Here is a 54,426-nt window from a genome sequence, read left to right on the forward strand (position 1 = left end):
CCAAATACCTGCGCCACCTCCACCCCCGCCTACCAGGACAAAGCTGATGGAGGAGATACCGTTAGGCACAGTCCACGATGTCGCTCCGACCGTTGTAAAGGGCACAGAGCCAGTAGCGGGCGCTTGCGGCAACGGCGGCGCGGGCGCTTTTATCCCCGGAACAACGACACGATAGGTGTACGTGGTGCCGGCCATCGCCAATTGCGTAGCCAACCCCAGCAGGACTGCCGTGAGAAGTTTATTTAGTCTGCTTTTCATTCGCATTTAACGGAAAGAGTGGTTCGCTGTGCATCGGCTAGAATTCAAAGCCCGCGCCGTTCATAACAGGGGTTAACCTGCTGGGCGATTCGGCCCAAATCGAGACCGACTTCCGACGGTTCGAAGTACATTGGGGGAGAAGGAAAATCGCCGGTTTTTGCATATAGCTACCGCACGGAGTTCCCGTGAACGGTGACTCGCGACGTGGACAGACGCCATTGACGGATACGAACCGCGACATCAGCCAGCTCGCTATCCGCGCGACTTATTCGCCGATGAGTCGGTGGGCCGAGGCTCGCCACAAAAGAGAAATGCCCCAGGAGAACCCGGGGCAAAATGAGGGGTCGCGCCGGGAATCAGCGCTTACTCAACGACAAGATAGCCGTCGGCGGTAGCACGGACGCTGTCGTAGCCGATACAGAGCGGCTTGCCATCGTTGCCGACGACCGCGATGTCGCCATAAGCGCGCAATTTTGCTTCGAGCCGTTCGATGACGTCCGAGATGCGCTCGGCGTTGTGGGGAATGTACTCCAGTCGCATTTGTTTCCTCTCGGGTTTCCGTAATGCCAGACACTGGCTCGGTTCTGGGACGTCTAGCGAACCATCGCGAATGTCGAGGCGGTCGCATCGCCAAAAGCTATACGAAGCAGACCATTTTTCAGAAGAGGAACCCATGGAAGTATATTTGGTAGGCGGCGCGGTACGGGATATGTTAATGGGCTGCGAGCCCAAGGACCGCGACTATGTGGTGATTGGAAGTAGCGCGGAGCAGATGCGCGCCTTGGGCTACGCCCAGGTCGGCGCGGACTTTCCTGTCTTCCTGCACCCGCAGAGTCACGACGAGTACGCGCTTGCTCGAACCGAGAGAAAGAACGGGCACGGTTATGGCGGCTTTGCAGTCAGCACGGAGGCCGTCACGCTCGAGGAAGACCTGTCGCGGCGGGACATCACCATCAACTCGATGGCGATGAGGGCCGACGGCACGCTGGTTGACCCATACGGTGGCGCGGCCGACCTGAAGGCCAAGGTCATCCGTCACACGACACTGGCGTTTCGGGAGGACCCGTTGAGGCTCTTACGGGTCGCGCGGTTCCTCGCGCGATTCGGCCCGGACTGGACTATCGCTCGGGAAACGCAGGCGATGCTGCGCGAGATGGTGGTCTCGGGAGAGACGGACCATCTCACGCCGGAACGGGTGTGGAAGGAGGTCGAAAAGGGCTTGATGGAACCTCATCCGTGGCTGATGACGCAGGCACTGCTTGCGCTTGGCTTCGCGAGCCGGCCGCCGTTCGCTGAGTATCTCGCGACCGAGAAGACGTATCCGGAGGCAGTTTCGCGCGCGACGGGGGACGGGCAGCCGGTCGAAGTCCGATTTGCTTTGATGTTTTCAAGGCGATGGACAGTGGATGAGGCCAAGGCGTCGCGTATTCCTTCAAGCGTGCGTGAAGTCGCGAGTGTTACTCATCGGCTTCTGACATGGGCATCGGGCCACAGCGCGCAGGCAGCGCCGGCAGAAGATGTATTGGAGCTGCTCCTCACGTCCGATGCACCTCGGCAGAAAGCGCGGTTTGGACTTGTGCTGGCGGCCCTTGGATACGTTGCACCGGACTGGGCTTTGGCGCTGTCCCAAGGCTTGGCGAGGGTGTCGCGTGTCAACTCCCGGGATGTTATCCAGCCCGGGCTGAATGGTCCTGAGATTCAGGAGCGAATGAAGGCTGCACGGTTGCTCGCGTTAGCGGCATAGGCGCGGAGGAAGTAAGAGCGGTTTGGTAATTCCTGGCGAGTCGTGTAACCCACGACTCGCTTTCTTTCGCGGCGCGTCGACCATGCAACAGGTTCCGGAATTCGCGGCAGGTTGGCGGCGGACCAGCGTCGTTTCGAAAAGCATGACCACAGAAAGAAAAAAGGTCCTGCAGGCAAACCCCGCAGGACCTTCTGGATTTAGCCGCGCTTGGCTTTTACGCGATTGCTGCTTCTTCTACTTGCTGCGTAGCGGTCGCGAGGACGTCGCTCGTTGACACCGGTGCGGTGTCCAACTGGACTCTTGCGGCAGGCTTCGCCACCTGCTTTTTCTTCGCGCTGGCCGGAGCAGCCTTGGCCGTCTTGGCCGGCGAAGCCTTCTTCGCGACACTTACCTTTTTGCCGGAAATGGCTTTCGTCGCGACGGCATCCTTTGCGCCAGCCGTCTTCTTCACGGCCGTAGGCTTCGTCGCGACGGTAGCCTTCTTGGCGCTGACCGCTTTTTGAGGCACCGGGGCTACTGCTTTGGATTTGGTCTTTGCAACAGTTTTGACCTTGACCGGAGCTGCTTTCACTTTCGTCGGCGCCTTTGCTTGCACTGCGGCCTTCGTCGCCGAGGGCTTTGCAGCTTCGCTCTGGCTTTCAATCAGAAACTTCGAGCGGTCCTTCACGTTTGCAATCCACGCCGGCGCGCGGCCGTGCCCGGTCCAGGTGGCGCCCGTTTTGAGGTTGCGGTATTTGGGGGAGAGGTCCAACTTCCGCCCCTTGCGACCATCTACCTTTTGCTCCGGCAATGCCGCTTCCGTCTTCGCCGACGACTCATCGTCCGCAATGAGGAACTTCGAGCGGTCCTTCACGTTTGCAATCCACGCCGGCGGACGCGCGCGACCGCTCCAGGTCAGCCCGCTTTTCGGGTCACGATATTTGGGCGGGAGGCCGCCCTTCGAGTCCGTTGACTTGGTCGCGGCGGACGAACCCTTCGTCGGCCCAGGAATTGCCCCGCTCAGGTCAGCGGCGGTGAGGTTGTGCGCGTCCATCAGTTTCTTGATAGTCGAAATAACCTTCTCCGACTCTTTGAGGCGAAGCGCATTGGCTTGTTCTTCAAGCTTACTGATTTTGGTCTGAATTTGCTCTAACGTGGCCATCATTGTCCTCTGCGAATTTGCTTAAGCGACATGCTTAAACCGCGCAAGTATAGGCGTGGAGCCGGCTGGAGGATAGTCCTCTGAGCAAAGGGAACAACGAAAGAGTTCTCTGACGACTCCGCCAGGGAATGCGCGGCAGGTTCGCTACACCAATGGCACAGCGTGCACCTTTCCAGGACAACTCATCTCAAGGCCATTACCATGAAGAAACTCTTCGCAATCGCTTTCGCAATGTTCGCATTTTCCTCCGCTGTTGCTCACGCGGAAGACACGGCGCAGGCGGCACGTGCGGATATCGCCATCGGCTCCGCTCTCGGCAATCTGCTGGGAACCGTTGCACGGCACGTTTCGGATTTGGGCGACTCAGTTGTCTCGGGTGCGAAGCAAGGCTTCAATAAAACTGCTTCGGCGGACCCAGAAGCGTCCGCGCCCCAGGCGTCGAATGCTTCGGATATCCAAAGCATGGCAAACTCGAGTGCGAACGTATCCGCGCTTGTAACGACCGTCTCGGCCGTAACAAATCCAGTGGGAGCGGCTTTCGGCATGCTTCATCGGCTTGTGACCCAAGCGAACGCTAAGCAGCCCAACCAGGACCCCGCGATGGCTAGCAATGAAGTCGCGGTGACTCAAGCGGAAGGTCAGACTCAGCCGTAATTTGATTCAAGGCCACCCTTTCCCAAGGGTGGTTTTTTTACGCGCCGCTGAGGGCTTCAACAGTCGGGAGCCGGAACGTCGCGTGAGCAATACCGGACCACAAAAAAAGCGCACGCAGGCCCGAGGGCGTGCGTGCTGGAATCAAAACGGATTAGAACCGGGAGGGGGAGTGTGTTCGGGCTAGGTGTCCGAGCCGTCGTAATCCTCGCCATCGTACTCGCGCGCCGCAGCGAGCGTGTCAAAGCCGTCATCGAGCGAACTGAGAGCCGCCTCCATTGCCAGCTGCGCGCTGGGGAACGTGCGTGCTGCCAAAGCATCGAGCTCCGCTTTGGCGTGGTAGGTAGCGTGACCTTCGTCGTTCGAATACAGCGAGAATGACGCTTTCCAGATGTCGTCGACCTGCACCGCGCATGCGTCGCACGTTACAAGCTCGTCGGTGACGTGGACCTTGCGGACAGTACGAGCAACCGCATTGTTGCCAGCCATGGTCAGCTCGAAATGCTGGAACTGTTCCGGAAGCTGAATAAGTTTTTCAACCTGTAGGGACATAGGGGATTCTCCGAAAACTTGAGGGGCCTCCCGCGTGTAGCAAACGGGTTGTAAAACCCGGGCTCTTTCCCAGCGACACGAATGGTAATATGTGCCCGCGTATAAAAAGTGAAGAAAAAAGGCCAAGCGATGAACACACTTTATGATGTGCTCGGGGTGGGAGAAACAGCTTCTGCTGCGGAAATCAAGTCGGCATACCGCAAATCGGCAATGAAATGGCATCCCGACCGAAATCACGGGAATGAAGCGGAAGCGGCGGCGCGGTTTCAGGAAATCCGCGCCGCGTATGCGGTGCTATCCGACCAGGCCAGGCGAGCTCAGTACGACGCCTCGATGCGGGAATCGGCGCGAACCGACGACGATGCCGCGCGCCAGGCGTGGGAACAAATGCTTCAGTTCGCCTCCGGTCTCGCGGAGGCAGGCCACAATAGCGACGTTATTCTCGGTGCACTGCTTGCACACGGTTGTCCGGTTGATATCGCAAGGACGGTAGCGGAGGCGGCTGTTGACGCGGCCCGCGCCGCCCAGGAAGCGCCCTCCACGCATCCTCACGAGGAGATGGAGGACGCACCTGCCATGACGACGGCGAGTACCGGCAGCAAAAACCCACAGCGCAAATTTGGTGTGGCCTTCGCGGTTCTGGGAGTAAGCGCCCTCGTGGTCGCTGCGTTCTCCGCCAATCCGGACCGCTCGTCGGGGGCCTCTTCGCTGCCGGTCGCCACGGCCGCACCGTCAGTCGTAGTTCCCGTGGCCGCCAGCGCGCCACCTGTCTATGTCGGCCCCATCCGGTCTCAGTTGCCCGACTACGATGACACGACGAAGTCGGGAACCTTCCAGTTCGCAGGGTTCCCTGCAAACAGTTCTTTCAACGCGTTTCGCGCTAGCACCGGCGTGCGGTTCAACGTACACGTACTGGGCAAACTCACGTTGCTAAAGAAGCCTCGCACCTGGCTCTACCTCCTTGCTGCCACACCGCAAAGCTGGGCCGACCCGACTTGCGACGGGTGCAAGCCGGTCGTGGCCGGCATGGTCGTACGTGAAGACGTCCACGAGCCAAACGAATACAAAATGCTGGTGCCCCTAACGCCTATTGCGGTCGCGGGCGCTAGAGGAACTTACGACCTCGCGCGGAACGCGCCACGGCTCGTGCAGGTAGGTAAGGGTGTACGAGGCCTCGTTCTGACCGACGTCCAGCGCAATGCGACCGGGGCCGTCGCCGTCTCGAACATCTATTCAGCGATTATTCCGGACGAGGCTACCAGTGCCGCGACCTTCAGGCCAATCGGCTTTGCGATGCTTGGGTCGGTGCTGGCACATGTCGACGGCTCACAGATGCAAGCCTGCCGTGCGTATGCCGCCTTGCACACGGACGCTCCGGGTCCATGCTTCGAAATCACGACCGATGCGGCGTTTGTCCCCACCCCGGCCGGAGGGCTGTATCCGCTCAAAGTCCATTTTAGCGGGACGAAGTTCCCGCCCAACGCTACAGCACCGACGCCGCTCGACGAGACGGACATGTTTATCACCTCTTCCGACCAGGAAGATTTCGTGAGCGTTGGTCAGGCGCCGGGTCAGACTGTTGCTGCATCTTCGACAGTGGCCGCGTCTGCAGGAGCCACGTCCGGAGCGCCAGGCGCCGCTGCAGCAGCTCCGGCCATTCCTGCCGCGTCGGCACCGCCGGCGGCCGCTACATCCAACTATGCCTCGCCTCCAACGCAGCAGGACCGCCCGGTTGCCGAGATGTAGCGCGCCATCAATACGACAGTCTTGGCGCTATCCGCTATACCTCAGGTACAGGTCAACCTGAGGAAATCATAATGAATGACGTATCGAGCACGAATACATCGGAGCAAAGCCTGTTTAGTCTTGCGTTGAAGGCACGAGTTGCCTCGGCGCACGGGGTAATAGCAGACATAGTCGGCGAGTCGGCGTATACAGCCAGGATGAGCCATCGCGCGGACGCTTGGCAGCACGCTGAAAAGGCCGGCTACTACTACGGACACGAGTCCATTCCTAACCTGCTGGCGAACGAGGTCGAGCTGAGCGCTGCCTGGTATGAGGGAATCGAGCGGCGGGAAAAGGAAGAGCAGGCCAAGGCGCGGGAGCGAGCGAAAGCAGAGGCCGACGCGCTTGTTGAACAGCGAATTGCCGCCAGGGATTGGACTGCACTCGGTCTTCCGACACCGGCGGAACTCGTTCTAAAGCTGGGCCAACGGGAGGAAGTCAGCGTCGAAGGCCATTCACTGACGTACGACGAAGGTTTTGTGTGGTACACAAATCCCTACGGACAGGACGGTATCGCATGCGAGGGCCTTGACGAAAAGGCGCTCGACAAATTCCTGTGCAACCTCGCGCGTGGGGTCGAATACGGCGCTCTGCCATATTGATGCCCATTTCTTCATTCCTCCGCCATGCGCAAGCCTGGCGGAGTTTTTCTTGGTTGGAGAGCAGGGGGGCTTGCCTCTCACCTGAGGACACCTGTTATCAGTCCCAGTTCTCCAGGCCCGCCTGCAAGTGCGCGTTGGCGGCAATCGCGGCCTTTTGGTCAGGCGTGAACGTGTGCCACATCGCCTGGAGGTGCTCGCTGATGTAGTTCTTCCAGTCGTGGACGCGTTGTCGATTGGCCCAATCCGGCGCGGCATAGTCGTCCGGAACCTCATAATCGTCGGTCGTCATTTCCGTTCACATATTTGCGCGAAACGTGATTGTAAAGGCATCGACAAGCCGGCACAAGCCTGATGCTACTCAGCGGTCGACAGTTAAAATCGGCCCCAAATAGGCTAGGCGTCAAAAGAGAAAAGCCCGCGCAGAGCGAAGGCTTTTCGGTCCTAGGAGGCGCAACCAGTCCCGGGCAGTGGCAAACCTGGCTGTCTCAACGCGTTTTGGCGCGAAAGGGCGCGAGCCTGTCGACAAGGATGAGCGGGGCTGTTCATTCAACATCCGGTACCTTATATCCTCCTCCTTCAGGGGAGGATATAAGGCATAGTCTTCCCTGGACAGTCCATCGAACGGGCTGTAAGCTTTACATATGCAGACCAAAAAACCTTCACGCGTCAAGCGACAGAAGCGCCCGAAACACTCGGGCGTGGTGCGCGTGTACCGGTTCCCGCTTGACACTACGAAGGAGGAGTCTGCCAAACTTTTCAATACCGTCCACCTCTGCTGGGAGGTTCGTGAGCGACTCGTCGCGGACCGGGAAGCAGACCGTGTCGCGCAGCGAGGCCGCCGCGCTGCGGGTGAAAAACCAAAGTACCTGACAGTTGCGGACCAGTACATTTCGGTCGCGCGGTTAGCCCGCGACGAGCCCCGGTTCGCGGTGCTTCAAAGTCAGGTTCTTCAAAACGTCGCTGTTCGTGTCGACGAAGCGACCAAACGCTGGCTGGAGACGTTCGAGTCCGGTCGGCGCGGCGTCCGACCGCCGCACTGCATCGACAAAAAAGAGTACACCAGCTTTACATATCCACAGTACGGCCCTAGTGCGCGCCTGCGCCAAGGTGTTCTTCATCTGTCGAAGCTCGGGCACTTTCGGGTTCGCGACTATCGCCGGATGCGCGGCACGCCCAAGACGGTAACAGTGAAATTCGCCGACGGTCGCTGGTGGGCGGTTATTTCCTGCCACCTGCAGGCGGTCGACGTGTACCGAGCCGCAAATGAGGTTCTGGCGCTGGACGACACGGGAGCGGATACCGGCCTGACGTCGCTGTTGACGACGGCCCATGGTGAGGTTTTTGACCCGCCGAAGGCGCTAAAAGAATCACTTGCAAAGCTGCGGCACGAGCAACGCAACATGAGTCGTAAATTCGAGGTTCGGAAGGCTCAATATCATGATGACCAGGCGCGGCGGGCCGCGCAAAAAGCTGAGCCGCTGCCGGCGCTGCGCGAAATCGCCTATTCGAAACGGCTGAAGAAACAAATCAAGGTCGTCGCGAAGCTCCACACGAAAGTCAAGAATATCCGGCAGTATCACCACCGGAAGATAGCGGACCGTATCGAGAAGACCTACCGGTGCGTCGCGGTTGAAGAGCATCCGATAAAGTTCATGCTGAAAAACCGGAAGCTCGCGCGTTCGGCGGCGGACCGGGGCATCTACGCGCAAAAGCAGCAGATGAAGTCGAAGCTCGGCAACCGGTACGTCCCGGTCCCGAACAAGCGGCCGGGCATCGGCGGAAACAGCCAATCGTGTTTGTGCGGCGAAGCAGTTCCGAAAAGCCTGAAGGACCGAGTTCATGAGTGCCCGAAATGCGGGCTGAAGGATAACCGCGATGTCGTTTCAGCAAACATCGCGATGTTGATTGGGTTTGGGCGAGCTCAGTTAATGAGCCGTCCGGCGGCAGGGCTTGCCGTCGTCATACGTGGAGAGACCGAAGAGGTGGGCACGTCGCCGCATCTCGAGCGCGCGAGCGCTTCAGAGGTTTCTGTGAAGCGTACACCTCACGCCAACTTGAGGAAACGAGGAAAGACCGGCGGTGCGAAAGCTACGCCGGCAGCCAAGACCCCGATGCATCGGCCTAAAAAACCGTTGCCCGGTGCGGCGAAACTCCCGATTCCACCGGTCGAAGGGGCCGAATCAAGGAAGCACCGTCCTTTAGGGCGGTGAGGATGTCACAAGATGAAACCCTCACTCGGCATTCGACAAACTCGCGCTTTCTGTTGCCGGGCATCGAGACCCGGATTTTCTATGTGGTGTGACCCAATGCCGCGCACAGCAGGGACCCACAAATGAGGAGACGTTAGTCGACGCGAATCAGCTCGGCAAGCTCGCTAAGCGTCATCGAGCGGAGGCGCTCCGCGCTGAACCAGCCCAACTCCCTTACTTCCCGCTCCGCCTGCGCGCGACCGTATTCGCGTCCATTTTGTAACTCCGTCTGCCATTCGGCCTGAAACTTCTTGCGCTCTTCTCGGAGGGAACAATGAGATTCGATAAGGTCGGTAAGCGACAGCGAATCAATGCCGATGCGGCGGGCATAGTCTTTCAAGAGGTCTGTCATTCTTTGTTCCGAGGACGCTCGATAATCGAAAAGGGGTTGCAGGAAAGTCGACAAAGAAATATCGAGACAGGTCACTTTGCATAAATGTAGTCCCAACGGGCATTCGACTTCCCTGCAACGTTTTCTGGAGCCGGCCGCGACAAGGAATGTCGAGACGTGCATATATCCGATGTAGTCCGCGACGGCATTCGCGGCCAGCCCCAAAAGCTGTACAACAACACAACGAGATGGGCGACAAAAAGGTGCGTAGACGTAGGTTTCACCGAAAGAAAATGTAATCCACGCGAGGCATTCGCCCAAAGCTTTCCAACTGCAATACTGATGGCTCCGGTGCCTCGACAAGAAGGCGTCGAGACGAGTCATTTCCCGAAAATGGAGTCCCAGACTAAATTCGAGACACCGGGGCCAAACCTTGAATTCTGACGCCGGGAGCTGGGGTAACCCGCTCACCGACTAGGTACATCATTCACAACAGGATGGGCGACAAAAACGCGGAGAGGTGAGTTCACCAATTGAATGTACTCCCCGCTGGCATTCGCCCAAATCTTCACTACCGCAATACTGATGGCGCCGACGCCCCGACAAAAGGTGTCGAGACAGCTCATTCCCCAAAAATGTAGTCCGCGACTAAATTCGGGGCGCCGGCACCAAACCTTGAATTCTGTGCGGCAGGGCGGCGGCGCGCCGCCCAACCGGCTTTTACAGCTCAACCTTCTCGATTTCAGCTACCCAGTGCTCGCCGCCGAGTTGGCCCTTCGCAAACTGCGCGATGACCTTGAACACGTTGTCGGAGAAGCCCCCGATATTGAGCACATCGGTCGACTCCTTCGCCTGCGTGGTCGTGTTCGGCGTGATGTCGATACACACCAGCTTCGCCTTCGGGTTGCGGCGCTTGTACTCCCGCCATTCACCCATCGTCGGCGTGGCGGTCTGCCCGCACCGGCCCGACTCCGCCCACGACTCGTTGTCGCTCACGTAAATCACGAGCTGTGCTCGTGACCCACGACGATTGAGCTCAGCGAGCGCCACCGAACACGCGGTCCCGCCACCCAGCAACGCCGACAGCTTCTGCGTGTTCGAGACGACCGAGTCACGCGGGTTCAGCGTTACTTCGCGCACCATCCGCTGGAACGGCACCACTACCGCGTCCTCGTTCTTGCGCAGAATCGCCGAAGCGAAGAGCGCAGCTGCATCCACGCAGCGAATCTTCGACGGATTCGCTGAACCCTTGCCCGTCACGGGGTCCTTCATCGAACCCGACACGTCCACGAGCACGGCGGTGTCCATCCCGAAGTCCGGCACGTTTTCCACTGCCACTTCCATGGCGTCCTGCAGCGCGTTCTTCAGCTTCGTCGGCACATCGTAGCCTGCGAACAGGTACGCAGCCAGCAGCTGGTACGGGAACGCCCGAGCCTTGCGCACTTCGGCCGGGTCGCGCAGCCGCGCCGCCACGACATCGACCATTTCACGCGACTCGAACACGCCATGGCGCATGAAGGTATTCAGGTTCATCCGCGTCTGCGTCCACGTCGCGTTGCGGGCAATCTGCGCCCAGTTCGCCTCGGACAGGTCCAGCGACGTCAACAACTCGAACGGCACTCGCGGAATCTCGACTCCCAGCCCTTCGCGGAAGTCAGCGAGGTCGCGAACCACCTGCGGCAGTGCTTCTCCGACGTTACCCGTCAGCAGGTATTTGAAGAACGCGTCGCGCGATTCGTCACGGCCTTTCGCATGCGACAGGCGCACCACGTCTGCCAGCGACGGGCTGTTGCCCACCGACGCGGCCAACAGGTGGCTATCGTTCGCAGCATTCAGCCATGCTGCGACCAGCTTCTTCGGACGCGTGCCGAGTGACTTGCGGCCGGCAGCACCGGAGCGCACGATTTGCACGAAATTGCGCAGCATCTTCCCGTTGTCGATAACGCGGTCGAAGATTTTCGACAGCAGCGTCACGTCACGCGCCGCCACTACCGCGCACAGAAACGCCGGCAGGTCCTTCATGTAGCCGTCTTGACGGGCGTACACGGCCAACTTCGCCAGGAACTCCGCGTCGACTTCCTGAGCGTACGCCTTTACGTCCGCCAGTTGGTCCGACGCCGAAGCGTAGTACGTATCGGCGAGAGTGCCGGTCATTGCCATCTGGGCCAGCGCGGCCTTCGCAGACAGCTTGTATGCACGCCCGCCAGCCCGGTTCAGGGTGTCGGATTCCGGCATCACGCGTACTGCGGAGCCGAACAAGTTGCGGTTTGCCATAATGAATCTCGCGTCTATGGTTCGTGGTGGGCAGCGGTTCCGGAGGGAACTTTGTAAAGCGTCGCTGCGCTGATGAGCCTTATATTGCGAGAGGCGTGCCAGCCTTGCTGCGCGCCGAGTGCCAGCCGCTTCGACTTCACGCTAAACACCTGTTTTGACAGGAGAAAAAATTTTCAAAAAGTTTCGGCGCGGAATCCGGACTCGGTTTAAGCCTTTACAAAATCTATCTGGTTCGATACAATCTACGCATTGAGATATAACCAACGACATCAACGGGGAAGCGATGACAGACCGGTTCAGCAAACCCAACCTGTTCGCGGCACTGGAGCGCAGGGCGGAAGCACTCCAGAAGGAGTTCGGCTTCGACCGCAACAACGGCACCGCGCAACTCAAGGGCAAGCTTGCAAGTCAGGATGCGGCCGTGGACTACGGCAAGTTCCGTCTTTTCCATGACCTGCTTCAGCAGACAGACCGAGTCAGCAAACCCACGCTGCTGGCGGCACTGGAGCGGCGGGCGGAAGCACTCCAGAAGGAATTCGGCTTCGACGTCAACAACGGCACCGCACAGCTCAAGGGCAAGCTTGCAGGCCAGGACGCGGCCGTGGCGTACGGCAAGTTCCGTCTTTGCCACGAGATGATTCAGCAAATCGACGACGGCTCGCTATTGCGGCTTTGACCCGGATGCGGCGCTGACCCGGACGAGCCGATGAACTGGAGGCCCTTTGGCCCCAATGGCTAGCGTCTGTCTTGATGACCACCGACGAGGAAACATTTGATGGCAGAACAATCCCAAAAACTGGTGGCCGATGGCCGGGTACGTCTCGTTGTCGACTACGGAGTAACCGACGGCTGCACGTATCACTGTCGCGTTACCGTACCGGTGCTCTACAAGTCGGCCGAAGACTTCGTGGTGGATTTCGAGGCGTGGTGTCAAGCCAATCGAACTGCGCATGAGCTCAAGTTCGCCGGCGTAAGCTTCAACCCCGATAACTTCTTCGAAGAAGGTGTGTATTACGGCCCGGACGTGATGACCGTCGATGAGTGGTTCGCAAGCGCGGAGTAGCCACGGAAACGCCGTTCGCCCTGTGCCGCACTGGAACTGCGTCCATTTGCAAGTGACGACAACTACACCGTTAAAATTATTATGATTTCTCGCAAGCAGGTTGTTATCGGCTTTCTTGGCACAGTACTGGATGGCGGCTTTTCCAAATCGCGGTGGGAGCGCTGGCGGCCGACGGTCTCTGTCTGTGCTCACGATGAGTTTCCGGTCGCGCGCGTGGAGCTCCTGCTGGTCTCGGAAAAGGACGTTGAGCTGGCCGAGCAGGTCAAGGCTGACATCATCGCTGTCAGTCCCTGCACCGACGTGGCTCTTCACGTGCTGGATATCGAAGACCCGTGGAGCGTCGAGGAGATGTACCTCGCGCTGCACGACTTCGCGCGCGGGTATTCATTCGAAGAGGACACGGATTACTTCGTGCATCTCGCGACGGGAACGCACGTCGCACAGATTTGCCTCTTCGCGCTGACCGAGTCGCGGCACTTTCCGGGCCGGCTCGTTGACACCATGCCGAAGGGCAAGAAGGGGGAGCCAGACACGTGGCGCGGGATACTCAAAGTCATTGACCTTGACCTGGCTGCCTACGACCTGCTGGCGGCGCGCTTCTCGGTTGAGAGCGAGGAGAGCGAGGCGCTGTTGAAGAGCGGTATCGTCACGCGCAACGCGGATTTCAACCGGCTCATCGGTGATATCGAGAAGGTCTGCGTGCGCTCGAGCGCGCCGATTCTCCTCACCGGCCCGACGGGCGCAGGTAAGACGCAGCTCGCCAAGCGCATCTATGAGCTTCGTGCGCGCCGCCATCTGGTGAGTGGAGCATTCGTGGAGGTCAACTGCGCGACCTTGCGCGGTGACAATGCGATGAGCACTTTGTTCGGTCACAAGAAGGGCGCTTTCACCGGGGCTGTCACCGAGCGTGAGGGGCTGCTGCGCGCCGCCCACAACGGAACGCTCCTTCTCGATGAAATCGGCGAACTGCCGCTGGACGAACAGGCCATGCTGCTGCGCGCGCTGGAGGACAAGCGGTTCATGCCGATGGGTTCGGACAAGGAGGTGGAATCTAACTTCCAGCTTATCGCCGGAACTAACAAGGACCTCGACGTGGAAGTCGCGCAGGGTCGGTTTCGGGCCGACCTGTATGCGCGGCTGAACGTGTGGACGTTCCGGATGCCGGGCATCGCCGAGCGGCCGGAGGACATCGAGCCGAACATCGACTACGAGCTACGCGCCGCCGGCGGCGAACTCGGCGTGAAGGTGTCGTTTAACCGTGCCGCGCGGGAAGCCTATCTCGCATTCGCGCAGCGCGCGCCGTGGCCGGGCAACTTCCGGGACCTCTCGGCTTCGGTCGCGCGCATGGCGACGCTCGCGGAGGGTGGGCGTATCGACATTGATGTGGTCGAGCGGGAGATTGGGCACCTCAAGCAGCGCTGGACGGTCCTGACCGGAAGCACGGGCGGCGCGCGAGAGGAGGCTCTCAATGCGAGCGCCGACCTGAAGCATCTGTCTGGCGTGAGCTCGGGCCTTACCGCCCGGGTGCTCGGCGAGCGCCCTGTCGACTGGTTCGACGAAGCGCAGCTCGAGGCAGTTTTCATGGCGATTCGCGACACGAGGAGCATGGCGGCCGCAGGGCGCAGACTCTTCGCGGTCTCGCGCACCGAGCGCACGTCGGTCAATGACACCAATCGCGTACGGAACTTCCTCCAGAGGTGGGACCTGTCCTACGAGGACGTCAAGGACGCGCTGTCGGCACCGCAAGTGGTCGCCTCCCTTGCACTGCCATAACGGGTTGCTCGGCAGTGCATACAGTGAAGTCCTGGCCGGTCGCCATTACTACACTTCAAGGCAGCGGCATACAATGCTGCAACTTTTTTAAAATCGAGGGCATGCGATGACGGACAACGAGAAGAGGTGGCTTGGCACCTTGGTCAGAAAGGTGGACCGAACCAATAGCGGTCAGATTGTGGACGCCGTCGAGGTGGATTCCCACAAGATGGTGCTCACCGCCAGAGTGGGATTCGCGGGCAGCTTCGAGAGGCTGACGCTTGAGGACGGCAGGCTCACGAACGACGAGCTGTGGGAGTTCCACCACACCGCGCCGGCTGGCCACACTACTGAATGGACGAGATTTCCCACCTGATTGCAGTCTGATTTCGACGGCCTCGACACAAACCGTGTGGAGGCCGTTTTCTTTTCCGTCGGGCTTCCGAGCTACCGGGCAGCGGCGGGCACGCGGAAAAGGCTGTTATATCGGCGGGTGGGTTCTTCCGTAAGTCTCCGGATTGAGCGGAAAGCTTGCAGGGTAACCGCGCAAGGTGCGAACTACGGCTACGCTGCTGGAATTTCAACGGCGAGGCCGTCCACGTTCATTTGCTGATTGCGCTATCGTCGGTCTTCAATTGCACGCCGGCCGGACTCCCGATTGCGTCGAGCAGGACTTCCACTGTCGCAGGCTTCGCGAGATGCGCGTCGAAGCCGGCATCCTTCGACTTCACGCGGTCCTTGCTCGACGCCCATCCGCTCAGGGCGATAAGGCGAATTCCCCGGCTTACGGACGATGCCCGGATACGCCGGGCCAGCTCGAAGCCATCCATGCCGGGCATCCCCAAGTCCAGAATCGCGGCATCAAATTTCTGCTCGCTGAGCGTTGCGAGGGCGGCCGCGCCGTCGTGCCGCACCTCAACTTTGCAGCCATACTGCACGAGCAAGTCTGAGAGTCCCTCGGCGGCATTGACGTTGTCGTCTACGACCAGCAACGAGGGGCCTTGGGTTGAACGGGCCGGGGCGCCTGTAGACCCGCTTCCCTGAGCATCTGCGACCTCTTCCGCAACGCGCGAAGGTAAAGGCAACTCAATCACGAAGCGTGAGCCTGCGCCGGTCGAAGAACGTTCCGCGTTCACCGAGCCACCATGCGCCGTGCATATTTCCTTTACGAGCGCGAGTCCAATACCCATGCCTTCCAGGTGTTTTGCACCTTCTCCCTGCGCAAACATCTCGAAAATCCGAGTCTTGTCATCAACGGCGACGCCAGCGCCCTCGTCTGTGACGGCAAACGTCACGCTATTGTCATCGACTGCGATGTCGACAGTTATGGTCGAGCCGTGCGGGGAGAACTTCGACGCGTTAGAGACGAGATTGGTTATGCCTTGCGCGAGACGCACAGGGTCAGCAAATACGAATACGGGTGCCTTTTCCGTGTTCACGATGATTTGCTGCTTTCGGGACTCCGTTGACGCAACTACGCCGCTCACCGCCGTGTCGAGGATGTCCTTTGTCCTTTGCCAGGAAGGACGCACCTCGAGCCTTCCCTGGTCGATGCGGGCAACGTCCAGCATGTCGTCCAACAGACGCACCAGAACCTCCATTTGCCGATGCATCCGGTCGAGAACCGTCTTCGAGTGCGCAGACGCGCCGTGCGTATTGCGCAGGAGTTCGATGCCGGCGCTTAATGGCGCCAGCGGGTTGCGGAGTTCGTGACCGAGCATTGCGATGAACCGGCCTTTGCGCTCGTCGGCCTCCAACGCGCGCTGCTCGAGGGCTTTGCGCGCCGTGATGTCTCGTGAGATACCCGACACCCCGATGACCTTTCCTGTTGCGTCGAGCCACGGCGCTTTCGCGCTTTGGTAGACCGCGAGCTGTCCTGCGATGACGATTGTCTCTTCGAATACTTGTGCCTTCCGGGTCCTCATCACTTCGGCGTCACCCCGCGATAACCGTTCCCCGAGGCTTGAATTGAGAAGGAACTCGTCCACGCGGCGTCCTAGTATGTCGCTGGGGGCCGCGCCCAGCGCCGCGCAACATGCGGGGTTGGCGTACACGTGGCGGCCCTGCGTGTCTTTGAGATAGATGACGTCATGGGCAGACGAGTTGATGGCATCGAGCAGTGCGACGTGGCTCAGAAGGGCCTCTTCAGCGTTCTTGCGCTCGGTAATATCGCGCGCTGCCGCGACGAATCGAAGCGCATTCTTCCGTACAATACCGGGGCCGCTGTGGACCTCAACCCACAGCGCGGTGCCGTCTTTCCGATAAAGCTTCACTTCGCCTCTCACGGGTTTGCCGGCGGCGCGGGCCGCAAATATTTTCGCTAATTGTGGCGACATCTCGGTTTCGCGGACAAGGCGCGCGTAACCGTCGGCCGAGCGCAACTCGGCGGCCGTGTACCCGGTGAGTTCTTCAACGCTATCGGTAACGTCGGTTAGACACGGCCGGCCATCGATGATGGACACCTCATACGCGAAGTCGGCCGCGAATTTGCTGATAGCTTCCAGAAACGTTATGTTTCGGCGTAGCGCCAACCGCTGGCGCAGAAGAGTTTCCCCCGTCATCCCGAAAAGGAAGGCGGCGACGCAAAAAAAACTCACCCGCATCATCATGAGGTGGTCGGCCAGTGCCGCCGCCGGGTCCACGAATAAGCTGAACTGCAGCGTTAGCGTTAGAGCGGCAGCTAACAGAGTCGGCAGAAGGCCCCCGGTCACCGCGCTTAGGAACAGAGGCAGCCCGGAAAAAAACCACACCCCGGGGGTGGTGAATGTCTTCGAGACGAGGTGCTGCACGATAGCGGCGAGCAACGGCGTGACAGTTGCCGCTACAAAGCCGATGCGCTTGGGGTGGCTGCGCAAATCGTCGACGAAGCTTTCAAATCGTTTCATGCAGCAGATTTTTCGTCTTGACAGGAATGACGGGGCGAGGTTACCAGAAAGGAGGTTTGCCTAGTTTTAGGCATTTCCCGAGTAGTTGATTGTACCCTGCGTTCCCGTCCCCTTTGGTCGCCGATAGCCCTTGATAAAGAGATGCGCGATGAAGAAATCGGCTTTTGGTCTGGAGCTATTTCGAGTTTGCCACGGCCGGATTTGACCCTTTAGGCGGAGAACTTCAGGTCGAGCACCCTGAGCGAGTCAAGCGCGGGGCCTTCCAGGCCAACGTCCTCGGGCCGGCCCACTGCGGACTCCCTCGCGTTGATGCGGATGAGCGGGGCTTTCAGGCGGCTCCCGAAGCCTCTCACCGTTGGGATTGCTTTACCGGCGCCGAGTTCCACAACAACAGGGCGCTTTACCGTCTGAAGCCACGTATCGAGTCGGTCCATCTGCTCCTCGGTACGCCCCGCATACCACTTGTAATCCCCAAACATCAAGATGTTTGGCCGCGACATACTGCCGCAGCGCGGGCAGCGTGGCATCTCGCTCAGAAGTTCGCACGCGACTTCGTCGACCTCTGGAGTGAAAGGTTCGGCCGCCCAGACAGTCTGGCAACTCCGGCTGCACTGCAGGTAGTTAATGGAGCCATGGCACTCGACTACACGGGACTCCTCGAAGCCGGCCTTCTGAAAGTGGCCGTCGACGTTGCTCGTAAAGACGAACGCACCTTTGTCAAAGCGCGCCGCCCATCGGCGCAAAATCTGAAAGCCTTCGTGCGGCGTTGTATTCCGGTACAGCTTCAGGCGATGTCCATAGAAGCCCCATGCTTGTGTTGGTCGCTCGGCGAATGCGGCAGGACTCGCGATATCCTCGAAGGTGATTCCGGAGCCTTTAAGCGCGGGGTAAGCGCGCCAGAATCCCTCGGTTCCCCTGAAGTCAGGCAGGCCGGAATCCACGCCCATGCCGGCGCCAGCGGTGATGACAAGGCCGTCGGCGGCGCGCAGATGTTCGACAGCTTTCGCTAGCAACTCCTCTTTGAACATTGCATCTTCCTTACGCAGCACGGACCATCTGGCCGGAATCTGCAGCATAGGCTGTCAGAAAGCACAATGTGTTAACGAGGCTCATTTCCTCGGGTGTGGAGCACTGGATGGTCTGCAGCGCGGGACTCGCGACCAGCACAGCCAGACATTTCGCCCGGGAGATAGCCACGTTCAGCCGGTTCTTGCTGAAGAGGAACTCGATATTGCGCGGCACATAGTCGCCGTTGGAAGTTGTCATCGAGACGAGCACCGCCTGCGCTTCTTGCCCCTGAAAGGCGTCAACCGTGCCAACGCGCGCGCCGGCGGGGAGGGTGGCGCGCAACCGGTTCACCTGCACGTTAAACGGCGCCACCACCAGAATGTCTTCAGCCGTCATGCGACGCACGACGCCAGCCTTGTCGCGGAAGGCCTGCTTGAGCAGGTCGGTGAAAAGCTCCCGGACCACCTCCGCCTCCTCAGGGCTGTCCTGCGAGCACCCGTCATGAATGACCGGCAGATAGCTGATGCCGGTCGGCTTGAGCGCGGGGTGCGCTTCGTCGCTCAAAACGAGTCCCTGCAGATGCGCCGAAGGGTGAGATTGCAGGCGGCCGTCGTACACCGCGTCGGAGATGAAGCCGCAGACGTCGGGATGCATGCGGTACGTCGTTTTCAGGAAGATGCCTTGCTCCGGCGGGATAGTTGCCTTGCCGCTCAAAAGGTAGTCCAGCGACGACTCACCGGAGCGGCCAGGGTGTACGCCCTTCACGGGCTGGCTCAGTTGCATCTGGTCGCCCAGCAGCACGACGTTCTTCGCGCACGTGCCCATTGCAATCATGTTCGCGAGTGCAACCTGACCCGCCTCGTCGATGAAGAGATAGTCGAAGGTCTGGTCAAACTCCGGTCGCGAAAAGAGCCACGAGGTGCCCGCCACAAGGTCGTATTCGCCATCCAGGATGCCGGCGTTCGAGCCGATGTCCAGAATGAACTCGCCTTTGAACTCGTGCCCTTTGTCGGAACGCTTCGCGCCGTACACGAAGTAGTCCTCGTCCTTAGCCACCTTTTCCACGCCGGAGAGAAGGTTGTTGATGGCGTGGTGACTGTTGGAGCTGATGGCAACACGTTTGCCCGCTTTCAGCAGCTCGACGATGATGTGCGAACCCGTGTACGTCTTGCCCGTGCCCGGCGGCCCCTGCACAAAAAGCACGCTGTTCTTCAGGCCCATCACCGTTTCGATGATGTGCGGGAGCGGCGTTTCAATGTCCGGCACAAGAGGCTCGCCACGCAGGAGACCGTCGACCTCGGGCAACTCATGGCGCAGGAATGCCTCGAGCGCAGGGTAGGTCGCGTTCCCCTCAACGAAAGAGCGCGCGAAGCGCAACAGAGCGCCCTGTTGAACGTCGGTTCCGATGGGACCAGGCGGAACGAGGCTCAGCTCGTCGGCCGGCGCCGGCTGGGTGATTCCCACCTTGAAGCTCACGGTGCGCGTCGACGGGTCGACGATGAGGTCGCTCACCGAGCTGAAGCCGTCAGTTCGCTTGCACGGCGAGTCGGTTCGCAGCTTGGTGTCCTGCGGCGGGTACTTGTAAAAATACCGTCTTGAACGGTCAACGACCACCGGACTGCGCGAATAGTCGCGCTCAAGCGCACCCAGACATTCGGCGTCGTCAATCAGCTCGGGAACCGTTGCCTCCTTGCGGCGGAAAAAGTCCCAATACTCGGGTTTGGCGGCGCGGCGGTGGAAACTGAGCAGCTGATAGACGAGGTCGCGCACGGACTCCTCCGCGCTCCAGTCTTTCGGGTCGGCCGGCAGGCCGTCGACCAGCGCTTCACGCATAGGCCCGAGGTCCGCTTCTCGCTGCGTGGCATCGGTAGTCGGCTCCGCGCCGGTGTCGCCAAAGTGTGCCCAGTCAAGGGCAGGCCGTTGCGCGAGCATCCATTTATGCAGCTCGGCAGTTGACTTCACGTCGTCGAGGTTGTACGCCTCGATGTCGTCGAGCAGCTTTTGCTCACGCGTCTTGAGCCACTCCTCATAGTAGACAATGCTGGCGCCGGCATTCTTCACCTCGACCGTGCGCTTGTCGAAATAGAAGTGCTCGATGCTCTTGATGCTGTAGTTCGGCTCGCTGACAACGATGCTTTCTCTCACGACCTTGTAAAGGTCGACGAGACGGTGTTGCCGCAACAGGTTATCGACCTCTTCTTCGCGGGTACCGTGGACCATCATGAGCCGCTGCAGGGCAGTGCGCTCGTAGTCGGCGTAATGGTAGATGTAAGCGTCCGGGTGATTTTCGAGATGCGCGGTGACGAAGTCGATGAAGTCTTCGAAGGCGCGCTTCTCGGCGGCGCGGCTGTGCGCCCAGAATGGGACGAACTCCGGCTCTCCGAGGTCGTTCCAAAGGTATACGCCGAACAGGTACTCGAGTCCGCCCGGGACAAGCGGGTCACCCTCCATATCGAAATAGAGGTCGTGTCGCGAGGGTTCAGGCATCCGGTAGAAACCCCGGAGACCCTGCGGGTCGAGCGGCAGGTGCTCGACATACCGCTCGCCGGTCGTTCGCGCGCGGTGCTGCAGCTCGGCCTGACGATGCAGTTTCTGGTAAGTCGGCGGGGCGATTTTGACCGCCTCTGGCAGCTCGGGCGTCGTGGCAAGCTTTTCCAGTGTGGTGACGCCGCCGGCGGACAGCCGTTTGACGTGCAACTTCGAAAGGTTGGCCACCTGACTCAGATGGTCGTCGTCGAGTCGCTGCTTTTCGCAGCCGTCGCGCCACTGGCACGAACTGCAGCGCGAGCACGGTTCCGGGTACGTCTCAACAACGTCCTCGCTCTGCACGCGCGAGATAAAGCGGGTGCGAAGCGCTTCGAAGTAATAGGCGTAGTCGGCACACCGGTAGGCCATCTCGTCGTTTGTGCCGAGCACGACGTGCAGGTACTCAGGCGCGATGCCTTGCGCGCGCTTCAGGAGCGCGCAATAGGTCGCGAGCTGAACGATGAATTTCGCCCGGGTGCTCCTGGCGAGCTTGGTGTCCAGTGGCTCGTAGCTGAAAGGCCCCAGTTGGGAAGGCTTCTCGACCTTGCGCATGAAGTCGATGTACCCAAGGAATGGGCCGTCGCTCAGCACGCCCTGATAGATGATGTCGGCGCCGGCGCGCATGGCGACGAGCGTTGCCTGTTCCCGGCCCTTGGCACTCAGGCCGTGCTGGGTGATGTCGATTACCGACTCGGCGCCGTATTGCTCGCGTAAGCGCTCGAGAAAGGCCGCTTCATGGGCATCACCCTTTTCCTGGATGAGGATAGCCTCCTCGTCCGCTTCCGCGCGGGCCATCGGCGTGTGCAGATTCTTGACATCCAGCGTGGTGCAGTGTTCGCACTCGAGGAAGGCAACGATGTCGGTCGCGGAATAGCGCACGCCGTGGGACGTCTTGTGCATTGTTGTGTGGTCAGATTTGTTGGTTGCGTAAGGCTATCATTAGTTAAGGAAAAGCGCGACGCAAGCCGGTATTTCGTTTCGGCCCCGCACGCCCGCGAGGCGTTGTCGGGCACGCGCTACACTTAACAGGCCATTTTGGAGAAATGTCGTGACGACAAAGACGATGCAGGACCTCGAGGCTCGCGCAACGCAGGCTATCGAGGATGAGGAAGAAATGTGTTTCGATGTGGCGGCTAACGTCGGCCAGATGTTCGGCAACGTCAAACATATGCAGTGGTTTCGCCGTGCGCTGATGCTGGATATCTGCGAATCCGATGCGTCGTACAGTCACCTCCGTGATGCGCTACCGGCTTGACCGGCGCGGATTCCGGTTTGCTTCTAACGCCTCGGAGTACTCCGGGGCGTTTTCTATTGGCGAAACGCCCGGCGGCGCGCGCTATACGATTCAGGTCTTTCTGCTACCTGTCGCACGCACCCGCAAGGGACGGTGAAAGCAGCTATTGAGGTCTTTTTGCGCCTACAAGCGCGGAGCCTCGAACTCGGTAACGCGTGCAGCTGAGGAAAACATGAGGCTCCGCCTCTTGAGGAGCTAAATCATGCAAGTCGAAGTGAATGTCCAGGTTGTAAAGGAAATGGCCCGTCGTCTGCGCGCGGCACAGCCAGCGGCTGAATTGTCGATTGCTCAGTCACTCGAGCTCGCGGCGAAAGCTTTTGGTCACCCAAACTGGGACACCCTGTCAGGGATGCTCAGGCGGGAAGTCGTTGCCAAGCCCCGGCAGTGGAAACTGAAGAAGCCGCAGACACTCTTCATCGATGTCAGGAGCGACACGGAGTTCGGTGCCGCGCCAAGCTGGGTAAAGGTCGAGGTGGACCAGTCTTTTGTCGATGAGGTTCTAGACATGCACCATCGGTGCAACGAACTCTCGTTGGACCACTGTGCTCGGGACTTTGACGAACCGGTGCAGTGGGGAGGGGAAGACGTCGAAGCACTCAACATCCAGTATCCGCGACTCTTTGCGGACAAGTATCGCTGGTGGTTGAGAGCTAAGCCGAAGCACGACACTTATCACGTCGAGTCGTTCGCGATGCGTGTCGAGGACTTCCTCTCGGCGCTGAAGAACGAGAAGGGCGATGAGCGCTTTGCGTTTTTTGAGGACGAAATCGTGTTCAGTGCCGGTGAGGATGTGAAGGCATTGGTCAACGAGCTTGTCGAGTGCGGAGAGCTGTAACCTCTCGAAGACTAGCTAGTCATTTTGTAATTCAAACCCCATCGCTCGCGTGATGGGGTTTTTTCTTGTTGGCACCGCCGGCGCTACGAAGCTCTCCTTCCGCTCAGCCTCCATTTTTCGCTAGACATAGCTGGTTACGAAAATTTTGAGGTCATCATGGTTGCTTCGATTCAGGAGGTCGATTCCAATATCGGCCCTGCCGAACTGGCGAGCCTGCTTGCGAGCGGACTGGTCGTGCGATTTCGCGACAGTGGGTGTCTCGCCGGCTACAGTGCATCTCGCGAAAACATCATGGGCGTTGGCCCGAACGCCCACCTCGACTACGTTGGGGGCTTCGAAACCCTAGCTGACGAAGTGCCCCAGATTCTGTTCTGGGCACGCGAGTGGGCGGAGTTCCGGCTATCACAGACTTCCCGGCGATAAGCTTTCTCTGTTGATTGAGGGCCCGTTCTTTCCGGAACGGGCACTTTTCTCTTTGTCCGCCCGCTTTTGTTCGTACGGAGCCGCATCCAACCCGTTCCGGATGCTGAACTCCATCCTCCTTGGAGTTTCCACAGTGCGACACGCAGACCGGGCGCTCATTCGCTCGCCACGCGAGCAGGGTGTCCCGCGTCCCGGTGATTGGCGGCCGTTCTCCCCTCTGGCTCGCGCGCAAGGACGTCGCATACGCCCGAAATGCTTTAAAATCGGCACCCCGCTTTCTATCTGGAAAACCGACCGGTATGTCTTCCCTGTTTACGGCGCGCACGCGATATCTGCTCGTTGCGACTTCCCTAGCGCTGTCAGCGCCGCTTGCAACCGCAAGTGACCTCGGTTTGCAAGGCAAGGTGACCGCGATAGCGGCTGCTTCGCCGAGCGACCTATCCTCCCGGGCAGAAGGCGTCTCCGCCGGCGCACAAGCCCGCGCCGAAGACGACATGTCCCGGTGTCTGCGCTTGGCGAGCTCTGATAAGAGCAGCGGCGCCCGGATGGGATGTCTGGTTGTCAATGGCAAGCCAAAGGAGGTTGACTACAACGACATCTATGGCTTTCATGTCACCGTGTCACACACCGATGAGAAAGGAAGGCTGCATGTACTCGGCCAGATGACGCAGGCCACGCCTCGTGACGTTCCGACGATGATGAGGTTTGGTGACGAGCAAGGCTATCCGGTTGCCGTCGCCTATGCTCCCGGAGAAAAGGCGCCAGAACCTGCAAGAGACGTGTGGTTCATGACCCTCAGTTTGAGGGCAAAATCGGAAGCGCCTGACCCGGTTCCTGGGGGAGGCGGAGACGCCAAACAGATAGCATTTGACGTTCAGGTGGACGCAGCTGAAGACGACAAGATGGACCCGGCTCGGTCAGGCACCAGCAATGCGCATCAGGCAAAGAGCATGATAGTCGGCGAGGGGAAGTCCGCGCATCTGGCGGTGCTTGATTACGATGTTGCCATCATACCTGTCCATCTCCGCTAGCGCGCATACGCCCTAGGCACTCATTCGAACGCGGCCGTCCGGCCGCGTTTGTCGTTCTCGGCTCCGATTAGAACAAGCCCAACTGCTGTCCGGGCAGCGCCGCGCCGATAATGTCTTCCGGTTCGACGCGCGTGCCGTGCTCGAGCATCGCTTTGAGCACAAACGCATGGCCCATGCTGCGGTTCGGATTCAGGAGAACGTCGCTGAACGACATGCGACGAGCCTCGAAGTCGTAGCCGTCGAAATCGAACAGCACCAGCTCTTCGGCGGTCTCCGCGAGCGTGAGAAGCCGCTCGAACGCGCTCGTGCGCGCGACGGCATCCCGATAGAGTGGCCAATAAACTTTCAGCCGTGCGTCGACGTAGGAGAGGCGCTCGCCGGCCCAATAGCTGTAGGCAGGCTTGGCCCCTTTGCCCATCGGGTAGCGGACAGCCTTGGGGTTCGCCCAGCCTTCTTCGGCCCACTGCCAGTACGCCGACGACGGCTCACCGGTGTCCGCAATATGCTGCGCATAGACCTTCGCGAACTGCCAGGCATTTTCCATCGTCTTCGACTCACGTCCATCGTAGAGGCTGACCGGACCTAGATAGAACGGCGAGAGTTCGATAGTCCAGTCGTGAGGGGACTGGCTGGTTGTATTCACGAGCCACGGGCTATTGGCATACTTGGCGGACTCAGAAGGCCCGATGACCAATATTTTCATGTCGAAGCCTCTATGCAGATGCCGAAGGATGTCCAGGCCGCGATTTGTGCAACGGGCTGCTGCACAATTTTTCGATAGCATGGCTTTTCAAAGCGCATGGCTTTACAATTATAGCCACTGAAGATAACTCATTGTTGTTGTCTATAAAGGAATTCAATGTCCGTCGTGAACAACTCCCTGACCCAACCGTCAACACCCGAAGACCCTGTCGCCTACCAAGCCCGACTAAGTGCCGATTTTGATTGGTTCGACATTCCCGCCGAACGGCGCGCCGAACTCGAGGGAAAAGGTCTTGAAGTGCGTGAGCTTCGCGGTGCGGCGTCGCGCCGTAAAGCCATCGCATGGTACATCCCTGACGACAACGGCGAGCCGTACAAGACCACTGGCTACGATATCGAAGCGGCTGCCTGGCGAGCCAAGGGACTGGAGGTGCTGCCGTTGTTCGGGCAGCGGGCTTTGGATTCCGGGGAAAACGGTCAGCAGGGTACGTCACCGCTGCGAAAAGCCGTTGAGCGACTGGCCCGGTTGTACGACACGGCTCCAAGAACCGAAGAGACCATTGCGGCACAGTCACTCATGCTGCCACGCAACTTCGTGGCGGCTGAACTCCGGCACGCGCTGGCCACCCATCCGGACGCCAAGGAGCAGCCCTCCGAATGGGAACAGAAGCAAGGTTACGCAGCGACGACTGATTGGCGCGAGCCGGCCGCGACCGCAGTACCGCTGCCGGCAGGCGAGATGGCCGGCGAAGTCGAGTGCCCCTTTGCAATTGCGCTAAGCGTGAACGCAGTCGTGCTGGCCAACGACGAAAGCCACGCGTTCCAGGTGGCGGTTCACCATTGCCGCGAAATTTTCGGCGACGTGTCGTCCAGCCAAATTGAGTATTCGACGCCTTCTGCCGTTCGCAAGGCGTCAGACTTGCCGCGAGACTGGGACCTTCTTTGCATTCCCTACGGCGGCGACGGCAACACGCGGCTGTCAGCGTATCTCGAACAGCAGAAGGAGGCCGAGCGGCATTGTCGCTCGACCTCGTAAGTCATTGGAACGTCACCACGACCCGGCCGTTCCCGCCAACCTGAGCGGTAGACCCGGCCGTCACGCCGCCGGCCGCAATTCCCGGCGCGTAGTCGGGCGAGCTCGTATTCGGAGCCACCGCGCCGCTGCCGCCAATCAAGGACACGCCGGTGGCGGTAGGTGAAGCGTAGGACGAGCCGCCGCCACCCTGCATGTAATATTCGTCCATATAGTACGTGCCGGACACTTGGTAGCACCAAGCGCCGGAGCCCCCGCCAAAGTAGCCACCGCCGCCGCCGCCCGCGCCGCCAGTGCGTCCCGAGCCACTTGCTCCCACACCGGACCCATACCAGGAGTTCGGGTTATAGGGTGACGAATAGCCGGGAGCAGTCGTCGTCGCGGTGGTGCCCCATCCGCAGCCGGGTCCGCCCGCGCCCTGCGGAGTTCCGCCCGCAAAGCCGTCAAAGCCGGACCAGCTTTCGCTCGGCGTCCGGTTCTTATAGCCGTGGGACCCCGCGCCGCCGCCTGCACCTGCCGCCAACATCACCGTGCCACCCACGGTCACAAACGACCCGCCACCGCCCGCGCCGCCCAAAAACTGCCATCCCTTACCGCCAGTAGCGTAAGCAGCGCCCGAACTGTCCTGGGCAAAGCCACCTTGGCCGACCTCAATTGACACCTGGGTCCCCGCAGCAAGAGGCAACGTACCTTGTACGAATCCGCCTGCACCACCTGCGCCGCCGGCCTGCCCACTACCACCACCGGCCCCCCAAAGCGCGAAGGTCGCCTGGGAGCACCCACCAGGGATAGTGAGCGTCTGTCCAGCTCCCGTGTACGAGAAAACCTGCTTCGGTGCGGAGCAACCAGCGGTCGCGGGCGCGGTCGCGCTCGCGCCCGGCCCTCGCAGCCCCGGGTACCGCTGGATGAAGGTGTAAGTGGTCGGGGCCGCGCCAACGGAGCCAGTGACGACGAGAAGTACTGCTGCGGCAAGGAGGGATTTTTTAAGCATGATGACTACGGGTAAGTGCAAGGACCCTGTATAGCTACTTGCGATTTTCGTTGCTCGCCAGCGCACACTTGAACTTGAGTACCGGAGCCTCCCGCGCGTGCGAGAAGCTCTCACCCTACCGTCGAGTGCGCAACAGTTCTGGCTTTTCACCACTCCCGGCTTTACAATTGCCCGGTCGAGCCGACTGGCATCGTTGGCAGCCGTCGCCATAGCGCTTACTTGCGCTTTTAGCTGAATTGTTTTCGTTTAGAATTGACGACGCGGCCTCCAGGGCTGCGGCGTGTGTGTTGAGGGCGGCCCGTTCGTGCGCCCATTTTTTTTGTCCTTTTTTCGCCCGGTTTCTCAATATCATGCAAACCGTTCATCCGTTTCAACCCGCTCTCAGGACACATGCGGACGGCTCGGTGTGTCGCGAAGGCACCCGGCGCCTGCCGCTCGGGTTCATCTCATGTTGCCCCGAGTTTGAGAGGCGCACGGCAGCCTGCGTCTATGACGCGCGCTACGAGTGGAGCGAGAAATCAGCCGAGTGGCACATTGCAGTGCCGGAACTCGCCGGTGGCGGCGGTATCGGAATCAGGCATTGCCCGCACTGTGGTACAAAGCTGAGCGCCGCCGGCTGCTAACGGCCTGGCGGAGGCCTCAGAGTGGCTATACTTCTCGTATCCACACGAGGCCACAAAATGAAATTCGATATTCTTGAAAACAAAAATCTGCGGCTGATTCTGGAGCCGGAGGACAAGGAAGAGGTCGCGGACCTGCTCGAAAAGTGCACGCACCGCGACCACGGCTTCCTCGCCGACCTCCTCGACTATGCCGGCTGGTCGCAAAACAGCGTGCTGTACCCCACCTGCGCTGAGCAGGTCGGCGGACTGACCGAAGCGCCCATGATTACCGACGAACTTGAGATGGACGACGACGGCACGGTCGTCTCTATCGGCCGTCTGTGGTACTTCGGCGATTATGCCGTCATCAGCTTTGCCGAAGAGCTGCTCGAAAAGGGTGAAACGACCTTCACCTATTACGTGCCGCAAGAAGGCGACGTTCCGATGGCAAAGTAAGAGCCGCACGATTCATTAATTACAAAGACCACCCATTCCAGGGTGGTCTTTTTCTTGTCCATTGGTAGCTTGTAGCGTGGCGGCAGGGCTTGGAGCGCTTCGCCTGCTGGTTAAGCCCCGAGCGCGGGGAACATGCTTTTTAGGCCGGTGCCGAGCATCTCAACGGCCATCGCCGCGAGCAGAAAACCGCCGACCTTCTCAATCAGGTCGAGCGCGGTAGCGTTGACTACCTTGCCGGCGCGAGCCGCCGCGCCGAACGTGAACCACGTTGCCAAACCGACGATGACCGGCGGTATCAGCAGCGCAGGGATGTCCTCGATGCCTGACCAGTGATTGTTGCCGATAGTGAAGCTGATGGCGGCCGGGCCGACCATCAAAGGGACGGCCAGTGGCACAACCGTAGGAGCCACTTCTCGCGGGCTGTGTCCTTGCTTCACGGCCTCTTCCTTACCAAGCACCATCGCGACCGCAAGAATGAGCACAAGCACGCCGCCGGCGACCTGCATGTTTCCAATCGATATGCCAAAAATCTGGAGGATTGTGCCGCCTGCGACGGCGGTGACAAGCAGGGCGACTGCGACGGCCACGCCAACGGCACGGGCGAAGGCTTCCTTTTGCGCGGGTAAGCGGCCGTTAACGGCGCCCAGGAAAACGGGAACCATTGAAAAAGGGTCGACTAACGCGAGAAGCGTCACGAGTTTCTTGAAAATTTGAAGTAGATGCACGTCTTGCGCGCCTCACTACGCGCGTCTGTTAGCTTTGTAAAGGCGGGCATTGTACTGTTCACGCAGCCGCTTGACAAGGTTTTTGAAAAGCTGTGCTGCCTGCTCCGGGGTCGAGTTGCCTTTGCCTATACAGGTCAAGGACATCTCCATCCGCGCGTCCGTAGGGGCTTGCGCCCTAATGCCAAAGTCGGAGAGCAGTAAAGCCATCCACTCGAATCCTCGCGCCTTCAAAGCGCTGGCGAGCCGAGCCGGTAACCGGACATCCTGCTTTTTTGAATAGTGGCTCGCCGAGCCTTGATAGGAAAACATCATGACGATTCGTATCCCCACGCTTAAAGCCCAGGCAAACATCCTCAGCGACGCGCTGAAGACGGAGTTGGGCGCACCAGATGCACAACGCACAAAAGTGTTGGACGTAGTTGCGCAGATGAATGGCATTCACACCTGGCGGCATGCAGTAGCCCTCGGGAAGGCCGAAGACGAAGGGATTCCGCCGGAGACGTATCTGCCTTTACCTGCTTGGGTCTTCGAGCTCGCCGCAGTGCAATGCGGTTGGTTTGACGAGCTTTCAGTGAAAGACCGCGTTGAGATTTACTCGGCGATTGCTAATGCAGGGTTCAGCCCGTTGCAGAGGGGACAGGCGCTGACAGAGTTTCGCCGGCGCATTGGGCCGAACGGCGTTCAGGCGTTCATCCCGGAAATGTACGACGAGGACCCGCACTACCCTGAGTCGCGCCATGCGTTCTGCTCAACCACTTTCGGAGTGGTCGACGATAATAACTGGGACGTCGATGTACAGTTTGGCGCTTCGTGGAAGGTCGCGTTGGCAAAAGGTCTTGCGGAAGCAGAAAAGCAACGCGTGTCTTGCCTCGATTTTCCCGACACCTGGGAACACGACCTAAGCTGGCGCCTGAGAGAAAGAGGCATCGATTGGGAAACGCAGGATTGGCGCGCTGAAATGGCGAAGCTGAAGAAATGAGTGGCCGACAGGCTTGACAAAAACACCCCGGGGGTCCCCCGGGGCATGAAACAGTGAGGAAATTGTGAACGCACGCGAACAGTTGGAACAAGCCGCAGCGTGGCTTGGCAATCAGAACGAGGACCTGTCGTTTGGCATCAAATCGCCTCAGGACGGGCTGAAGCTCTATGCCTACTGGAACGCGCACCCGGAGCTGCCGGAATTTTGCGACGAGGGCGCCGACGAGGAGAATGTCGATGTCGCGGAACACCGCTTCATGGCGCTGGGCTACGACCCGCTGGGCGTTAGTGAGGGGCCAGCTTCGAAAGAAGCCCACGCCACGGTGCGCGCGAAAGCACTGCTGGACGAACTCCATCCGATGGTCGAAGCACGTGTGAGTTCGCTTCTGAAATCCTGCCCACTCCAAGGGACGGATGACGACGTCGGATTGTGTGTCAAAGCGCTTGTGCACGTTGCGTTGGTGGAGGTAGGCAGTCACGTGCAGCCGCTGAGCAACGAAGGGCGCGCCATCGTGAAGGACCTGAAGCAGAAGTAGTCGAAGTTTATTCATCACAAACCCACCGGTGCACCCGGTGGGTTTGTCTTTGCGCAAACGGCCGCGTTCCGCCTGTCCGAGCTGTTTCAGCAAGGCGGTTCGCTGGGAAGCAAACGCGCTGCTCGAACTCAATAGGCGTCTCGGTTCTGGCAAGCTTCGCCGCAACAACGGGCGGCGGGCCGGTTGCGGTTGTAAAGGGTTGCGGTACAATTCCGGACTCGCGCCCGCCAGATTTTTCTTTGCAGCGAAGCGCAGCGCGCGACGAAAAACCCCTTGAAAGCGGAAATCAGCCGAATGTGCGCGACGAAAGACGAATTGATGGAAAAACTGATGCGGCTGTCAGACGCGGAAATCTTCGCATTGGCGGCAAAGGCGGGCATCACCGAAGGCGAGCTTGATGGCGGGCTGAAGGGCTCGTGTTCCGCTTGCCCGTTCAACGACGGACGAACGGAGCAGGCGACGCAAGGGCAGAACTATGGGTGTCTGCCGACCGCCGGCCGCCTCATCAGGCTGAAAAAACGCACGGGGCTGAACTGGGCGTGCCATGACGACGAGTCGAAGGTGTGTGCGGGGCTTTGCCACGCGGCTAAAGAGCATTCCTTAAATCTTGCGGAAGGCGGCCTCATCAAGTATTCGACCTGGTATCACCAGGGCGAAAAGGCCGCTCTAGCCGAGGCAGCGGCCCAGCGGCGTTAATGGGATGCACAGGACTCGGCAGCCTGACTCAGCACGAGGGCATCAACGTACCCGCTTCGCGCGCTTCCAAAGCGCGCGCTCTCCACAGCGCCGCCCAAACTTGGGCCTTGCCCCAGGCAGTCGCATAGGTGTCGCCATGAAACCATGTCGATACCGTATCAGACCAGTCATAGAGCATCCCAGTCGGAAACCGTAGGTCCGATTTGAAAACCGGCCGGTCACATCGCACGAGAAACCCCAACGTGCCGCTCTCGGCTCGGTCGAGGATGCCTCTTAGCACGTCGTCGAGGAGAACGGCCTGCTTCAATTCTGGAAAGCGCACGCTCATCTCCGCTGCAATTTCGGCCGGCGCCGATGCTATGGCCCGCTCGACTTCTGGCGCGACGCAGTCATCGAGCACCATCGCATCGAGGTCCAGGAGCACGGCAACTCGAAAGCACTGAACGTTTTGTTCGTGGCGGACAGTTTGGTAATCCATCAGGCTCCTCGGCGTTTCATTGTAAGAAGGCGGGCCTGTACCTTTGGTGGTAGAGGCAATCGACCGGATTGTACATCTCAGGGCGCGTTGCGCGGACAACTGCGGGGTTGCGTCCAGCGTCGGCGCGCCAGCCCTAGGCGCTCTCATCCGGCCTACCGGACTCGCCCCTTAGTGCCAGGTAAGCGCCTTGACGTTCGGGTGCCCGACGCTCTTTGTCTTGGTCTTCGCCGCCCACGCTTGCGCCTTGCCCCAAGCGGTCTGGTAAGTATCGCCGTGAAACCAGGCGGAGGTCGTCTCCGTCCAGTCGTAAAGCAGGCCGCGCGCGTCTTTCGGGTTCGGTTGCGATACCGGTTGCTCGCATCTCAGAAGAAAGCCCATCCCGGAGCGCTCTGACATGTTTAGGAACGTCTCGACCACAAAATCGAAAGTCTCCCCTCGCTTGAATGCGGGGAAACGCTCGCTCATCTCACGGGCGATTTCCGCAGGGGCGCTTTCGAGCGCCAGAACGACCGCAGGCGCAATTGTCTGGTCGAGCACCATCGCGTCCAGGTCGAGAATGACCGAGACGCGAAAGCGATGAATGCGTTGCTGATTCCGAACGCTGTCGTAGTCCACTAGGCCTCCCGGCCGATTTGTAAAACTGTTTGAAGTCCGCGCGTCGAATCCAGCATGAGCGCGATTGTACCGTGTAGTGTCCACGAGAAAGGGCTGTCGGTGCGAGGTGAGCCACGACTCTCCCGAAACGCTCGATTTTTTCCCGAAAAGGATAAACAGGCCGCCTACACGACGCTTTAGCCATAAAGCCCGCGCCGTGTCTGAAACGCTTCGTTCTTCCGTTTTTGTCTGCGATGTCTTTGAGCCGCACGCCGCCGACGCGTACGAGCTCTTTCTTGCGTGCCCGCTCACGCCGTTGGATAGTGTTCCCAGCGGACTTGGTCCGGGCATCTACGCGGTCTACGCGCGCGACGACAAGCATCCGCTGTATCACCCCTGGGTCTGCGAGTTTTCAGATATTCCCTTGTATTGCGGCAAAAGCATGGACTCTTTGACGAAACGACTAACGGAGCACGCGGGAAGCTTCAATCTCGCTCATTTGCACGCTTCTTCGTTCGCATGTCGCTACCTTGTGCTGAACAAAGCCGTATGGGCACCATCGCTCGAAGAATGGCTTATCGACAGGTACGACCCGTTGTGGAACAACTATATCAAGGGATTGGGCAATCACGTTCAAGGCAAGGAGCGACAGGGAACGGCGGCGTCGGGCTGGGACACTCTGCACCCGGGCCGCCTGAAATCGCGGGGCGAGGAAGAAAAGCTGCCGGGTCTCCTCAAAAAGGTGGCAGACGTTGCGAACGGGATTCGGTCACGACGAGGGTTAGCGTACCCGGTTCGCGCTCGGGGCTTCGTCCATCTCGAGCGGAACTCACCGGCAATGTCGGCGGATGCCGCATTCAAGCGCACACCCGCAGCTACGCAGAAGGAGCTGTTCGCCTGAAGCGCGCGAGGGGCGCACGGTGCGTCTGTGGACCCCTCGCACAGGGGCGACTACTTGCGGCCGAGGCAGCGCCAAGCCTCTGCCTCCAGCGGGGACAGCACGACCGCCGCTTTCAGCCACCGCCTTTCAGCGGACCCCGGAGCGCTATCGCACATCACGCTACGCGCTGGCAGTGCGCGTGCCAGACGTTGTCGTTGTGCGAGCAATCTTGCCTAGCAGTCGCACGGTCTCGATGAAGGAATGTCCCGCGCCGACGCGGGACAGCTGGAATACCTCATTTATGCCCGAGCGGCTCTGCATCCGGAGTTCCTCGTACTGGGCAATCGGAATCCTGCGGTTGTTGTTAAACCGGCGGTCGGGCGTGCCGTTTTTGTTCACGAAGCGCCAGGTATGTCCAACAATCTGGGCGTCTGAGGGAACCGGACTCGACTCGATGAAACGGGTCGAGTTTGTTTCCAACTCGAGGGACTCGTACCCGATGGCCGCTACCGCGCTCCGCCCGATGACGAAGACCCGGTCGGGACAGAAATAAAAGGTGTTCGCCCCAGCCTTGATGAAAGGCACCTCCACGTTGCACTTGATACGGCCTAACGGGCCGATACCGGTGCCCACGGTTTTCCGGTTGACGATGCTTCCCGCGCCGGCATGATACCTGCCGTCGAGGACGCGGCCCTGAGCCGTCAGGTGCCACCGCCCTTGGCATCGGTTGATGTCTTCGAAGGCCTCGAGGACTGCTGTGTAGACGTGTTCCACCTCTCCGCTGAGGTCATAAAACAGCACAGTGCTTCGGCGAGCAACATCCCAGAGATAGAGCCATACCGTGCCAACCGCAACAGCGACGGCAGCAGCAAGCATCGCGGCAATAACGAGCGGTCCTTGTTCTGCGCTGTTGGTCATCATCCAGCAGAGCGCGGCAATTATGAGGAGAGGCCACGGCCAGACCGGGAGCATCGCGTTCTTGCGGCGGATTTCTTCCAGCAGGTCGTCGGCAGAAGAGTCGGAAAGCTGCTCGATGGCCGCCGATTCGATGACGGCCATCGGCGCGACCGTTGCGCTGCCGCTGGGGACAAACCGGCGCTGCTCAGGGGAGTCTGTATCCGACGCGGCCGGGCGCGCGCGGGGCGCAGCGGCAGAGGGAAGTGAGGCCCTGTACCTAAAGCCGCCTGCAGACAGCGACACGTAGTTGCCGCGCGGCCCCGTTCCCACCCGGAAGCCCGGGACGCCGACGGAAACACCGACGCCCGAACCGGACAGGTTGAATCGAAAGGGTCCTGCTTTGATGCTCTTCCTGTACGACAATCCCATGTTATTCCCCGGTTGTTATTGCAATTTTCGTAAAGTTCTCATCGTCCGTTAGATTACCTCCCAAACCTTGATTCGGGCAAGACTAACAACTGCGGTCACGCAGTCGCGTAACTCATGCTGGGCAGCAGCTCGTTCTGTCAGGGCCCGGAGTACGGTCACACTCAAAGCCCGCGTAAAGCCGCGAGCCAAGATTTTTCGCGTGTCTGACACATTGCCCGTGTAAAATGAAAAGCCCATGTTGACTTTGCAAAATGAGGCTTTTCAGGCCACAGAGACGGGCAAGCATCCCATCAGGCGGCTCCGAAAAATATTTTGCTATACGTCCGTAGGACAACCCCTGTAGGAGAGAGATGTGAGCATCAATACCCCCGCTCTGCGCGCGACAGAAGTCAAGCAGCACCCACTGCAGCACTGCTTTCACAACCTGGCGGAGTACTCGCCGGACAAGGCGCTCGGTGCTTTGACGGAAGCTGTTCACGCGGAAAAGCGCGGCATGAATGCGTATGACTGGGTTCAGGAAGCTCTCCCTGGCGCTGAATTGAAGCCTGCATTTGCGTTCGGCACGGTCGGAGAGCTTTACCGCAACTACAGCCGTGGCCAGGAGTACAACCGCTTCAAGCAAACGCTTCGTTCGTAATTTAGAAGCCCGCGCACTCGTCCCGCTCGTGCCACAAAGCTGTTGGTAACCGGGGCTGGTTCCCTAGGCTCGCCCGTTAACTCATTTTTTCAGTTAAGACTACAAAGGACAACATGCAGAAGAGTGATGCAGCTGTTAAGCCCCATGAAGCCGGCGACAGGGTTTTCGTAGTATCCGAACAACGGCTCGCCACGGTTCTGGACGTCTATGGTGACGGTATCAATGGCGACCATGGTGATATCCGTTTGGACTTGACAGGTAATACTTCGCTTGACAACATCGAGCGGTATGACGCCAGCAAGCACGCCACTTTCGACCACACATTCGTTCCAATCAGAGCGGAATGGAAGGAGTTCTACGGCATTACAAAGGACGTACCTCTGCGCGAGGAGTAACTTGGATTCGCGGCATTACCTGATTTGATAGAGCGCCCATCTGGGCGCTTTTTCGTCGTTGGCCGGACAGAGTGGCGCGGGTAAACTCATGTCAACGAGCGGGTTCGTTGAGACGTTATGGAGCGGTGAGACATTGGGTCTCATCCTTATCAGGGAAATGCGTCATGAAGAAATTGCTTGCAGTAGCAGTCGCATCGATGTTCTCGATGGGCGTTGCGTTCGCCCAGTCCTCGGCGCCCACAACGGCGTCAGCACCGGCGACTGCTGCGGCCGCCGCGCCGGCGTCGTCCACGTGCGCGAGCCAGGCTGTCAGCAAAGCTGGGAAGCCGTTGACCGGTGCGGCGAAAACGTCGTTCATGAAAAAGTGCGAGGCCGGCGGGAAGTCGATGACAGCGACGACAGCGAAGTCCGTGACGCCCCCGACAGCGTGCGAAACGAAAGCCGTCAGCAAGGACGGGAAGCCGCTCGCCGGCGCAGCGAAGGCGTCATTCGTGAAGAAGTGCGAGGCAACCGCCGGCAAGTAAGTGCGCGGTTGCGAAACCGCAAAAGGCCGGGCATTCCCGGCCTTTTCTGCACCCGTGCGGGGTAGCGTTGCGCGCTTGCCCCGACGAAGTAAATGGAGCACGACGGAAAGACCGGATGAGGAGTCCGGAGTTGCGCCAGCCAGCGCTACGGTCCGTCGTGATGCGTATTGTCGCTGGTGCTTTCTGCGCCGTCACCTGCGATTCTAAGAAAAGGCTTTTGCAGACTCTGTAAGAAAAGGCCGCATCTCAGGTCTGAGGATGCGGCTCTTCTCAATCATGCTAAAGCTTCGGTCACAGACACTATTCCGCCTGCGCGTCCTCTAGCTCCGACATTGGCGTCGGCACGAGGTTGTCGGGGTTGTTGAAGTTGCACGCGGTGCAACGCCCACGGTCCTGCTCGCGGTTGTAGCGCCATTTGTCGTCGTCGCCTTTCGCGCATTCGTAGCCGCGCGTCGTGCTCTCTTCGACGATAGTGACGAGCTTGCCATTCAGCGTAGGGTACGTCTGCCCAACCTCAAAAGGCAGCGACGGTACGCGCGGCGGAGCGTCCAGGCTGTCGGGGAACCACACGCCGCCTTTGAGGCGCTCATTCGCATCAGCTATCCGCTTAACAATAACGGGACTCAATGTTTCGCAAATCATCTTGCTATCCTTTGCCGACTGGCGGCGGTTGTCCTCAAATCGTGTCTAGATACGCAGCGTTGAGGACGGTTTGGACAGGGGTTCCGCGCTGCTTGCTAATTTTGTGGCGGCTCACTGGCCACGTGCATCCACACGACCTTCCCCGCTGCCGCGCTTTTACCTCCACCGGAGCCGCCCGTCGGAGGCACCGGTGCGTCCGGTGAATCCGCCAGAGCGAACGAGTCGCTGCGAGCCAGCGGCCACCATTTCTCGAGTGAGGTCTCCTGGAAATATAAGCAAATGAGGCGACAAGGGGTGGACAACGCGAAACGGACGGACGCTGTTGGCCAAGTGCCTACATGACATGTAGCGCACACCTTTAACCACCCACGCCTGCTCATGTCTTTCAACACAACTGTTTTTGCGCGCGACGACCTGGCCGTCGTTGCTGACCAGAATGGCAACCTTCGCGTGGTCCGCACAGAGGACCAGCACGCCACGGCTCTTGTCGTCGTGCTGCCGGTCGCGCCGAGCGGGCGGTTCCTGCTTACCAAACAGCTGCGCGTGGGCTACGCCGGCGAAGTGCTCGGGTGGGGGCTGCTATCGGTTCGCCGGTGCGTCGGTGCGCCACCTGATGCCGCCGCTGGAGACGCCGTCGGGAAGGCACTCGGCATAAGTCGCGATGCGTTCTCGCTGACCCGCCTGGCGATGCTGAGCCTCGACGACACGACGCTGCTCTTTCCCGCGACGTTCTATGCGGCTGAACTTCGGCAGGAAAAGGCCGGCCCATCGGTACGAGCCTTTACAAACAGTGAAATTTGCTCGCTTGCCGCGACCGCCGGGTGTGTCGACGCGGGCCTGACTCTCTGCGCGACCTCGCTCTACGCTGAGCGGCGGCGCGCTGAGCGGCGCAAGCAATTGTGGAGTGCGGCCGTTGGGTTGCACGAGGAAAAAATCGGTGACGAGGCAGGTTGATTGTCGCGACCGTTTTTTGTTAAGAGCTGCGCTGCAATAGCGCAAACCCGGAGCTTTACAAAACATGCGCATTCAGCTGCTTTCTGACCTGCACCTCGAGCACGCAGACTACGACCCTACGTTAGCGGACGTCGACGTGGTCGTGCTCGCGGGCGACATCCACACGAAGGGTCGCGCCATTGATTGGGCGCGGCGGCACTTCAGCGGGCCAGTCGTCTACGTTCTGGGTAATCACGATAACTGGGGCGGCAACCTGACGTACACCTCCGACAAGCTGAAAAAGCTTGCCGAGGGTTCGAACGTTCATGTACTCGAGCAGGACGAGCTGGTGCTCGACGGTGTTCGTTTCCTCGGCGCGACCCTCTGGACAGATTTCTCGGCCGCGAAACATCCGCCCTCGGCGATGATTGCGGCGCGCGAGAAGATGAACGACTACCGCAAGATTCGCGAGGGCGCGGCGTACCGCCGTCTGCATCCGTCGAATGTGCGGCTGAAGAGCCTTGAGACTCAGATGTTCTTTCGCCGCAAGCTCGAGCAGCCGTTCGATGGAAAGACGGTGATTGTCACGCATCACGCACCGTCGGTGCTGTCCGCAGGAGAGTACGAGGAAGCGGAGACATCCCTCGGAGCTTCGTACTTCAACTGTCTCGAGCCAATGGTAGAGCAGGTGGACCTCTGGGTTCACGGACACATCCATGAATCCGCTGATTACTCCGTGGGCAGGGGCCGGGTAGTCTGCAACCCCCGGGGCTACCCAGGTGAGTTCAACGAAGGCTTCGACCCCTCGCTGGTTATCGAGCTGTAAAGCGCGAGACGGGCCGGGCGCCGACGACCGCCGGCCGCCGGCCGCACAATGAGAAGAGGAAACGAGATTTGGAAACAACCGCAAACGATACGCAAGCGGCACGGTCGGACGAAAATCCGGCACCGGCACCGTGCACCCTTATTGCGGCCAAGCTGAGCGATGACGAGCAAGTGGCGTTAAGCACTGGCTTCTTCGGTGTCCAGTCGCTCCTGGACATGCAAGCCACCGAAGCTGGCTGGCATAAGGAGGAATTTGAGCGTCTGAAAAGGAAGGCGACGAGGGACTGCCCTGAGCTGGCGGGTCAAATCTCCGCGTGTTCCTCGCTGGAAGCGCTCATCGAACTCAGCGAAAAGCACGAGGAACTCAACGCTAACCGATGCCGCAGGGCACTGGCGCGGCGCGGGCGTCTGCCGCTCGTTGATGGCGTGCAAGCGCTCGACGGTTCGCTGGCCTTGAACTGGTCGGCGGCCGGGATTGGCTTCGGGCAGCTCTACCTGAGCGTCGGCGCCGACGGCAAGTTGCACGCCGACACGGAAACGATGGGTGCTCAATTTGTCCGGGCGGTGCTCTTGAGGCTCGTCGACGAGATGGTTATCGACGGCTGACCAGGCAGGGCGGGGCGGCACGGCGTAGCGCGTCAGGAGAGCCATCTGTTGTGACCACGGTGACCGCGTACGATAGGGAGAAGGAACGCGATGCTGCCATCTTCGCAGCCCCTCGCAGGGAGCGGCTATCAGCCCCGTCGAGCCTGAATCCGAAAGCCCCTTGTTGCGACCAACGTTCGCTTCAACGGGCTTTTCCTGGTTATCAGCAGCGGGCTTGCGGCGTAGCAGTCCCCTCTGTTTCGCGCATATCGCCAGCGATAGCTTTGACGAGAGCTTGCTCGTCCAGGCCGTCGTGCACGCCGAGGTACAGGGCTGCAACACCGGCGTTCACCTGTGCGGGCGAGAAGCGCGCGCCCGTTGAGCTGGCCGGCACGGAGCAGGGCTTTAGGTACACGGGCACTGCATCAATTTCGTTGACGCCCGGCCAAATTGTTGCCTTGTAATTCGATAGACGCGGAATCTCTCGGCGGTCGATGTAACCAATCGGTTCTACCCGCGTGCTCCGGCGGGCGGCCTTCCATGCATCTCGCCACACCGCCCAGTCTTCGATGCGGCGAACCGGCGATTCGCCGTTGAAATAGAAAGCGGACTCCTCGAACGCGTCTCGCATCGCATCGGTTTCGACCTCGCTTGCGGACAGCGGGTCGTCGAGTGCAGCGGCGTCCTCCAACGAGGCACGGGCAGCAGCGGACGCATCGCGCGTGAGCGTCCCACGGGGTGCGTATTGCTCGTTCTTGAGCATCGCAGCCAGTGCGTGCTGAAGAAACTCTTCGCTGATGACCTCACCTTCGCAGTGGTCGATGAGGTAGCCAGGGAAGTTTTCCCACACGCACGTGAGCGACATCGGTGCCTGACGCTCGGGAGCGTCGGCGGGGAGCCCGGAGCACGAGGACTCGTCGCCCGCGCGCAAGTCGCGGACCCACTGTGCGGGGTCTTCAACATCGGCCCAGGCGACTTCTCCATTGGCAGTCAACCGTTGGAAGGCTTCCTCATCAAAGCGCGGCGCATACGGCTCGCCCACACAGGCAGGCTGACCTTCGCGGTCATACGCATCGAGCACCGCCCGCATCGCATCGTGATACGTCTGGGAGATGGCCATCTTGCGGCGCTCCGAGTCGTCGATGCGCGCGTCATAGGTCGCTGCGAGCGCGCGAATGGCTTCCTGTGGCGATTCGCCCGCCTCGGCGAGCTCGATGAGTTCCCGACAGCGGGAAACGAGATGGGCGTCCGGCCGGCGAGAGGTGGCCTCACGGACTCGGGCGTGGGACGAAAGCATCGCGAGGAGCTCCGTTGCTCGCTCCGTCCTCGCCGCAGTCGCGCGACTACCATTCGCCTGAGTCACACTAATTTCATTCCAGTTGGCGCCGTCGCGGACCGTGTAAAGCAGGCCATCGGCTTGTTTCCAGTCCTGAGGCGCTTCGAGGGGCGTTTCGGGAGTAGGCTTAGCCGCAGCAACGAGCGCGCGCAACGCCTCGGCCGCGTCAGCTTGCAGCTGCTGCTCAAGAAATTCGAGCAACGCCCTACACCGCTCGATGTGAATTTCAGTAACGATTGGTGTGTTCAAGTGGTCTTCTCCGATGCTTGTGCCATGGCCCGTTCGGCTGTCATTGCGGCGTCGATGGCCGCGCGGATGGTGGCGTGATAACCCTGCTCGATAAATCCGTGGAAACGGTACTTGCCGTCACGCTGGACAACACCTCTGCCGCTCCCGATAAACCAGTCGAGACGCTGCGAGTCGTCGATGTCGAGCGCGGCGACCAGCGATGGACTCGTTGCTGGCCGGTCGCCAATGAACGGCGGAATGGCGGCGCGATTTTTCGGCGTCGGCTGGATGTCTAACTCGGTCGCGCAGATGAAGTCGGCGCCATCGCGCGCTATATCTTCGTCGGTCCGGGTGTCGCTTCTCTGCGCTTCCAGGGCTTGGCGTGCCAGTTCGAGGATTTCGGGGCTGTAGTTCGGCGGTTCCCTCAGGCGGGAAACCATGGCCGGCGAGCGTCGATTCCAGCCGGCGATGGCTTCGGCCGCAGTGCGTCGGGTTGGTCCCGAAGCCCCGCAAGCTGTGCACGTGATGACGGCGACGTCCGGGGTTTGGACAAGCTCGGGTAACCCGTCGCAAAATGCGCAAGCTTTGATGTGATTGGTCATCGGCGAAGGTTATAAAAGCGGCTATCGTGCGAGCAACCGAACTGGATGGCTTATCCCGGTGTCCGGATGCTGCGGGCATGAGACCGGCCGGCCTCGTTGGCTTGATAGAAGGTGTCCATGACATTGGTCATTAAGCCTTTTCTGACCAGGCGCCGGCAACCCGCTTTCTCGGCAGGGGTCAGGTAAGTGGCGCTCAGCCCGAATTTCGCGGCTGTCGAGGTAACTGCTTTATCCAACAAGCGGGCTTCGAGGGTGCTAAGTTTTATTTCCACGGGGCTATCTAAGGTCGCAGGGCGGCGATATGCATTAAGTTGGTGCTCTTATAATAGCATGCGAGCCTTTACAATACGGGGCTTCTGGACGTTTTCGTGGCTTTACATGCCATTCGCTGAAGGTTGTCAAGGCTTTGGTCACTGACGAAGCCGTGGCGGAGGACGCGGAGGGCGAGCCTGTCGCCCCGTCGATGAAGACTTGATGAGGCAAGAGCCTGTCTGCCGGCACGATGTCAAAAGGCGTTCAAGCCGAAGACGCAATGGGAATCGAACGAGAGCGACGTGAGCTTGAGGGGGATGAACGTTCTCTTGAGGGTGACCGGCCCTGCGTCGACCGCCTACACCCCTTTCGGCCCGCCTTCGTCTGTGGGTCGGACGACCGTGCCGCTGGGCACCACTTGCCCACAGCACGGGCATCGACGGTCTTTGGTAGCCGCCTGCTGGCTAAGCGCGCGATAGACCACGGAGGGCGACAGCTTGAACCTGAGCGCCGCCGCGTAAGGCGTCTCCGTTGGGTGGTCTGTCAGCCATGCCAAGGCTTGCTGGGTTCGGCTCATGCTGCCTCGTCAAGAGCGATGATTGGCGCAGCCTGACGTGCGAGCTTGTCGAAGTCGTACCAGACCTCTTCCAGAGTGTCCGCATCAAGGAACACGTAGCGCGCGCCGCCGGCGTAGCGGATGAGGTTGTCGTAGCGGTCGTACTCTTGCCCATCAGCGTCCATCCGGACGTTCACGCAGCAGTACATCGCGCCTACTTCGAGGGGCTGGCCAGCTGTGTCCAGCAATTTCGTCTGGTGCAGTGCATCGGCGATTGTCATTTCGTTCCTCGAAAAGGTAAAGGGGTTCAGGCTTCAACCACAACGAACTTCGCGGGCTTCGGGTGACTAATCGCCAGTGCCTGCATCGAACGCGCGTAGCTTTCTGCCTCGGCTTTGTCGGCGAACTCGAGCCTCTTGCCGGTGATGGCGTCCTTTACTAACCGGCCACTGACAAGGTTCTTGATATGGAAAATTGGTGTTTTCATGGCTTCGAGAGTTTTCCTCACGCCGGCCGGAATCGTCCAGCCTTCACACACTGCGACGAGATTGCATCTCTATAAACAGTTTCCTTGCCATTGCCTTCGAGCGGCGGGCTGCAATCCCCCGTGCGTGAAGCAACGGTTGCAGGCTTGGCGTCGCTGTCCGGAGTGACTTCGTCCAGGTCGTCCGGCAGCTGTTCGAGTGCGCGGCGAGTATCGCCCCAAACTGCCAGGAGCGATTCACCCCCGAGCTTGCCACCCGAGTTCATGACGTCGCGCGCCGCGCTTTGGTAGCGCTCGAGCAGCTTGGTGAGTTCGTCGTATGTCGGCGTCATCTTGCGGTCGTTCCCGGTTGGATTCTTGTTGGGTGGAGGGGGAGGGTAACGGGATGTGGGCTATATGCCATATACTAGCAAATAGCACTAACAACGTAAAGCGCTTCGCCCCGGGCTGCGTCGGTTTTCTAGTCAGAGGTTCGTGCTTTGTGGTTCACTGGTCGTCCGCGAACTTCCAGTTGGGTCGGTAGATGCCGCTGAAGTGTCTTGACGAGAACGGCGAAGCGATTTTTTCCATTGACTTCGGTCGGGAAGCGTTCGAGGCGTTGCGCGTTGAACAGCGCGCGCGCCGCCACCTCCGTTTTCCTTGTTGTGACGGCATTGTTGGACTCCGGGTCTCGCGCTCCGGTCTTCCTCACTTCTATCACCAGAGCGGGTTGGGCGGCTGCTACAACGCAGAAGAGACTGAACTGCACCTGCGCATCAAGAATGAGGTGGTGCTGGCGGCGCGGGATGCCGGCTGGAGCGCCGACACCGAGGTTGTTGGAGGCATCGAGAACGTGTCGATGTGGAAGGCTGATGTGTTGGCCATACACGGCGGCGCGAGGGTCGCATTTGAGGCTCAGCTCAGTCCGCAGACCTGGGCCGACACATGCCAACGCCAGGAGCGGTATCGCGAGGCCGGTGTTCGCGGCCTCTGGCTCTTCCGCAAGGCGCGGTATGACGTGACGGACAGGGTGCCCGCGTTCCAGATAAGGGACGAGGAGGGTGTGCTCGAGGTGCGCGTCACGCCGCCGGCGCAGAAGTACAGCTCGAGCGTTGCGCCCCACGTCGGCCATTGGGTACCGCTTCGGGATTTCGTCATCGGCGCGCTTGGCAAACAGTTGCATTGGGCACCTGTCACCAAGCTCGGCACGGTCGATGTGCGGCTGCGGGTCAAGAACCCTGTAATCTGCAGCTGCGGAGAACCGGTTCTTCTGCCAGTTTCGTTCTCAGTGACGGCGCCGTTCGCCGGTCTTCGACCCCTACTGTGGACCGTTGCAACCCGGCCGTTCCGGAAAGACGCACCAGCTTGGCTCAATGCGGCGGTTGCCTACATCAACGAGCACTGTCCTGAAGCGGAGAAGGTTGCCACGCGGGAGCGCGCGGACAGGTACACTTTTCGATACCGCTGTCCGCACTGCAATGGCGAACTCGCCGACGTCCTGACGCCGCACGCGGAGCGTACTTTTTTGCGCGCAGGCGTGCCGCTGGATGCCATCCCCCGACCGAGGCCGGACACGGCCGAGTGGAGCTTCGTGTATCAATGGTGGCTTGGACCCGCTTTGTGGGCTTGAGAGGAGCTTCGACCCAGTGGAACCCGAAAAAGAAAACTCCGCGCAGTCCAGAGACTGGGCGGAGTTTGAATCACGAATTTTCCCCTCAAAGTAGCCGGACACCCTGACCACAGAAAGGGCTTTTCGTCAGGAGCATGCTACTGCAGCCCTGGGTTGTGCGGGGGACCCGGTGGCCTAAAACTCTTCGCCGAACGCGCTCAACACGGCAACACGAGCTTTGTGCTTCGCATCGCCACGCGCCGTTCCCTTAGCATCTTCGTCCTCCACAGTCTGCCGATACAGGCGACCAATCTGTCCGCGCCGCTCGGTATTGACAATCCGGAGCTTGGCGCTTGAGTTGCGCGCCTGCAGCGTCGCGATAACTTCGAGCACCTCTTCGGCCGAGTACTTCACGGCCTCATCGGTTCTCCCGCTCCACGAGCAGCCCATCCCCCGGAAATAGATATCGTGGGCAGGTTGCTCAAGCATATCCATAATGGCCGGCGCATAAGGCAGCGACTCCCGCACGATGAAGGGGCGTTCCGGAGTGCTCGGCGTATTCGAGTGTCCTGACCGCACCATAATCGGCATCCAGCTCTCGTACGGCAAGGGCTGACGCTTTTGCTCCTCGCATTTGGTGCAGTAAGCTGCGTAATCCTGCTTCAGTTGGGTTTCGAATTCCATCGTCTTGTCCTTTGTCGACGCCCGCGAGTTGCGGACATCCTGGTCGATATTCGCGGCAGCAGTTCTAGAGCTACCTTTGAATGTTGCGGAGGTTCCTAGTGGTATAGGAAGCTCAACGGTCAACCACTTGGTCGCTTCGACAGCCCCCGTGGTACTACCTCCGTGGCGAGGCGCTCGTTATGCGGAATTGGGTTTAGGTTCTCGCTCGGGATGCAGAGGTCGCCGGTACGCCGGGCGCGGCTGTTGGGTGCAATCTCGCGCTCGGCCGCCCACGCTGGCATGCACAAAATTCGGTTCCTATATCGACGCATACACCTTTTTTCGACAAGGACCCAATGCGTCACTTCTCTTTTTTCGCCGCGACACTTATCGTGGCGGGCACTTGCGCGGCCGCTGCCAGCACGGCGGCGCGCGCGGAGTCCTTTCAGGCGGAGCTGCGTATCGACGGGCAAAAGCCCGTGGCAGGTTTGCCTAACGACGTCGCGCAGCTTGATTTCGCCGACGGAAGCGGGCGACATGTGGCGCTGGTAAGGCAGTCGGGGAGAGTGGTCAGTCCCGGGGCACTCGCGGGCGCGACAGCTCAGGATTGGGGCTTTCACGAGGTTGTCGTGGGTCGTACGGTGCAAGACCGGGCGCACGGGTACCTTGTGATTTCACGCAGCGCCAAGGACGTCCTTTACCTGCGCACGCACACGAGGGAGGCCGATAAAGACGGGCGGGGCCCCTCGAGTGCACCGCTTTACACCGGAACGTGGCGTGTTACGGGTGGCAGCGGTTCTTTTAGGGGCTTGTGGGGCACCGGCACCCTGTCCATTAAATCGGTTTCAGCCACAGAGCGACAGTGGATTCTGGAAGGCGAGATGGGTCCAGCCCAGCCGCCGGCGGCGGACAAGAAGAAACCCGCACCAAAAGCTACTCATAAGCAGTCTGGACATCCCGACTAAAGCGCGTTCCTTCAAGAGAGCCACTGACTGAGGAGACTTCGACATGACACACGAACCGTCTGAACTTCACGCGGGCCTCCCGAACGATGCGTCGACACGCAGCCTCGTCCCAGGCTCCCTATATTTCGCCCAATACATTGGCAATGCCGCTGACGTTGACGTCGACGACAAACCGTATCCGTATCTTGCCGTGCTGGAAGGAGGCGTTCTCTGTCTGCAGCAAACGATTCCGGATATCTATGATGAGCGACTGGTCGCCGCCAGCGGGGCTACGCGGCACTTGATGGACTTCGTGCGCATCAGTGCAGAGTGCACGGAATCGGATGCGCTTCAATGGCTTGAGGCTCAATACGAGTACCCCAACGGCCCGGGCTTTACGCAGGACCTGACGGTGTTTGCCCGACTGCTGGGGGTGTACGCACCCGGTGCAGCACCGTATGTGCGCAACGAACTGATGCATCGCGCTTGTGAGCTATTGCCCATCTTTGAAGGGGCATTTGGGAGCGCGCAACCGCAGGAGGCTTAGCGAAAAAAAGCGCCCAGATTGCTATTGGGCGCTTTGCAAATCAGTCGTCTTGCGGCATAGCGTGCACGGCGCCGCAGCGGGTGCAGGTCATGTGGTTGAAGTACGCGCCGTGGCGGTAGTCGAATTCTTCGTTTTCCTGAAATACTTTTCCCGATTCGTTTCGGAACGCCAGTGCATACGTTTCGAGTCCAAAATCGTGGTCGCACGGCTCTGATGAACCTTCGGGTACTTCGCCTTCCTTCCAGACTTCAATCTTGCTCAAATCGTTGTAGCTGGGTGCCAAGCCCTTGAGCTCCGATATCTTTCGACCGCGTTCGCCTGCCGCTGCCGGCTGGTAACAGCGCGGCACAGGAAGCCCGCAGATAAGGGCATCGTCGATTTCGCCATGCACGACTGGCAGCAGATGGTATCCCTGTTTCTCCAGCGAAAGGTTTTCATCGAAAAACATTGAGGGGATGCGTCCCTGCGCGCGGTAGTGCGACAGGTGACGATGCATTTTTCGCGCAAGCTCCTCTTTGTCGGTGCCCGTGTCCTGCACTGCGGCGGCAGGATGTCCGACGGGCCCGTAGACGGCCCAAAGCGGTTTGATGTGTACCTTCAATTTTCCTTCTCCGTAAGTGGCCTGGTAGCCTGTATGGCTATCGTCTATAGCGAATCGCGGCGAGGCGGCGCTACGAGAGACAAAAGCGCGCGGGTCGTCAATGACTCGTGGCGCATTTCGAATGAAGGTGTCTCAGGCGACAGCCCTAAGCGTCTAGACGCGGCCTATGACGGGCTGCGCTCAAGCCGCAGCACCGGGAACTCGCCAGAGGCATCGCGGCCCAGGCGGACGCGAGCGTGCGGCTTGACGTTCAGTTTCTCGTCGGCCTTGAGGCACCGTTGGACATGCGGCTGCGCTGCGAAGGACTGGACGGGAATCTTGTCCAGGTCATCCTCATAGCGCATCGCAATCATGACCGAACCGGAGGGGCACGGCCCTTCGAGCACGACCCCTGGTTCCGCCGATTCGGTGCGGGGGTTTAGCGGATTCGGGCCAGAAGCGAAAGCTACGGGCGCAGCCATGAGGGCGGTGATACAGAAAGCGATTTTTAGCATTATTGTTCCTGTTTGGCGACTGACCTAACGAGCGAGAAAGAAGAAGCCGGACTCACTCTGCGCTCTTTCTCCTGGCGGCGCGCGCCCGCTTTTCGAGCCACTTTGCACCCAGCGCGCTTTCCTGGACGTAGGCCCACAACCGCTCCCGATGCTCAGGCAAAAGCTCAAGGTCGGGGAGCAGTTTCGGCCATTCAGTCATTGCCGCTTCGAGTGTCTCGGATACGGTGTTCTGCAACGTGCGCTCTGGCAGGCCCCAGAGATTTGCCCAAATTCGCAGGACGATGGGACGCAGCAGTCGGTGCTTATGCTCACCCGGCACGAGCGCGAGGCCATGACCCTTGTAGCGCATGTACGCGCTGTAGGCGACGATGTCATAAGCCGGGGAGAGGACAGCCGTGCGCGGCGTTGGGTAGAGAAACCCGTAGTTCTTCAGGTGCGCGTCCGGATTGCCGAGGAGCTCGTTCACAGTGATGCGACGCACGAGTTCATAAACGTCGGCTTCGCGGCGTGCGGAGCGCGCGAGGAGGGCCGCGCCCACCTCGGCATAGCTGAGCGAATACTTTTCCTCGGGCTGGGTCGACGTCACCTGCGCGAAGTCCTCGGCGTGGCGCCGGCCGTTAGCGGAGTCGGCATCCCGGTCGAACCGGTGAACCAGAAGAAACTTGCTCGCGTCCGAGCGCAGCTCAAACGGCAGGCGGTCCGCGATGGCGGTAAGCGGTAGCAACTCGTGCTCGCAGGTGGTCACCCCGGCGGCGCGCGCAAGACTCAACGACGCGTGCTCGACCTCAGGAAGCTGCAGGTAGTCGCCGGTCGGCAGCTTCCCGATAAAATGGCCATCGCCATTTTTTGAGCGCATCACGTATCGGCCACCCGCGTCGCGCACCAGCGCCACCTTGGGCTGAACGCCTGAGATGGACTCTCCCTGCGGCGTTGGAAGCTGGCCCGAACTCATCTCGAAGCTATCCTGGCCTTGCCCAAGCAGACGGCCCAGCTCCGGGGTGGAGAGTTCTTCTGAAATCGCCTGGACGTTGCCCGGCAGGTCCAGGCCGCAATAGGCCAGCAGGCCGAGGCTGTCGGCCGGGTCCACACCGGACAGCTCGACCAGATGCTTGCGCAGCCGCCCCTCCGGCAACAGATTTTCGAAGAAGGGTGGCAGGGCGCCGCGCCCGTTGCCACGATTGGCGGCCAGCGCTATGTCAAGCAACTGGCGGCGCGTCGCCTCGGGCGAACTCGCCTCGTAGGACTGCGAGAGCACCGGACGCTCGGCGTCAGCCCTCATTGCGTAGGCGTCGTCGAATCGGAAATAGACGCGCCCGTCATCGAGGGCGAAGAGCGAACCAACATCGACGGCGCCCATCTTGATGCGCAAGGACCGGACAGTGCTCACTTCGGAGTATCCCGTTTGCGACGCGAGTCAGCGTAATTCAGCCCCTCGGCGCGTGTTTTCTGAAGAAGTTCGGACAGCTCAGTCGGCCGTTGCGAGTCGTCGCCTTCGATGAGGCCCGAAACTTCGCGAGGCGTCAGGACGACCTCTAACCCGAGCGCATCGCATACGGCGAGCAAAGTTGACAGCCTCGAGTTGCCGAGACCGTTCTCGAGCTCTCGGAGGGTCACGTGGCTCAGCCCGGTGCGCTCCAGCAGCTCTCGCGCGGACATATGCTTTTGCTCGCGGGCGGCGCGAATCGCGGTCCCGATACTGGCAGGGGTGGACATGACACTATCCTGTCGTTTAACGCATTAATGATACTATGCTTTCGTTGAAGTAGACAGTATAGTTTCTTTTTTGCAATCGTCGACAGGATAGTGTCATCGTATCTTGCCGATTCGACTACTGCTGGTCCTCCCGCCAGGTTTGCCGGCAGGGACCAAGTCCCGAGCCATCACATGCTGGGCTCCATTGCCGCTTGCTCGCGGGCCGCCGACTTCGCTTCCCGCGCGTGCGCGTCTGCCGATTCCTCGCGGCGCTCCGCCCCTTTGTCGGAGCCTCGGTCGGCGGCCGGTGTATCGCCGCCGGGGCGACTCTCACCGATGTCCGCCTTCGCGAGGGTATGAATGTCGAGATAGCGGGCCACGCCCGAGCTTCCCTGAAATGCTTCGAGAGTCGCGTGCGAGGCCTTGTCCTCAACTGTGAAGTTCAGACCGCCGGGCGAGACGAGGCTGAAGCCGGGAATGTTTTCCGTTGCGTGCGCGGGGTACACCACCCGCAGGCCATCGTGCTGTTCGGGACTGGCGAATTGCACACCCTTGCCGTCCATGCCCTTTACGGTTTCCGTCGGCACCAGCACGGTCATCGCACTCATTTCCGGCCCTGCCATAGGGTGCCGAGCGTCCTCCAGCAGGACCTGCTCCCGGGTGACGCCTTGAGGTAATCCGGACTCGAGCTTTCCGTTCTCGATATGGTGGACGTTCAGGTCACTGAACCGGGTGTTCTCATACTCCCGCACATAGCCCTTGGCCACGACATCGATGAGCATTTCATGGGCGTGGCCCGAATCAATCGCTTTCTGGGCCTCCCCGCTCTTGAATTTCTGGTCGAGGATATTGAGCATCTCTGTCGTGTGGTGGTTCTCGACAAAGGTGTCACTGCCATGCTCGGCATGAACCGCGCTGAGAGTCTGGCCGTATTCGCGGGCGCGTGCATCCTGAAACGCGCCAATTACCTTTTCCGCGTCTTTCGTACCGCTGACGACGTACGTTGCGGATGTGGAGAACGCGTCCGCATACATCTCTTTGACGAGGGTGCTGAGGTCATCGGCGCGGGAGTGCGGCTCCGTTGCTGCGCGGAGGCGAGCGGCCTCCGCAGCGGGGAGGTGTTGCCCGCTTTCCTTCACGGAGTCGAAGACCTCCTTCATGAGCTTGTCGGCGGGTAGCGTTGCGTGTCCGAGTTCGTGCAGAAAGGCCGCTTTCAACGCTCCTTTCTCGCCAAGCGCGTCGGCCGCAATCTCTGAGGTCTGTTCTTCATTCATGTTGATAGCCCGGGCGACGTCCACGTAGCCGGAGATGGTCAACGTTGCATGAACTTTTGCCTCAGCTGCGGTCAACGCGTTGTGCGCCGAGGTTGTGGTCGCCTGCGCCGCTTCCTCGTGCCGCTTGTCGGCCGGCGTCACCTCGTGGGTATCTTGCAGGCGTGCGGACAACCCATCGATATCTTTCTGGTCAATGAAGCCTGCCCGGACGAGTTCCACGGTCGTCTGCTTAAGGTTCGCCAGTTCAGGGTTTGCCACCTCGCTAGCGTCGTCAAGGCGATAGAACGGAGTGGACGAGGTTGGGGCCGGCGCAGCGGGGTAGTTGCTGAACCGCTCGGCCCCGTCGCTCTTCAGAAAAGACGCCACGACCTTGTCGGCGGACCAATCAAGGTGAGAGGAACGCTGCGACAGGTCGGCGTCGCCCGCCACCGCCAGGAGACGCTCGGAGCTTCGGGAGTTTTCCAGTTGAGAGGGAGTGGATGGCATTGGTCAAGGGCGGTCGGGGTATTCCTCGTGTAGAGAAACTGCGCTTGAGCGCCAAAGAAAACCCTCCGAAGCCTGAGCTTGGAGGGTAGAAGGGCGCAGCTACTGGGTCACAATCATTGCTGCTTCGTACTGGGAAATTTTCTCAAGCGTAATCCACTCCGGTTTTTCGGGCAGACCTTCGTAAATCTCTTTCATTTTTGCGATTTGCTCAGCTTCATCACCAGCCCAGAGGTGCTTTTTGGCCCGGTTACCGTGGCCCAGGTAGTACTCACAGTCCTGTTGTAAGCGGCCCAAGAGCTGGTAATTGAACAGAGCGTCGTTGTCGGTTGTGGCCATTCTAAATATGTCCTTTCTTAGCGCGTAACGCGCGAGAGACCGAGGGAGAGTCCTCAACCAAGTATAGAGCCCGGCCCCGGTAACCTACCTCGGGCCCTACGCAACCATTGCAAGCCAGGTCCGTACTTCAGGCTGTGCGGGCGCGCGCGGCAGGTACATCTCCGAGAGCAAGACGGGTTGGTAGAGCGCAGCGCAAACCGCGAATACCTCGAGAGCGCTCGCATCGAGCGGCTCAGCCAGGCCGAGCGTGTCGCCGGAACCGCTGTCTTCGAACGTCACCACGCCGGTAGCGTCGACCGAAACTTTGAGTAAAGCCGAAGATGCGAACGGCACCACGCAGTCAGTCGTGATGCGCAGTCCGCGCGCCGGACCGCCGGGCAACTCCCAGACCTCGAACTGCGGCAAGAGGTAATTCATGTGGCGGTGTCCCCTTTTCTTCGGAGGTGTAGCAAGCGACCTTCAGGAGCGCGCCGCAATACACCGGCGCCGCTCGCCCTAAAGTCTTCAGTTTTCTTGCCGATATCCCTTGGATGGAGAAGAGACGTCCGACGGTTTGCCATTTCAGTACTCCAGCTTCGGTGCCGGTTCCTAGACGGGCTAGGACCACACACTTTTTGGAGTATCGATATGAAATGGGCACTCGTCATTCTTCTTGCTTTCACGCAGTCTGTTTTCGCAGCTGAAGTCGTTGATGTTGCGCATGACACGCGTTTCAGTCCGGCCGTTGCAAACGCCGGCATGACTGACGCGCCAGCATTCGCCAATTACGGCGTATTTCTGAGCGAGCCGGTCAGCCGGGACAAGGAGGTCGTCGTGTTTGTTCACGGCGCCAACGCGTCCCCGCGCGACTTTCTGGATATTGCGGGCAGGCTTGACCATACGCGCCAGCAAGCCTGGTTCGTGTACTACGCATCCGGCAATCCGGTCGCATACAGCGGTCAGCGCCTCGCGTATGACATCGTCAAGCTCGCACGGGAAAATGGCATCAGCCACATCCGCGTCGTCGCGCATAGCCTCGGCGGTCTGGTGGCATGGCACATCGTCAAAACAGTCGAAGATGCGCTGACGGTCGACAACTTCGTGACCATCGCGACGCCCTTTGACGGCAACTGGGCGGCGCCGTGGGGGACGTATCTTGCACCCCACCCGGCGGCGAGCTGGCATGATTTGACGCCGGGCAGCGACACGCTTCAGGCCATGTGGAAGGACAAGCTGAAGGCGCCGCACACACTCGTGTACGTCACCACGGTTGCTGATGACCTGAACGCGAGCGATGGCACCATCAGTCGCGAAAGTCAGCTGGAGCCTGCCATCGAGCAAAGCGCCGCGCATGTCGTCAAGCTGGTCGGCACGCATGTGGCTGTATTGCATGACCCGCAGGACGTCGCAGTTATCGCGAGTCTCATCGATAAACCTTAGGACCTCAGCGCCCTGATTCAAAAGCCTGTCCAGATTTCTCTGGCAGGCTTTTTCTTTGTCAAAAAATGGTCAGCTCGCGGGGGTCAGCTGCCCGCGCGCTTGATTTTGCGGAAGCCGTACGGCAGCGCGTCCTCTACGCCCGCCTCCCTGCAGGCGACTGACTCGTCGTAGTCCACCAGGTTGGGCTGGTCCTTGGCGAGTTCGTCTGCCGCGACCATGCCGTCGAACAGCGCGCGTTCTGCATAAAGCGCGTGCGTAAGCGCGGAGAGGTCAGCTTCTGTTGTCTCCGGGCGGAGCCTCTGCAGCTTCGCCAGAACACAACTTTGAGCCTCAGCTTGCAGGTGCGCCAGGCCCGCGTTGTATGTGTGCGTTTCGAGGGCGCTGCGCGCAGCGGCCACGCTTGCCTGCGCGAATCGCACGCCGGCCTGATGAAGGTCCGGCGGCGCGCCGAAATTCTCGCTCAGCACGAGCGCGACGTCTTCCGGAACTTCAACGTTTGACAGGTCAAGCGGCTTGAACTGAGCGGAGGCCGGAAGGGCAAGGGTCAGTCCAAGAATGGATACGAAAACGAGGCGATTCAGCATCGAGGTAAGGACACGGTTGGAAGAGGAGGACAACATGTCTAGCGCCTTACGCGCGACGAGAGGAAACAAGGCCATCGGGTCGTCGAGAAACCGCAATTGAACTTTCGGGGAGCGAAGTCTGCACCACGTCGCTGGCAATGTAAAGCCCTCGATACCGCTCGGCTTTTTGGCAAAGGGAGGGTGTCGCTTTAAACGGCCGCAATTTTTTTTTGCCGATAAAACAGGCACATTCGTCGGAAGCCCTTGTTGGCCGGGCGAGAGAACGCCCGTTTAAAAGCCGATGCGTAAACCTGTCGCGCCAGCGACCTTAAAACCCTAAAACCTAGAACTTAAGGTTTACGATTAAGACTATCTATGTCCCGGGGCCTTTCGCGCTACCGAGATTTTTAGCCCTTTACAAAAACGGGGCCATCGCGGTATCTTCTCGGCTTAATTTCCGGAGTCGACCTTGCTGAAAGAGAAAGAACGCGAAGAACTGGAGCTGTTGCGCAGGCTGGCTGACGACCTTCGCTGGACCGTGCGCATGTCCGAGGGGGTGCACAGCGTGCGCACTCGCCGCATGGAGCCGTGGGAGCAGACAGACGTTCACATCGCGCTTCAGGCTGTAAATTCGTTGCAGGGGGAGCAGCCGGATTACTGGAAGATTTATCCGCCTGTCGAAGCTGGCGTCTTCGTCTTCAACGGCCAACGCGTGAAAATCGTGCCGGTCGAACCAACCGAGCGCCAGGTGAAAGATGACAACGCAAATGACCCGCCGTCCCAGGCTCTTCCTTTCCTCCATCAAGACACCATGCGCCACGTGTGGCGCAGCATGATGCGGGTCGGGCCGGTACTTGAGCCGGATGCCAATCTTGTCGCTCATCTGTTGGCTGGGCTGCCGGCTTCGGACCGGCAAGCGCTGCTGGCGAGGTGCGCGCAAGAGCAGGGCGCTTCGAGCGAGGCCGTCAACACCTGACAGGCGGCGTCCGCGCCAGTGTTATATTTTTGGACAACAGTCGGACCTTCGTTCGAGTTTCGGACAAACGAGCCGCGAGCTTGCCCCGCAATGCACGTTTTTTGAACAAAGCAAAGCAAGCAATGGGCGCCCTTTCGGGCGCCCAACTTTTTTCTGAAAGCGGTCGCCGTTGGTGACTACACCCATGTAGGAAACATGCGAGCGCCTTTGCTCAGTGTTTCCGTTGGCGGGAGAGTCTTTGTCCCGTTCAACGGACACGGTCTCTCCTTTCTTTTGTAAAAAAATGGGAGGACCCCAATCATGGGCGTTTGGAAGAAACTCATCGAGTGGTTTAGCACGCTCGATACAAGCGACGCCCGGAAAGGGGTTGCAGACGACTTGCGTAAGATGTCAAAGGTGCTTTTCGGCCTTCTGGTCGTCAATGCCCCGGGCATGCCGGACAC

At 60.0% G+C, this 54,426-nt stretch carries 61 protein-coding genes and 1 pseudogene (1 of these 62 only partly in view); 30 read left to right on the forward strand and 32 right to left on the reverse strand.

Features of this window, described 5'->3' with window-relative positions:
- Positions 1-621: 621 nt before the first annotated feature.
- The gene (locus F6X40_RS09125; protein WP_187627495.1) at positions 622-798 is read right to left on the reverse strand and encodes a hypothetical protein; all 177 of its coding nucleotides are present in this window, start codon (positions 796-798) and stop codon (positions 622-624) included.
- 133 nt (positions 799-931) lie between these two features.
- On the opposite strand from F6X40_RS09125, the pseudogene F6X40_RS43190 reads away from it, so the two are divergent.
- Positions 932-1,528 (forward strand): annotated as a pseudogene (locus F6X40_RS43190) (multifunctional CCA tRNA nucleotidyl transferase/2'3'-cyclic phosphodiesterase/2'nucleotidase/phosphatase); the annotation flags it as partial.
- A 688-nt stretch (positions 1,529-2,216) separates the two neighbouring features.
- Here F6X40_RS43190 and F6X40_RS09135 read toward each other — a convergent pair.
- A complete protein-coding gene (locus F6X40_RS09135) occupies positions 2,217-3,146 on the reverse strand; it encodes an H-NS histone family protein (RefSeq protein ID WP_187627497.1) in 930 nt (309 codons plus the stop codon).
- A gap of 198 nt (positions 3,147-3,344) precedes the next feature.
- Here F6X40_RS09135 and F6X40_RS09140 point away from each other — a divergent pair, with 198 nt between their 5' ends.
- Complete coding sequence (locus F6X40_RS09140) at positions 3,345-3,797, forward strand: hypothetical protein (protein ID WP_187627498.1); 453 nt, start codon at positions 3,345-3,347, stop codon at positions 3,795-3,797.
- Between the two features lie 180 nt (positions 3,798-3,977).
- Here the strand turns inward: F6X40_RS09140 and F6X40_RS09145 are convergent, their stop codons facing one another.
- Positions 3,978-4,346 carry a hypothetical protein gene (locus F6X40_RS09145; RefSeq protein ID WP_187627499.1) on the reverse strand — a complete coding sequence of 123 codons (369 nt, stop codon included), beginning with the start codon at positions 4,344-4,346 and terminating at the stop codon, positions 3,978-3,980.
- 129 nt (positions 4,347-4,475) lie between these two features.
- Here F6X40_RS09145 and F6X40_RS09150 point away from each other — a divergent pair, with 129 nt between their 5' ends.
- Entirely contained in the window at positions 4,476-6,092 is a 1,617-nt protein-coding gene (locus F6X40_RS09150) for a J domain-containing protein (protein ID WP_187627500.1), read from the forward strand.
- A gap of 71 nt (positions 6,093-6,163) precedes the next feature.
- Entirely contained in the window at positions 6,164-6,733 is a 570-nt protein-coding gene (locus tag F6X40_RS09155; protein ID WP_187627501.1) for a hypothetical protein, read from the forward strand.
- Positions 6,734-6,830: 97 nt separating this feature from the next.
- Here the strand turns inward: F6X40_RS09155 and F6X40_RS09160 are convergent, their stop codons facing one another.
- Positions 6,831-7,022: a recombinase RecA gene (locus F6X40_RS09160; RefSeq protein WP_187627502.1), complete on the reverse strand. Its 192-nt coding sequence runs from the start codon at positions 7,020-7,022 to the stop codon at positions 6,831-6,833.
- 352 nt (positions 7,023-7,374) lie between these two features.
- Here F6X40_RS09160 and F6X40_RS09165 point away from each other — a divergent pair, with 352 nt between their 5' ends.
- Positions 7,375-8,943 carry an RNA-guided endonuclease InsQ/TnpB family protein gene (locus tag F6X40_RS09165; RefSeq protein WP_187627503.1) on the forward strand — a complete coding sequence of 523 codons (1,569 nt, stop codon included), beginning with the start codon at positions 7,375-7,377 and terminating at the stop codon, positions 8,941-8,943.
- A 133-nt stretch (positions 8,944-9,076) separates the two neighbouring features.
- Here the strand turns inward: F6X40_RS09165 and F6X40_RS09170 are convergent, their stop codons facing one another.
- Positions 9,077-9,334 carry a hypothetical protein gene (locus tag F6X40_RS09170; protein WP_187627504.1) on the reverse strand — a complete coding sequence of 86 codons (258 nt, stop codon included), beginning with the start codon at positions 9,332-9,334 and terminating at the stop codon, positions 9,077-9,079.
- A gap of 699 nt (positions 9,335-10,033) precedes the next feature.
- On the reverse strand, positions 10,034-11,587 hold the full coding sequence (locus tag F6X40_RS09175) for an RNA-binding protein (protein WP_187627505.1): 1,554 nt from the start codon (positions 11,585-11,587) through the stop codon (positions 10,034-10,036).
- Positions 11,588-11,870: 283 nt separating this feature from the next.
- Between F6X40_RS09175 and F6X40_RS09180 the strand changes: the two genes are divergently transcribed.
- From F6X40_RS09180 to F6X40_RS09195, 4 genes are all read left to right on the forward strand, one after another.
- Positions 11,871-12,263, forward strand: coding sequence for a hypothetical protein (locus F6X40_RS09180; RefSeq protein ID WP_187627506.1), 393 nt, complete (start codon positions 11,871-11,873; stop codon positions 12,261-12,263).
- Between the two features lie 99 nt (positions 12,264-12,362).
- Entirely contained in the window at positions 12,363-12,650 is a 288-nt protein-coding gene (locus F6X40_RS09185; protein ID WP_187627507.1) for a hypothetical protein, read from the forward strand.
- A gap of 81 nt (positions 12,651-12,731) precedes the next feature.
- Positions 12,732-14,423: an RNA repair transcriptional activator RtcR gene (rtcR, locus tag F6X40_RS09190; RefSeq protein ID WP_187627508.1), complete on the forward strand. Its 1,692-nt coding sequence runs from the start codon at positions 12,732-12,734 to the stop codon at positions 14,421-14,423.
- A 106-nt stretch (positions 14,424-14,529) separates the two neighbouring features.
- Entirely contained in the window at positions 14,530-14,778 is a 249-nt protein-coding gene (locus F6X40_RS09195; RefSeq protein ID WP_187627509.1) for a hypothetical protein, read from the forward strand.
- Between the two features lie 226 nt (positions 14,779-15,004).
- Here the strand turns inward: F6X40_RS09195 and F6X40_RS09200 are convergent, their stop codons facing one another.
- The 3 genes from F6X40_RS09200 to F6X40_RS09210 all read right to left on the reverse strand — a co-directional run bounded on the left by F6X40_RS09200 (position 15,005) and on the right by F6X40_RS09210 (position 21,721).
- Entirely contained in the window at positions 15,005-17,287 is a 2,283-nt protein-coding gene (locus tag F6X40_RS09200; RefSeq protein ID WP_187627510.1) for a PAS domain S-box protein, read from the reverse strand.
- A gap of 209 nt (positions 17,288-17,496) precedes the next feature.
- The gene (locus F6X40_RS09205) at positions 17,497-18,315 is read right to left on the reverse strand and encodes an SIR2 family NAD-dependent protein deacylase (protein ID WP_187627511.1); all 819 of its coding nucleotides are present in this window, start codon (positions 18,313-18,315) and stop codon (positions 17,497-17,499) included.
- A gap of 10 nt (positions 18,316-18,325) precedes the next feature.
- Positions 18,326-21,721 carry a TM0106 family RecB-like putative nuclease gene (locus F6X40_RS09210; protein ID WP_187627512.1) on the reverse strand — a complete coding sequence of 1,132 codons (3,396 nt, stop codon included), beginning with the start codon at positions 21,719-21,721 and terminating at the stop codon, positions 18,326-18,328.
- A 148-nt stretch (positions 21,722-21,869) separates the two neighbouring features.
- Here F6X40_RS09210 and F6X40_RS09215 point away from each other — a divergent pair, with 148 nt between their 5' ends.
- The 4 genes from F6X40_RS09215 (at position 21,870) to F6X40_RS09230 (ending at position 24,404) form a co-directional block, all read left to right on the forward strand.
- Positions 21,870-22,076, forward strand: a complete 207-nt coding sequence (locus tag F6X40_RS09215; RefSeq protein ID WP_187627513.1) for a hypothetical protein — start codon at positions 21,870-21,872, stop codon at positions 22,074-22,076.
- 241 nt (positions 22,077-22,317) lie between these two features.
- Positions 22,318-22,950, forward strand: a complete 633-nt coding sequence (locus tag F6X40_RS09220) for a glyoxalase superfamily protein (protein ID WP_187627514.1) — start codon at positions 22,318-22,320, stop codon at positions 22,948-22,950.
- A gap of 156 nt (positions 22,951-23,106) precedes the next feature.
- The gene (locus F6X40_RS09225; protein WP_187627515.1) at positions 23,107-23,373 is read left to right on the forward strand and encodes a hypothetical protein; all 267 of its coding nucleotides are present in this window, start codon (positions 23,107-23,109) and stop codon (positions 23,371-23,373) included.
- Positions 23,374-23,672: 299 nt separating this feature from the next.
- Positions 23,673-24,404, forward strand: a complete 732-nt coding sequence (locus F6X40_RS09230; RefSeq protein ID WP_187627516.1) for a hypothetical protein — start codon at positions 23,673-23,675, stop codon at positions 24,402-24,404.
- A gap of 67 nt (positions 24,405-24,471) precedes the next feature.
- Here the strand turns inward: F6X40_RS09230 and F6X40_RS09235 are convergent, their stop codons facing one another.
- Positions 24,472-25,107: a DUF6939 family protein gene (locus tag F6X40_RS09235; protein WP_187627517.1), complete on the reverse strand. Its 636-nt coding sequence runs from the start codon at positions 25,105-25,107 to the stop codon at positions 24,472-24,474.
- Positions 25,108-25,263: 156 nt separating this feature from the next.
- Here F6X40_RS09235 and F6X40_RS09240 point away from each other — a divergent pair, with 156 nt between their 5' ends.
- A complete protein-coding gene (locus F6X40_RS09240) occupies positions 25,264-26,142 on the forward strand; it encodes a hypothetical protein (RefSeq protein WP_187627518.1) in 879 nt (292 codons plus the stop codon).
- A gap of 1 nt (position 26,143) precedes the next feature.
- Here F6X40_RS09240 and F6X40_RS09245 read toward each other — a convergent pair whose 3' ends face one another.
- The gene (locus F6X40_RS09245) at positions 26,144-26,350 is read right to left on the reverse strand and encodes a hypothetical protein (protein ID WP_187627519.1); all 207 of its coding nucleotides are present in this window, start codon (positions 26,348-26,350) and stop codon (positions 26,144-26,146) included.
- 1,460 nt (positions 26,351-27,810) lie between these two features.
- Between F6X40_RS09245 and F6X40_RS09250 the strand changes: the two genes are divergently transcribed.
- Positions 27,811-28,188: a hypothetical protein gene (locus F6X40_RS09250; RefSeq protein WP_187627520.1), complete on the forward strand. Its 378-nt coding sequence runs from the start codon at positions 27,811-27,813 to the stop codon at positions 28,186-28,188.
- A gap of 110 nt (positions 28,189-28,298) precedes the next feature.
- Here the strand turns inward: F6X40_RS09250 and F6X40_RS09255 are convergent, their stop codons facing one another.
- Positions 28,299-28,913, reverse strand: coding sequence for a MarC family protein (locus F6X40_RS09255; protein ID WP_187627521.1), 615 nt, complete (start codon positions 28,911-28,913; stop codon positions 28,299-28,301).
- Positions 28,914-28,928: 15 nt separating this feature from the next.
- Entirely contained in the window at positions 28,929-29,225 is a 297-nt protein-coding gene (locus F6X40_RS09260) for a hypothetical protein (RefSeq protein ID WP_187627522.1), read from the reverse strand.
- Here F6X40_RS09260 and F6X40_RS09265 point away from each other — a divergent pair.
- The 3 genes from F6X40_RS09265 to F6X40_RS09275 all read left to right on the forward strand — a co-directional run bounded on the left by F6X40_RS09265 (position 29,224) and on the right by F6X40_RS09275 (position 31,123).
- The gene (locus F6X40_RS09265) at positions 29,224-29,892 is read left to right on the forward strand and encodes a hypothetical protein (RefSeq protein WP_187627523.1); all 669 of its coding nucleotides are present in this window, start codon (positions 29,224-29,226) and stop codon (positions 29,890-29,892) included. The two genes, F6X40_RS09260 and F6X40_RS09265, sit on opposite strands and share 2 nt — an antisense overlap.
- Positions 29,893-29,956: 64 nt before the next feature.
- Entirely contained in the window at positions 29,957-30,427 is a 471-nt protein-coding gene (locus F6X40_RS09270; RefSeq protein ID WP_187627524.1) for a hypothetical protein, read from the forward strand.
- A gap of 273 nt (positions 30,428-30,700) precedes the next feature.
- A complete protein-coding gene (locus F6X40_RS09275; protein WP_187627525.1) occupies positions 30,701-31,123 on the forward strand; it encodes a hypothetical protein in 423 nt (140 codons plus the stop codon).
- A gap of 28 nt (positions 31,124-31,151) precedes the next feature.
- Here F6X40_RS09275 and F6X40_RS09280 read toward each other — a convergent pair whose 3' ends face one another.
- Positions 31,152-31,601 (reverse strand): hypothetical protein, encoded by a 450-nt coding sequence (locus tag F6X40_RS09280; protein WP_187627526.1) that lies wholly within the window; start codon positions 31,599-31,601, stop codon positions 31,152-31,154.
- A 168-nt stretch (positions 31,602-31,769) separates the two neighbouring features.
- Positions 31,770-32,216: a hypothetical protein gene (locus tag F6X40_RS09285; RefSeq protein ID WP_187627527.1), complete on the reverse strand. Its 447-nt coding sequence runs from the start codon at positions 32,214-32,216 to the stop codon at positions 31,770-31,772.
- 106 nt (positions 32,217-32,322) lie between these two features.
- On the opposite strand from F6X40_RS09285, the gene F6X40_RS43195 reads away from it, so the two are divergent.
- Positions 32,323-33,096: an Eco29kI family restriction endonuclease gene (locus tag F6X40_RS43195; RefSeq protein ID WP_187627528.1), complete on the forward strand. Its 774-nt coding sequence runs from the start codon at positions 32,323-32,325 to the stop codon at positions 33,094-33,096.
- A 159-nt stretch (positions 33,097-33,255) separates the two neighbouring features.
- On the opposite strand, the gene F6X40_RS09295 is transcribed toward F6X40_RS43195, so the two are convergent.
- Entirely contained in the window at positions 33,256-34,401 is a 1,146-nt protein-coding gene (locus tag F6X40_RS09295) for a DUF4236 domain-containing protein (RefSeq protein ID WP_187627529.1), read from the reverse strand.
- Positions 34,402-34,753: 352 nt separating this feature from the next.
- Between F6X40_RS09295 and F6X40_RS09300 the strand changes: the two genes are divergently transcribed.
- The gene (locus F6X40_RS09300) at positions 34,754-35,038 is read left to right on the forward strand and encodes a hypothetical protein (protein WP_187627530.1); all 285 of its coding nucleotides are present in this window, start codon (positions 34,754-34,756) and stop codon (positions 35,036-35,038) included.
- Positions 35,039-35,151: 113 nt separating this feature from the next.
- A complete protein-coding gene (locus F6X40_RS09305) occupies positions 35,152-35,433 on the forward strand; it encodes a hypothetical protein (RefSeq protein WP_187627531.1) in 282 nt (93 codons plus the stop codon).
- Between the two features lie 115 nt (positions 35,434-35,548).
- On the opposite strand, the gene F6X40_RS43465 is transcribed toward F6X40_RS09305, so the two are convergent.
- Both F6X40_RS43465 and F6X40_RS09315 read right to left on the reverse strand, forming a co-directional pair.
- Positions 35,549-35,884: a hypothetical protein gene (locus F6X40_RS43465; RefSeq protein WP_222946033.1), complete on the reverse strand. Its 336-nt coding sequence runs from the start codon at positions 35,882-35,884 to the stop codon at positions 35,549-35,551.
- A 373-nt stretch (positions 35,885-36,257) separates the two neighbouring features.
- Entirely contained in the window at positions 36,258-36,599 is a 342-nt protein-coding gene (locus tag F6X40_RS09315) for a hypothetical protein (RefSeq protein WP_187627533.1), read from the reverse strand.
- Positions 36,600-36,977: 378 nt separating this feature from the next.
- Between F6X40_RS09315 and F6X40_RS09320 the strand changes: the two genes are divergently transcribed.
- The 3 genes from F6X40_RS09320 to F6X40_RS09330 all read left to right on the forward strand — a co-directional run bounded on the left by F6X40_RS09320 (position 36,978) and on the right by F6X40_RS09330 (position 38,963).
- Positions 36,978-37,553 (forward strand): hypothetical protein, encoded by a 576-nt coding sequence (locus tag F6X40_RS09320; RefSeq protein ID WP_187627534.1) that lies wholly within the window; start codon positions 36,978-36,980, stop codon positions 37,551-37,553.
- A gap of 64 nt (positions 37,554-37,617) precedes the next feature.
- Positions 37,618-38,358, forward strand: coding sequence for a metallophosphoesterase (locus F6X40_RS09325; protein WP_187627535.1), 741 nt, complete (start codon positions 37,618-37,620; stop codon positions 38,356-38,358).
- 68 nt (positions 38,359-38,426) lie between these two features.
- Complete coding sequence (locus tag F6X40_RS09330) at positions 38,427-38,963, forward strand: hypothetical protein (protein ID WP_187627536.1); 537 nt, start codon at positions 38,427-38,429, stop codon at positions 38,961-38,963.
- 202 nt (positions 38,964-39,165) lie between these two features.
- Here the strand turns inward: F6X40_RS09330 and F6X40_RS09335 are convergent, their stop codons facing one another.
- From F6X40_RS09335 to F6X40_RS09355, 5 genes are all read right to left on the reverse strand, one after another.
- Positions 39,166-40,527: a hypothetical protein gene (locus F6X40_RS09335; RefSeq protein WP_187627537.1), complete on the reverse strand. Its 1,362-nt coding sequence runs from the start codon at positions 40,525-40,527 to the stop codon at positions 39,166-39,168.
- Positions 40,524-41,108, reverse strand: a complete 585-nt coding sequence (locus F6X40_RS09340) for a Lar family restriction alleviation protein (RefSeq protein ID WP_187627538.1) — start codon at positions 41,106-41,108, stop codon at positions 40,524-40,526. The genes F6X40_RS09335 and F6X40_RS09340 overlap by 4 nt, the downstream gene beginning before the upstream one ends.
- A gap of 825 nt (positions 41,109-41,933) precedes the next feature.
- Positions 41,934-42,197 (reverse strand): hypothetical protein, encoded by a 264-nt coding sequence (locus F6X40_RS09345; protein ID WP_187627539.1) that lies wholly within the window; start codon positions 42,195-42,197, stop codon positions 41,934-41,936.
- A gap of 26 nt (positions 42,198-42,223) precedes the next feature.
- Entirely contained in the window at positions 42,224-42,403 is a 180-nt protein-coding gene (locus F6X40_RS09350; protein ID WP_187627540.1) for a hypothetical protein, read from the reverse strand.
- A 17-nt stretch (positions 42,404-42,420) separates the two neighbouring features.
- A complete protein-coding gene (locus F6X40_RS09355; RefSeq protein WP_187627541.1) occupies positions 42,421-42,732 on the reverse strand; it encodes a hypothetical protein in 312 nt (103 codons plus the stop codon).
- A gap of 191 nt (positions 42,733-42,923) precedes the next feature.
- Between F6X40_RS09355 and F6X40_RS09360 the strand changes: the two genes are divergently transcribed.
- Positions 42,924-44,009: a hypothetical protein gene (locus tag F6X40_RS09360; RefSeq protein ID WP_187627542.1), complete on the forward strand. Its 1,086-nt coding sequence runs from the start codon at positions 42,924-42,926 to the stop codon at positions 44,007-44,009.
- A gap of 174 nt (positions 44,010-44,183) precedes the next feature.
- Here F6X40_RS09360 and F6X40_RS09365 read toward each other — a convergent pair whose 3' ends face one another.
- The gene (locus F6X40_RS09365; RefSeq protein WP_187627543.1) at positions 44,184-44,672 is read right to left on the reverse strand and encodes a hypothetical protein; all 489 of its coding nucleotides are present in this window, start codon (positions 44,670-44,672) and stop codon (positions 44,184-44,186) included.
- A gap of 335 nt (positions 44,673-45,007) precedes the next feature.
- On the opposite strand from F6X40_RS09365, the gene F6X40_RS09370 reads away from it, so the two are divergent.
- Together F6X40_RS09370 and F6X40_RS09375 are read left to right on the forward strand one after the other, a co-directional pair.
- Positions 45,008-45,616 (forward strand): hypothetical protein, encoded by a 609-nt coding sequence (locus F6X40_RS09370; RefSeq protein ID WP_187627544.1) that lies wholly within the window; start codon positions 45,008-45,010, stop codon positions 45,614-45,616.
- Positions 45,617-45,659: 43 nt separating this feature from the next.
- Positions 45,660-46,142, forward strand: a complete 483-nt coding sequence (locus F6X40_RS09375; protein WP_187627545.1) for a hypothetical protein — start codon at positions 45,660-45,662, stop codon at positions 46,140-46,142.
- Between the two features lie 40 nt (positions 46,143-46,182).
- Here the strand turns inward: F6X40_RS09375 and F6X40_RS09380 are convergent, their stop codons facing one another.
- From F6X40_RS09380 to F6X40_RS09410, 7 genes are all read right to left on the reverse strand, one after another.
- Positions 46,183-46,743, reverse strand: coding sequence for a hypothetical protein (locus tag F6X40_RS09380; protein ID WP_187627546.1), 561 nt, complete (start codon positions 46,741-46,743; stop codon positions 46,183-46,185).
- A 164-nt stretch (positions 46,744-46,907) separates the two neighbouring features.
- Positions 46,908-47,237, reverse strand: a complete 330-nt coding sequence (locus F6X40_RS09385; RefSeq protein WP_187627547.1) for a hypothetical protein — start codon at positions 47,235-47,237, stop codon at positions 46,908-46,910.
- Between the two features lie 52 nt (positions 47,238-47,289).
- Entirely contained in the window at positions 47,290-48,606 is a 1,317-nt protein-coding gene (locus tag F6X40_RS09390; protein ID WP_262421412.1) for a type II toxin-antitoxin system HipA family toxin, read from the reverse strand.
- A gap of 14 nt (positions 48,607-48,620) precedes the next feature.
- Positions 48,621-48,950 (reverse strand): helix-turn-helix domain-containing protein, encoded by a 330-nt coding sequence (locus F6X40_RS09395; protein WP_187627549.1) that lies wholly within the window; start codon positions 48,948-48,950, stop codon positions 48,621-48,623.
- Positions 48,951-49,117: 167 nt separating this feature from the next.
- On the reverse strand, positions 49,118-50,689 hold the full coding sequence (locus tag F6X40_RS09400) for a hypothetical protein (RefSeq protein ID WP_187627550.1): 1,572 nt from the start codon (positions 50,687-50,689) through the stop codon (positions 49,118-49,120).
- Positions 50,690-50,788: 99 nt separating this feature from the next.
- The gene (locus tag F6X40_RS09405; RefSeq protein WP_187627551.1) at positions 50,789-51,025 is read right to left on the reverse strand and encodes an LPD11 domain-containing protein; all 237 of its coding nucleotides are present in this window, start codon (positions 51,023-51,025) and stop codon (positions 50,789-50,791) included.
- A gap of 96 nt (positions 51,026-51,121) precedes the next feature.
- A complete protein-coding gene (locus F6X40_RS09410; RefSeq protein ID WP_187627552.1) occupies positions 51,122-51,442 on the reverse strand; it encodes a hypothetical protein in 321 nt (106 codons plus the stop codon).
- 96 nt (positions 51,443-51,538) lie between these two features.
- On the opposite strand from F6X40_RS09410, the gene F6X40_RS09415 reads away from it, so the two are divergent.
- Positions 51,539-52,444 (forward strand): esterase/lipase family protein, encoded by a 906-nt coding sequence (locus tag F6X40_RS09415; protein WP_187627553.1) that lies wholly within the window; start codon positions 51,539-51,541, stop codon positions 52,442-52,444.
- Between the two features lie 83 nt (positions 52,445-52,527).
- Here F6X40_RS09415 and F6X40_RS09420 read toward each other — a convergent pair whose 3' ends face one another.
- On the reverse strand, positions 52,528-53,124 hold the full coding sequence (locus F6X40_RS09420; protein WP_187627554.1) for a hypothetical protein: 597 nt from the start codon (positions 53,122-53,124) through the stop codon (positions 52,528-52,530).
- Positions 53,125-53,476: 352 nt separating this feature from the next.
- On the opposite strand from F6X40_RS09420, the gene F6X40_RS09425 reads away from it, so the two are divergent.
- Both F6X40_RS09425 and F6X40_RS09430 read left to right on the forward strand, forming a co-directional pair.
- The gene (locus F6X40_RS09425) at positions 53,477-53,983 is read left to right on the forward strand and encodes a hypothetical protein (RefSeq protein ID WP_187627555.1); all 507 of its coding nucleotides are present in this window, start codon (positions 53,477-53,479) and stop codon (positions 53,981-53,983) included.
- Between the two features lie 300 nt (positions 53,984-54,283).
- Positions 54,284-54,426 carry the beginning of a hypothetical protein gene (locus F6X40_RS09430; RefSeq protein ID WP_187627556.1) on the forward strand. The gene runs 208 nt beyond the window's last position, so only the first 143 of its 351 coding nucleotides appear in the window; it begins with the start codon at positions 54,284-54,286; its stop codon lies off the right edge, out of view.

Source organism: Paraburkholderia sp. UCT31 (assembly GCF_014397655.1).
Classification (GTDB): domain Bacteria; phylum Pseudomonadota; class Gammaproteobacteria; order Burkholderiales; family Burkholderiaceae; genus Paraburkholderia; species Paraburkholderia tuberum.

Bases quoted from the DNA above. Each gene is read 5' to 3' on its own strand.
- F6X40_RS09245 (WP_187627519.1), bottom strand. From the start codon at position 26,350: ATGGACGAATATTACATGCAGGGTGGCGGCGGCTCGTCCTACGCTTCA.
- F6X40_RS09140 (WP_187627498.1), top strand. From the start codon at position 3,345: ATGAAGAAACTCTTCGCAATCGCTTTCGCAATGTTCGCATTTTCCTCC.
- rtcR (WP_187627508.1), top strand. From the start codon at position 12,732: ATGATTTCTCGCAAGCAGGTTGTTATCGGCTTTCTTGGCACAGTACTG.
- F6X40_RS09205 (WP_187627511.1), bottom strand. From the start codon at position 18,315: ATGTTCAAAGAGGAGTTGCTAGCGAAAGCTGTCGAACATCTGCGCGCC.
- F6X40_RS09150 (WP_187627500.1), top strand. From the start codon at position 4,476: ATGAACACACTTTATGATGTGCTCGGGGTGGGAGAAACAGCTTCTGCT.
- F6X40_RS09170 (WP_187627504.1), bottom strand. From the start codon at position 9,334: ATGACAGACCTCTTGAAAGACTATGCCCGCCGCATCGGCATTGATTCG.
- F6X40_RS09235 (WP_187627517.1), bottom strand. From the start codon at position 25,107: ATGAAAATATTGGTCATCGGGCCTTCTGAGTCCGCCAAGTATGCCAAT.
- F6X40_RS09175 (WP_187627505.1), bottom strand. From the start codon at position 11,587: ATGGCAAACCGCAACTTGTTCGGCTCCGCAGTACGCGTGATGCCGGAA.
- F6X40_RS09180 (WP_187627506.1), top strand. From the start codon at position 11,871: ATGACAGACCGGTTCAGCAAACCCAACCTGTTCGCGGCACTGGAGCGC.
- F6X40_RS09250 (WP_187627520.1), top strand. From the start codon at position 27,811: ATGAAATTCGATATTCTTGAAAACAAAAATCTGCGGCTGATTCTGGAG.
- F6X40_RS09135 (WP_187627497.1), bottom strand. From the start codon at position 3,146: ATGATGGCCACGTTAGAGCAAATTCAGACCAAAATCAGTAAGCTTGAA.
- F6X40_RS09185 (WP_187627507.1), top strand. From the start codon at position 12,363: ATGGCAGAACAATCCCAAAAACTGGTGGCCGATGGCCGGGTACGTCTC.
- F6X40_RS09320 (WP_187627534.1), top strand. From the start codon at position 36,978: ATGTCTTTCAACACAACTGTTTTTGCGCGCGACGACCTGGCCGTCGTT.
- F6X40_RS09220 (WP_187627514.1), top strand. From the start codon at position 22,318: ATGCAAGTCGAAGTGAATGTCCAGGTTGTAAAGGAAATGGCCCGTCGT.
- F6X40_RS09410 (WP_187627552.1), bottom strand. From the start codon at position 51,442: ATGAATTACCTCTTGCCGCAGTTCGAGGTCTGGGAGTTGCCCGGCGGT.
- F6X40_RS09210 (WP_187627512.1), bottom strand. From the start codon at position 21,721: ATGCACAAGACGTCCCACGGCGTGCGCTATTCCGCGACCGACATCGTT.
- F6X40_RS09280 (WP_187627526.1), bottom strand. From the start codon at position 31,601: ATGGATTACCAAACTGTCCGCCACGAACAAAACGTTCAGTGCTTTCGA.
- F6X40_RS09315 (WP_187627533.1), bottom strand. From the start codon at position 36,599: ATGATTTGCGAAACATTGAGTCCCGTTATTGTTAAGCGGATAGCTGAT.
- F6X40_RS09400 (WP_187627550.1), bottom strand. From the start codon at position 50,689: ATGCCATCCACTCCCTCTCAACTGGAAAACTCCCGAAGCTCCGAGCGT.
- F6X40_RS09200 (WP_187627510.1), bottom strand. From the start codon at position 17,287: ATGAAACGATTTGAAAGCTTCGTCGACGATTTGCGCAGCCACCCCAAG.
- F6X40_RS09370 (WP_187627544.1), top strand. From the start codon at position 45,008: ATGCGTCACTTCTCTTTTTTCGCCGCGACACTTATCGTGGCGGGCACT.
- F6X40_RS09360 (WP_187627542.1), top strand. From the start codon at position 42,924: ATGCCGCTGAAGTGTCTTGACGAGAACGGCGAAGCGATTTTTTCCATT.
- F6X40_RS09145 (WP_187627499.1), bottom strand. From the start codon at position 4,346: ATGTCCCTACAGGTTGAAAAACTTATTCAGCTTCCGGAACAGTTCCAG.
- F6X40_RS09340 (WP_187627538.1), bottom strand. From the start codon at position 41,108: ATGACCAATCACATCAAAGCTTGCGCATTTTGCGACGGGTTACCCGAG.
- F6X40_RS09265 (WP_187627523.1), top strand. From the start codon at position 29,224: ATGACGATTCGTATCCCCACGCTTAAAGCCCAGGCAAACATCCTCAGC.
- F6X40_RS09260 (WP_187627522.1), bottom strand. From the start codon at position 29,225: ATGATGTTTTCCTATCAAGGCTCGGCGAGCCACTATTCAAAAAAGCAG.
- F6X40_RS09160 (WP_187627502.1), bottom strand. From the start codon at position 7,022: ATGACGACCGACGATTATGAGGTTCCGGACGACTATGCCGCGCCGGAT.
- F6X40_RS09325 (WP_187627535.1), top strand. From the start codon at position 37,618: ATGCGCATTCAGCTGCTTTCTGACCTGCACCTCGAGCACGCAGACTAC.
- F6X40_RS09125 (WP_187627495.1), bottom strand. From the start codon at position 798: ATGCGACTGGAGTACATTCCCCACAACGCCGAGCGCATCTCGGACGTC.
- F6X40_RS09225 (WP_187627515.1), top strand. From the start codon at position 23,107: ATGGTTGCTTCGATTCAGGAGGTCGATTCCAATATCGGCCCTGCCGAA.
- F6X40_RS09155 (WP_187627501.1), top strand. From the start codon at position 6,164: ATGAATGACGTATCGAGCACGAATACATCGGAGCAAAGCCTGTTTAGT.
- F6X40_RS09305 (WP_187627531.1), top strand. From the start codon at position 35,152: ATGCAGAAGAGTGATGCAGCTGTTAAGCCCCATGAAGCCGGCGACAGG.
- F6X40_RS09230 (WP_187627516.1), top strand. From the start codon at position 23,673: ATGTCTTCCCTGTTTACGGCGCGCACGCGATATCTGCTCGTTGCGACT.
- F6X40_RS09295 (WP_187627529.1), bottom strand. From the start codon at position 34,401: ATGGGATTGTCGTACAGGAAGAGCATCAAAGCAGGACCCTTTCGATTC.
- F6X40_RS09355 (WP_187627541.1), bottom strand. From the start codon at position 42,732: ATGACGCCGACATACGACGAACTCACCAAGCTGCTCGAGCGCTACCAA.
- F6X40_RS09405 (WP_187627551.1), bottom strand. From the start codon at position 51,025: ATGGCCACAACCGACAACGACGCTCTGTTCAATTACCAGCTCTTGGGC.
- F6X40_RS09195 (WP_187627509.1), top strand. From the start codon at position 14,530: ATGACGGACAACGAGAAGAGGTGGCTTGGCACCTTGGTCAGAAAGGTG.
- F6X40_RS09375 (WP_187627545.1), top strand. From the start codon at position 45,660: ATGACACACGAACCGTCTGAACTTCACGCGGGCCTCCCGAACGATGCG.
- F6X40_RS09240 (WP_187627518.1), top strand. From the start codon at position 25,264: ATGTCCGTCGTGAACAACTCCCTGACCCAACCGTCAACACCCGAAGAC.
- F6X40_RS09165 (WP_187627503.1), top strand. From the start codon at position 7,375: ATGCAGACCAAAAAACCTTCACGCGTCAAGCGACAGAAGCGCCCGAAA.
- F6X40_RS09365 (WP_187627543.1), bottom strand. From the start codon at position 44,672: ATGGAATTCGAAACCCAACTGAAGCAGGATTACGCAGCTTACTGCACC.
- F6X40_RS09395 (WP_187627549.1), bottom strand. From the start codon at position 48,950: ATGTCCACCCCTGCCAGTATCGGGACCGCGATTCGCGCCGCCCGCGAG.
- F6X40_RS09385 (WP_187627547.1), bottom strand. From the start codon at position 47,237: ATGCTAAAAATCGCTTTCTGTATCACCGCCCTCATGGCTGCGCCCGTA.
- F6X40_RS09345 (WP_187627539.1), bottom strand. From the start codon at position 42,197: ATGACAATCGCCGATGCACTGCACCAGACGAAATTGCTGGACACAGCT.
- F6X40_RS09350 (WP_187627540.1), bottom strand. From the start codon at position 42,403: ATGAAAACACCAATTTTCCATATCAAGAACCTTGTCAGTGGCCGGTTA.